Annotated in this window: 43 protein-coding genes; 5 read left to right on the top strand and 38 right to left on the bottom strand. The window is 68.1% G+C overall.

Annotation, left to right across the window (positions count from 1 at the left end; all coding sequences use genetic code 11):
* The 16 genes from FHS00_RS16840 to FHS00_RS16765 form a co-directional block, all read right to left on the bottom strand.
* On the bottom strand, nucleotides 1–704 hold a 704-nt coding region (locus FHS00_RS16840), incomplete at its 3' end, for an electron transfer flavoprotein subunit beta/FixA family protein (RefSeq protein WP_183475263.1).
* Between the two features lie 14 nt (nucleotides 705–718).
* Nucleotides 719–1,930, bottom strand: a complete 1,212-nt coding sequence (locus tag FHS00_RS16835; protein WP_183475262.1) for an acyl-CoA dehydrogenase — start codon at nucleotides 1,928–1,930, stop codon at nucleotides 719–721.
* Between the two features lies 1 nt (nucleotide 1,931).
* Complete coding sequence (locus tag FHS00_RS16830; protein ID WP_246391431.1) at nucleotides 1,932–3,488, bottom strand: class I adenylate-forming enzyme family protein; 1,557 nt, start codon at nucleotides 3,486–3,488, stop codon at nucleotides 1,932–1,934.
* Nucleotides 3,485–4,504: an NAD(P)H-dependent flavin oxidoreductase gene (locus tag FHS00_RS16825; RefSeq protein WP_183475261.1), complete on the bottom strand. Its 1,020-nt coding sequence runs from the start codon at nucleotides 4,502–4,504 to the stop codon at nucleotides 3,485–3,487. Before FHS00_RS16825 ends, FHS00_RS16830 begins: the two co-directional genes overlap by 4 nt.
* A complete protein-coding gene (locus FHS00_RS16820) occupies nucleotides 4,501–5,295 on the bottom strand; it encodes an oxepin-CoA hydrolase, alternative type (protein WP_183475260.1) in 795 nt (264 codons plus the stop codon). The genes FHS00_RS16825 and FHS00_RS16820 overlap by 4 nt, the downstream gene beginning before the upstream one ends.
* Nucleotides 5,292–5,720: a PaaI family thioesterase gene (locus FHS00_RS16815; protein WP_183475259.1), complete on the bottom strand. Its 429-nt coding sequence runs from the start codon at nucleotides 5,718–5,720 to the stop codon at nucleotides 5,292–5,294. Before FHS00_RS16815 ends, FHS00_RS16820 begins: the two co-directional genes overlap by 4 nt.
* Entirely contained in the window at nucleotides 5,720–6,844 is a 1,125-nt protein-coding gene (locus FHS00_RS16810; protein WP_183475258.1) for an acyl-CoA dehydrogenase family protein, read from the bottom strand. Before FHS00_RS16810 ends, FHS00_RS16815 begins: the two co-directional genes overlap by 1 nt.
* A gap of 10 nt (nucleotides 6,845–6,854) precedes the next feature.
* On the bottom strand, nucleotides 6,855–8,051 hold the full coding sequence (locus FHS00_RS16805; protein WP_183475257.1) for an acyl-CoA dehydrogenase family protein: 1,197 nt from the start codon (nucleotides 8,049–8,051) through the stop codon (nucleotides 6,855–6,857).
* Nucleotides 8,052–8,065: 14 nt separating this feature from the next.
* Nucleotides 8,066–9,241 (bottom strand): acetyl-CoA C-acyltransferase, encoded by a 1,176-nt coding sequence (locus FHS00_RS16800; protein ID WP_183475256.1) that lies wholly within the window; start codon nucleotides 9,239–9,241, stop codon nucleotides 8,066–8,068.
* Between the two features lie 14 nt (nucleotides 9,242–9,255).
* A complete protein-coding gene (locus FHS00_RS16795; protein ID WP_183475255.1) occupies nucleotides 9,256–11,343 on the bottom strand; it encodes a 3-hydroxyacyl-CoA dehydrogenase NAD-binding domain-containing protein in 2,088 nt (695 codons plus the stop codon).
* A 93-nt stretch (nucleotides 11,344–11,436) separates the two neighbouring features.
* Nucleotides 11,437–12,249, bottom strand: a complete 813-nt coding sequence (locus tag FHS00_RS16790; protein ID WP_183475254.1) for an IclR family transcriptional regulator — start codon at nucleotides 12,247–12,249, stop codon at nucleotides 11,437–11,439.
* Nucleotides 12,250–12,256: 7 nt separating this feature from the next.
* Nucleotides 12,257–13,594: a TRAP transporter large permease gene (locus FHS00_RS16785; RefSeq protein ID WP_183475253.1), complete on the bottom strand. Its 1,338-nt coding sequence runs from the start codon at nucleotides 13,592–13,594 to the stop codon at nucleotides 12,257–12,259.
* A gap of 4 nt (nucleotides 13,595–13,598) precedes the next feature.
* Nucleotides 13,599–14,120, bottom strand: coding sequence for a TRAP transporter small permease (locus FHS00_RS16780; RefSeq protein WP_183475252.1), 522 nt, complete (start codon nucleotides 14,118–14,120; stop codon nucleotides 13,599–13,601).
* Nucleotides 14,121–14,233: 113 nt separating this feature from the next.
* The gene (locus FHS00_RS16775; protein ID WP_183475251.1) at nucleotides 14,234–15,292 is read right to left on the bottom strand and encodes a C4-dicarboxylate TRAP transporter substrate-binding protein; all 1,059 of its coding nucleotides are present in this window, start codon (nucleotides 15,290–15,292) and stop codon (nucleotides 14,234–14,236) included.
* A gap of 116 nt (nucleotides 15,293–15,408) precedes the next feature.
* On the bottom strand, nucleotides 15,409–15,867 hold the full coding sequence (locus FHS00_RS16770; protein WP_183475250.1) for a metallophosphoesterase family protein: 459 nt from the start codon (nucleotides 15,865–15,867) through the stop codon (nucleotides 15,409–15,411).
* Nucleotides 15,867–16,901 carry an LLM class flavin-dependent oxidoreductase gene (locus FHS00_RS16765; RefSeq protein WP_183475249.1) on the bottom strand — a complete coding sequence of 345 codons (1,035 nt, stop codon included), beginning with the start codon at nucleotides 16,899–16,901 and terminating at the stop codon, nucleotides 15,867–15,869. Before FHS00_RS16765 ends, FHS00_RS16770 begins: the two co-directional genes overlap by 1 nt.
* A gap of 164 nt (nucleotides 16,902–17,065) precedes the next feature.
* Here FHS00_RS16765 and FHS00_RS16760 point away from each other — a divergent pair, with 164 nt between their 5' ends.
* Nucleotides 17,066–18,454, top strand: coding sequence for a phospholipase D-like domain-containing protein (locus FHS00_RS16760; protein ID WP_246391429.1), 1,389 nt, complete (start codon nucleotides 17,066–17,068; stop codon nucleotides 18,452–18,454).
* A gap of 7 nt (nucleotides 18,455–18,461) precedes the next feature.
* Nucleotides 18,462–19,178 (top strand): endonuclease/exonuclease/phosphatase family protein, encoded by a 717-nt coding sequence (locus FHS00_RS16755; protein ID WP_183475247.1) that lies wholly within the window; start codon nucleotides 18,462–18,464, stop codon nucleotides 19,176–19,178.
* Nucleotides 19,179–19,181: 3 nt separating this feature from the next.
* On the opposite strand, the gene FHS00_RS16750 is transcribed toward FHS00_RS16755, so the two are convergent.
* The 4 genes from FHS00_RS16750 to xylF form a co-directional block, all read right to left on the bottom strand.
* Nucleotides 19,182–20,156: a nitroreductase family protein gene (locus FHS00_RS16750; RefSeq protein ID WP_183475246.1), complete on the bottom strand. Its 975-nt coding sequence runs from the start codon at nucleotides 20,154–20,156 to the stop codon at nucleotides 19,182–19,184.
* 198 nt (nucleotides 20,157–20,354) lie between these two features.
* Complete coding sequence (locus FHS00_RS16745; protein ID WP_183475245.1) at nucleotides 20,355–21,137, bottom strand: ATP-binding cassette domain-containing protein; 783 nt, start codon at nucleotides 21,135–21,137, stop codon at nucleotides 20,355–20,357.
* A gap of 1 nt (nucleotide 21,138) precedes the next feature.
* The gene (locus FHS00_RS16740) at nucleotides 21,139–22,464 is read right to left on the bottom strand and encodes a sugar ABC transporter permease (RefSeq protein WP_221188894.1); all 1,326 of its coding nucleotides are present in this window, start codon (nucleotides 22,462–22,464) and stop codon (nucleotides 21,139–21,141) included.
* 94 nt (nucleotides 22,465–22,558) lie between these two features.
* Nucleotides 22,559–23,593 carry a D-xylose ABC transporter substrate-binding protein gene (gene xylF / locus FHS00_RS16735; protein ID WP_183475244.1) on the bottom strand — a complete coding sequence of 345 codons (1,035 nt, stop codon included), beginning with the start codon at nucleotides 23,591–23,593 and terminating at the stop codon, nucleotides 22,559–22,561.
* A gap of 215 nt (nucleotides 23,594–23,808) precedes the next feature.
* Here xylF and FHS00_RS16730 point away from each other — a divergent pair, with 215 nt between their 5' ends.
* From FHS00_RS16730 to FHS00_RS16720, 3 genes are read left to right on the top strand one after another with little or no spacing between them, the layout of a single operon-like run.
* Nucleotides 23,809–25,074, top strand: a complete 1,266-nt coding sequence (locus FHS00_RS16730; protein ID WP_183475243.1) for an ROK family transcriptional regulator — start codon at nucleotides 23,809–23,811, stop codon at nucleotides 25,072–25,074.
* Complete coding sequence (locus tag FHS00_RS16725; protein ID WP_183475242.1) at nucleotides 25,071–26,618, top strand: CRTAC1 family protein; 1,548 nt, start codon at nucleotides 25,071–25,073, stop codon at nucleotides 26,616–26,618. Before FHS00_RS16730 ends, FHS00_RS16725 begins: the two co-directional genes overlap by 4 nt.
* Before the next feature lie 37 nt (nucleotides 26,619–26,655).
* Nucleotides 26,656–27,408, top strand: a complete 753-nt coding sequence (locus FHS00_RS16720; RefSeq protein ID WP_183475241.1) for a metallophosphoesterase — start codon at nucleotides 26,656–26,658, stop codon at nucleotides 27,406–27,408.
* Here the strand turns inward: FHS00_RS16720 and FHS00_RS16715 are convergent.
* The 18 genes from FHS00_RS16715 to FHS00_RS16630 form a co-directional block, all read right to left on the bottom strand.
* Nucleotides 27,405–27,803 carry a RidA family protein gene (locus tag FHS00_RS16715; protein ID WP_183475240.1) on the bottom strand — a complete coding sequence of 133 codons (399 nt, stop codon included), beginning with the start codon at nucleotides 27,801–27,803 and terminating at the stop codon, nucleotides 27,405–27,407. The two genes, FHS00_RS16720 and FHS00_RS16715, sit on opposite strands and share 4 nt — an antisense overlap.
* On the bottom strand, nucleotides 27,793–28,221 hold the full coding sequence (locus FHS00_RS16710) for an acyl-CoA thioesterase (protein WP_183475239.1): 429 nt from the start codon (nucleotides 28,219–28,221) through the stop codon (nucleotides 27,793–27,795). Before FHS00_RS16710 ends, FHS00_RS16715 begins: the two co-directional genes overlap by 11 nt.
* A 1-nt stretch (nucleotide 28,222) precedes the next feature.
* Complete coding sequence (locus tag FHS00_RS16705; protein ID WP_183475238.1) at nucleotides 28,223–28,912, bottom strand: ABC transporter ATP-binding protein; 690 nt, start codon at nucleotides 28,910–28,912, stop codon at nucleotides 28,223–28,225.
* Nucleotides 28,909–29,658, bottom strand: a complete 750-nt coding sequence (locus FHS00_RS16700) for an ABC transporter ATP-binding protein (protein WP_183475237.1) — start codon at nucleotides 29,656–29,658, stop codon at nucleotides 28,909–28,911. The genes FHS00_RS16705 and FHS00_RS16700 overlap by 4 nt, the downstream gene beginning before the upstream one ends.
* A complete protein-coding gene (locus FHS00_RS16695; protein WP_183475236.1) occupies nucleotides 29,651–30,673 on the bottom strand; it encodes a branched-chain amino acid ABC transporter permease in 1,023 nt (340 codons plus the stop codon). The genes FHS00_RS16700 and FHS00_RS16695 overlap by 8 nt, the downstream gene beginning before the upstream one ends.
* Nucleotides 30,670–31,590, bottom strand: a complete 921-nt coding sequence (locus tag FHS00_RS16690; protein ID WP_183475235.1) for a branched-chain amino acid ABC transporter permease — start codon at nucleotides 31,588–31,590, stop codon at nucleotides 30,670–30,672. Before FHS00_RS16690 ends, FHS00_RS16695 begins: the two co-directional genes overlap by 4 nt.
* A gap of 53 nt (nucleotides 31,591–31,643) precedes the next feature.
* Nucleotides 31,644–32,780, bottom strand: coding sequence for an ABC transporter substrate-binding protein (locus FHS00_RS16685; protein ID WP_183475234.1), 1,137 nt, complete (start codon nucleotides 32,778–32,780; stop codon nucleotides 31,644–31,646).
* A 35-nt stretch (nucleotides 32,781–32,815) separates the two neighbouring features.
* Nucleotides 32,816–33,589 (bottom strand): tryptophan 2,3-dioxygenase, encoded by a 774-nt coding sequence (gene kynA, locus FHS00_RS16680; protein ID WP_183475264.1) that lies wholly within the window; start codon nucleotides 33,587–33,589, stop codon nucleotides 32,816–32,818.
* A gap of 14 nt (nucleotides 33,590–33,603) precedes the next feature.
* A complete protein-coding gene (locus FHS00_RS16675; protein ID WP_183475233.1) occupies nucleotides 33,604–35,226 on the bottom strand; it encodes an AMP-binding protein in 1,623 nt (540 codons plus the stop codon).
* Nucleotides 35,227–35,290: 64 nt separating this feature from the next.
* Nucleotides 35,291–36,472 carry an acyl-CoA dehydrogenase family protein gene (locus tag FHS00_RS16670; protein WP_183475232.1) on the bottom strand — a complete coding sequence of 394 codons (1,182 nt, stop codon included), beginning with the start codon at nucleotides 36,470–36,472 and terminating at the stop codon, nucleotides 35,291–35,293.
* A 1-nt stretch (nucleotide 36,473) separates the two neighbouring features.
* A complete protein-coding gene (locus FHS00_RS16665) occupies nucleotides 36,474–37,265 on the bottom strand; it encodes an enoyl-CoA hydratase family protein (RefSeq protein WP_183475231.1) in 792 nt (263 codons plus the stop codon).
* On the bottom strand, nucleotides 37,262–37,723 hold the full coding sequence (locus FHS00_RS16660; RefSeq protein ID WP_183475230.1) for a MarR family winged helix-turn-helix transcriptional regulator: 462 nt from the start codon (nucleotides 37,721–37,723) through the stop codon (nucleotides 37,262–37,264). Before FHS00_RS16660 ends, FHS00_RS16665 begins: the two co-directional genes overlap by 4 nt.
* Complete coding sequence (locus tag FHS00_RS16655; protein WP_183475229.1) at nucleotides 37,720–38,478, bottom strand: SDR family NAD(P)-dependent oxidoreductase; 759 nt, start codon at nucleotides 38,476–38,478, stop codon at nucleotides 37,720–37,722. The genes FHS00_RS16660 and FHS00_RS16655 overlap by 4 nt, the downstream gene beginning before the upstream one ends.
* Complete coding sequence (locus FHS00_RS16650; RefSeq protein ID WP_183475228.1) at nucleotides 38,478–40,772, bottom strand: bifunctional salicylyl-CoA 5-hydroxylase/oxidoreductase; 2,295 nt, start codon at nucleotides 40,770–40,772, stop codon at nucleotides 38,478–38,480. Before FHS00_RS16650 ends, FHS00_RS16655 begins: the two co-directional genes overlap by 1 nt.
* An 88-nt stretch (nucleotides 40,773–40,860) precedes the next feature.
* Entirely contained in the window at nucleotides 40,861–42,336 is a 1,476-nt protein-coding gene (locus FHS00_RS16645; protein WP_183475227.1) for a SpoVR family protein, read from the bottom strand.
* Nucleotides 42,329–43,645 (bottom strand): YeaH/YhbH family protein, encoded by a 1,317-nt coding sequence (locus tag FHS00_RS16640; RefSeq protein ID WP_183475226.1) that lies wholly within the window; start codon nucleotides 43,643–43,645, stop codon nucleotides 42,329–42,331. Before FHS00_RS16640 ends, FHS00_RS16645 begins: the two co-directional genes overlap by 8 nt.
* Nucleotides 43,646–43,658: 13 nt before the next feature.
* The gene (locus FHS00_RS16635) at nucleotides 43,659–45,593 is read right to left on the bottom strand and encodes a PrkA family serine protein kinase (protein WP_183475225.1); all 1,935 of its coding nucleotides are present in this window, start codon (nucleotides 45,591–45,593) and stop codon (nucleotides 43,659–43,661) included.
* A 301-nt stretch (nucleotides 45,594–45,894) separates the two neighbouring features.
* Entirely contained in the window at nucleotides 45,895–47,004 is a 1,110-nt protein-coding gene (locus FHS00_RS16630; protein ID WP_183475224.1) for a hypothetical protein, read from the bottom strand.
* Nucleotides 47,005–47,162: the final 158 nt, after the last annotated feature.

Here is a 47,162-nt window from a genome sequence, read left to right as displayed (position 1 = left end):
ATCATCCCCGCCTTGCGCTCCGGCGGCTCGGCGGTCTTCACCACCTCCAGCCGCGGGCTGACGTCGACGCCGAAATCGGCCGCCGTCTTCTCGTCCAGCGGCTTCTTCTTGGCCTTCATGATGTTCGGCAGCGAGGCGTAGCGCGGCTCGTTCAGCCGCAGGTCCACCGAGACGATCGCCGGCAGCTTCACCGAGATGGTCTGCAGACCGCCGTCGACCTCGCGTGTCACCTGCGCCTTGTCACCGTCGATCTTCACCTCGGAGGCGAAGGTAGCCTGGCTCCAGCCCAACAGCGCCGAGAGCATCTGCCCGGTGGCGTTCATGTCGTTGTCGATCGCCTGCTTGCCGCAGAGCACCAGCTGCGGCTGCTCCTCCTCGACCAGCTTGGCGAGGACCTTCGCCACCGCCAGCGGCTCGATGTCCTGATCCGGCGCGTCGGCGGCGACCACCAGGATCGCCCGGTCCGCGCCCATCGCCAGCGCCGTCCTGAGCGTCTCCTGCGCCTGCTTCACGCCGATCGAGACGGCCACCACCTCGGAGGCCACACCCGCCTCCTTCAGCCGGATCGCCTCCTCGACCGCGATCTCGTCGAACGGGTTCATCGACATCTTCACGTTCGCCAGATCGACGCCCGAGCCGTCCGACTTCACACGCACCTTCACGTTGTAGTCGATCACCCGCTTCACGGGGACTAGGATCTTCATCATCTGCTCCTGTCTCAGAAGAACGCCTGCAGGCCGGTCTGGGCCCGCCCGAGGATCAGCGCATGGACGTCATGCGTGCCCTCATAGGTGTTCACGGTTTCCAGGTTGATCATGTGGCGCATCACCGGGAATTCGTCGGAGATGCCGTTGCCGCCATGCATGTCGCGGGCGTGGCGCGCGATCTCGAGCGCCTTGCCGCAGTTGTTGCGCTTCATCAGCGAGACCAGCTCCGGCGAGGCACGGCCCTCGTCCATCAACCGGCCCAGACGCAAGGAGCCCTGCAGGCCGAGCGCGATCTCGGTCTGCATGTCGGCGAGCTTCTTCTGGAACAGCTGGGTCTGGGCCAGCGGCTTGTTGAACTGCTTGCGGTCGAGGCCGTATTGCCGTGCCGCATGCCAGCAGGCCTCGGCCGCGCCCATCGCGCCCCAGCTGATGCCGTAGCGCGCGCGGTTGAGGCAGCCGAAGGGGCCTTTGAGGCCCTGCGCGTTCGGAAGCAGCGCGTCCTCGCCGACCTCGACGCCGTCCATGACGATCTCGCCGGTGGTCGAGGCGCGCAAGGAGAGCTTGCCGCCGATCTTGGGCGCCGAGAGGCCGGTCATGCCCTTCTCGAGGATGAAGCCGCGAATCTTGCCGTCATGCGCCTCGGACTTGGCCCAGACCACGAAGACATCCGCAAACGGCGCGTTCGAGATCCACATCTTGGAGCCCGAGAGCCGGTAGCCGTTGTCGGTCTTCTTCGCGACGGTCTTCATGCCGGCGGGATCGGAGCCCGCATCGGGCTCGGTCAGGCCGAAGCAGCCGATCAGCTCGCCCGAGCACAGGCCGGGAAGGTATTTCTTCTTCTGCTCCTCAGAGCCATAGGCGTGGATCGGGTAGATCACGAGGCTCGACTGCACCGACATCATCGAGCGATAGCCACTGTCCACGCGCTCCACCTCGCGGGCGATCAGGCCATAGGTGACATAGGACGCACCGAGACCGCCGAACTCCTCCTCGACGGTCACACCGAGCAGCCCGGCCTCGCCCATCTCGCGGAAGATCGACGGATCGGCCGTCTCTTCGCGGTAGGCTTCGGTCACGCGCGGGGCGAGCTTGTCCTGCGCGAAGGCCTGCGCCGCGTCGCGCAGCATCCGCTCGTCCTCGTCGAGCTGGGCCTCCAGCAGGAAGGGGTCGGACCAGTCGAACTGGGCGAGTTCCGGGCCGTGGCCCTGCATATCCTTGGGCATGTTATTTCTCCTCCGCGTCGAGTGCGGCCAGGCGATCGGCGAAGACGCCCAGCAGCTTGTGTTTCAGGATCTTGCCGGTCGCCGCAGCGGGCAACCGGTCCACGATCAGGATCTTCGATGGCCGCTTGTAGCTCGAAAGCCGCTCCGAGACATGGGCTTTCAGCGTCGCAGGCTCGGGGACGGGATCGGTGCACTGCACGAAGGCCAGCACCTCCTCGTTGCCGTCGCGCGAGCGGCCGACCACGGCGGCCTGCACCACGGCGGGATGATCGTTCAGCGCGGCCTCGACCTCGGGCGGGTAGACGTTGAAGCCGGAGCGGATGATCAGCTCCTTGCAGCGGCCCACCACGTGCAGCCGCCCTTCGGCATCGATCCGTCCCAGATCGCCGGTCGCGAGCCACCCCTCGGCATCGATCACTTGCGCGGTGGCCTCGGGGTTGCGGAAATAGCCTTTCATCACATGCGGGCCGCGGGTGCGGATTTCGCCCACGCCCTCGGCATCGGGCGCATCGATGCGGATCTCGATACCCGGAAGCGCCGGGCCGACCGAGACATCGGGCACGCCGATCGGGTTGCGGGTGCCGCTGACGCCGGCCGTACTTTCCGTCATGCCGTAGCCGTTCTGCAGCGGCAGCCCGTAGAAGGCCTCCGCCTTTCGCTTCCAGGCCGGGTCGAGCGGCGCCGCGCCGGACGAGACGTAGCGCAGCCTGGCGCCTTCGAGCCGGTCGAGCCCCTGCCCGGCCACGTGCTTCATCAGCAGCGCGTGCATCTGCGGCACCATCGGCAGCACCGTGACGCCGCGCTTCAGAGCCGCGAGCAGCCGGTCCGGTGCGAAGCGGGTCTCGAGCTGCACGCAGGCGCCGCAGCTCACCGCCGCCATCAGCATCGAGGCGAGGCCGAAGACATGGGTCAGTGGCAGCGCACCATAGACCCGATCCTCGGGCCCCATGCCCCTGAGTGCGGCGCTGGTGGCACCGGCGAAGAGCAGGTTGGCATGGGTCAGCATCACCCCCTTGGGATCGCCGGTGGTGCCGGTGGTATAAAGGATCACGGCGGTCTGCTCCGGCCCCTGCGCCACCGGCTCGGGCGCGCCGCCGGGGCCCTTGGCCAGCGCGAGCCGACCGGTCGCGGTGACAACGGGTTCGGCGCCCGCCGCCTCGGCATGGCCGGCTGCTTCGGCCGAGACATGGGTGGTGTAGAGGATCGCGCGCGGTCCGGCATGGTCGGTGATCCGCGCCAGCTCGGTGCCGGTCATCCGGGCATTGACCGGGACCGCGATTGCGTCGAGCGAGGAGGCCGCGAAGATCGCCAGCGCGGTCGCGGCGCAGTTTTCGGCCACGATCAGCACCCGGTCGCCGGCGACGACGCCACGCTCCGCGAACAGCCTTGCCAGCTCGCCGGCCGCCGCCTCGCACACCTCGTGGTCGAGCGTACGGCCATCGGCGTCGACCAACGCCGGCGCCTGACCGCGCAGCTGCGCCTGGCGGCCGAGCAGCTCGTGCACCCGGCGCGTGCCGGTCTCGACCGGCCGTGCCCCATCCGTCTGTGCCTGCATCATGCCAACTCCCCCTGCGTCTGCCCCTGCAGGATCGCCGGGCGCAGCCGCGCCAGCGCGACCCGCGCCTCTTCCTCCAGCCGGCCGATAATAGCGGCCAGCGGCTCGATCTGGCCCGTGAGCCCGAGCGCCTGTCCCGCCGACAGCATGCCGCGCGACACGTCGCCGGTCTCGTAGGCGCGCCGCCCGATCGCGCCCGAGACATGCGGCAGCAGCGCCTCGATCCCGATCTCCGGGTTCTCGGCCTCGAGCCGCGCCACGGTCTCGGAGGTCTCGTTGCGCAGCGTGCGGATCGTGTTGCGCACGCTCGACATGCTGAGCATCGTGTCGGTTTCCTTCGCCTCCGACAGTGCCCGCTTGTAGTCGGGATGCGCCGTGATTTCCTCGGCCACGAGGAACCGCGTGCCGACCACGACGCCCGCGGCGCCGCCCGCCAGCGCCGCGACGAGTTGGCCGCCGTGACCGACGCCGCCGCCGATTAGGAAGGGAATGTCGAGCCGCCGCTCGGCCAGCGCGAGGTTGACGAAGCTGCCCACCAGATCGAGCCCGGGATGGCCGCCGCACTCGGCGCCGACGATCGACACCATGTCGACACCCTCGGACTGCGCCTTCTCGGCGAAGCGAACGCTCGGCACCTTGTGCAGCACGGTGATGCCGGCGGCCTTCAGTATCGGCAGCCATGGCGCCGGGTTGCGGCCCGAGGTCTCCACGAAGCGCACGCCTTCCTCGGCGATCAGCTCGAAGATCTCGGCGGTGCGCTCGCCCGGCACCAGCTTGGGCAGCATCGAGACGTTGACCCCGAAGGCCCCGCCTTCGGCCATTTCGCGGGTCCGGCGGATCTCGGCGCGGAGCCGGTCGGGATCGGGAAAGCTTGCGGCGGTGATGAAGCCGATGATCCCGGCGCGGGCGCAGGCCGAGACATATGCCGCATCCGACAGCCACATCAGGCCACCGGCGACGACCGGCAGCCGGGTGCCATAGGCGCGGGTCACGGCGGTATCGAAAAGGGGATCGGTCATGACATCTCCCTCAGCGCGACGAAATCGGGGGCCCGCTTGTCGAGAAAGGCCGCGATGCCCTCGGCCGCCTCAGGGGTTCCTTGGGCACGGGCCATGGCGTCGCGCTCGGCATCGAGCTGGGCCATCAGATCACCTTGCGCGGCGCTGTTCATCAGCGTCTTGATCGCGCCTTGCGTCGCCGACGGTCCCTGAGCCAGCCGGTCGGCCAGCGCCATCGCGGCCTCGAAGGCATGCCCCTCGGGCGCCAGCTCGGACAGCGCGCCGAGCGCGTGCAGCCGATCTGCCCCGACGGGCTCGCCCAGAAGCACCATCCGCCGCGCCAAGGCGCGCGGCAGCAGGACGGAGAGGAAATGCGTGAGCCCGGCATCCGGCACCAGCCCGGCCTTCACATAGGCGGCCGTGAAGCGGGCGGTGTCGGAGGCTGCGGTAACGTCGCAGGCCAGCGCCAGCGACAGCCCCGCCCCGGCGGCGCCGCCCTCCACGGCCGCGATCACCGGTTTGGGGCAGGTGATGATGGCGCGGACGAGGTCATGCAGCTTCTCGATGTTGCCGCGCCGCTCGGCTTCGCTCTGCGCTGCGCGGGTGGCGAGAACACCGAGATCGCCGCCCGCGCAGAAGAAACCGCCCTCGGATGCGAGGACGACGCAGGCGATGCGCTTGGTGCGGCCCGCCGTCTCCAGCGCGTCCTGCAGCGCGGCATAATAGTCCGGTGTGAGCGCGCCGCGCCGGGCAGCGTTGAGGTTCCACACCACCAGCCGGTCGCCGCGATCCTCGATCCGCGCCATGCTCATGCGCGTCCCTCCCCGTGCTGCTGCGGTACCGGCTTGAACACGCCGGTCGCCGTGGCGATCAGCCGGTCGTCGCCGCCCCGCAGCTCACCCTCGATGAACAGGATCTTGCGTCCGCCCCCGGTGATGCGCCCGACCGCCACCAGCGCCTCGCCCTCGCGGGCGGGGGCGAGATACTGGGTGTTGAGCGAGATGGTCAGGAACGGGTAGCGCCCGCCGGGATCGCGCGACAGGCTGCCGGTGGCGCCCATCGCGTTGTCGAGGATCGTCGCGACGATGCCGCCATGCAGCATGCCGTGCCGGTTGGTGTGATCCGCCGTCACGGTGAGGTGACACCGCGCCCGGCCATCACTCTGGCCGACATCTAGCACGTAGCCGATCAGCCGCTGCGCGCCGGTCTCGCCCTCGATGATCCCCGGCCCCGCCATCAGGCCGCCCGAAGCCTTACGAAGCGACCCAGATGGAAGGTCGCGTCGCCGAAGCGCTGGTCGAGCATCGACAGCCGCCGCGCGAAGCGGGCGAGGTCGTATTCCTCGGTCATGCCGATGCCGCCATGCATCTGAACCGCTTCCTCGGCGACCAGCCGCGCGACCTTGCCGACGAGGTGCTTGGTCGCGGAGACGTGGATCTCGCGGGTGTCGCGGTCGGCCTCGAGATGGCCGCACAGGTTGATCACCGCCGAGCGCGCCTGCTCGATCTCGATCAGCATGTCGGCGGCGCGATGCTGCAGCGCCTGGAACTTGCCGATCGGCTGGCCGAACTGCTTGCGGGTCTTGAGATAGTCGCCGGTCAGCGCGCGCGCTGTCTCCATCGCGCCGAGCGCATCGGCGCAGATCGCGGCGGTGGCGCGGGCCTGCGCCGTTTCGATCGCCTCGAAGGCCTGGCCCTCGGCGCCGAGCAGCGCGCCCGCAGGCAGCGTTACGCCGTCGAGCACGATCTCGGCCGCGTGGCCGCCCTGGCTCAGCGGGTAGTCGCGGATTTCGATGCCCGCCGTGCCCTTGGGCAGCAGGAACAGGCTGATCCCGTCGCGGTCGGCGACATCGCCCGAGGTTCGGGCGGAGACGACGATGTGATCGGCCTGGGCGCCGTTGACGACGACGGACTTGCGCCCCGTGAGGGTCCAGCCATCGCCGCTACGCTCCGCGCGGGTCTCGACCCGCTCCAAGTCGAAGCGGCTGGCCGGTTCGCCATGCGCGAAGGCCAGCTGAACAGCGCCCTCAACCGCCTGCGCGACGATCTCCTGCTGCGTCTCGTCGCCGAGCTCGGCGACCAGCCGCCCGGCGAGCAGCAATTCGAGCATCGGCTCGACCGCGCCCGCGCGACCCAGCTCCTCGAACACCACCATCAGGTCGAAACCGGCCCCGCCGAAGCCGCCCTGATCTTCGGTGAACAGCGCGCCGGCGACGCCCATCTCGGACAGGCCGGCCCAGATCTCGGGCGACATGCCGGTGGTCTGCGCGGCTTCGAGGGCCTGCGGCGTCACGGCTTCGCCCAGATAGCGGCGCAGCCCGTCCTGCAGCATCTGCCGCTCTTCGGTCAGTTGGAAGTTCATGTCCCGCCCCTCAGAGTTCCAGGATCGCCTTGGCGATGATCGTCTTCTGCACCTCGTTCGATCCGCCATAGATCGAGAGCTTGCGGTTGTTCAGGTAATGCGGCGTCGCGGACATCGCGTAGGACGGGCCGACCGGCCCCTCGTTCGATCCCGCCTCCAGCGCCTCGGAGACGAAGGGCATCGCCCAGGGTCCGACCGCCTGCTTGGTCAGCGCGTTGATCTCCTGCCGGATCACCGTGCCCTTGACCTTGAGCATCGAGCTTTCCGCGCCCGGCGCCTGACCGGCGGCAGCGGCCGAGACCACCCGCAGGTTGGTCGTGGCCATCGCCATCAGGGAGATCTCGACCTCGGCGATCTTCGCCGCGAAGAGCGGGTCCTCGATCAGCGGGCGGCCGCCCGACTGTTCGAGCCGCGCGATCCGCTTGAGGTTCGCGAGACCGGCATTGGCAAAGCCCACACCGGCGATATTGGTCCGCTCATGCGTCAGCAGGTACTTGGCGTAGGTCCAGCCCTTGTTCTCCTCGCCGACGAGGTTCTCCACCGGGACCCGGACATTGTCGAAGAAGACCTCGTTCACCTCCGGCTCGCCGTCGAGAAGCACGATCGGGCGCACGGTGATGCCGGGATCGTTCATGTCGACCAGCAGGAAGGAGATCCCCTCTTGTGGCTTGCCCTCCTTGGAGGTGCGCACGAGGCAGAAGATCATGTTGGCGTACTGGCCCAGCGTGGTCCAGGTCTTCTGCCCGTTCACCACGTAATGGTCGCCGTCGCGCACGGCGGTCGTCTTGACCGAGGCGAGATCGGAGCCCGCGCCCGGCTCGGAATAGCCTTGGCACCACCAATCGTCACCGTTGAGGATGCGCGGCAGCCAGTAATCCTGCTGCTCCTTGGAGCCGAACTTCTGCAGCACAGGGCCGAGCATCGCGAGACCGAAGGGCACGATGCGCGGCGCATGGGCGGCGGTGGTCTCTTCCTCGAAGATGTGCCGCTCGACCGCGTTCCAGCCGGCGCCGCCATGCTCTTTCGGCCAGTTGCCCGCGAGCCAGCCCTTCTCGTTGAGGATGGCGTGCCATTCCTCGTAATCCTGCTTGGTCAAGCGCTGGCCGAGGCGCACCTTCTCGGACAGCCGCTCGGGCAGCCGCTCCTCGAGAAAGCTCCGCAGCTCGGCGCGGAAGGCCTTCTGCTCTTCGGTGAAGTTCAGGTCCATTGCCGGGCCCTTTCTCAGTAGATCTCGAACAGGCCGGCGGCACCCTGCCCGCCGCCGATGCACATGGTGACGACGCCGAGCTTGGCGCCGCGACGGCGGCCCTCGATCAGCAGGTGGCCGGTCATCCGCGCGCCGGTCATGCCGAAGGGATGGCCGATCGAGATCGAACCGCCCGAGACGTTGAGCTTGTCGTTATCGATGCCCAGCGTGTCGCGGCAGTAGAGCGCCTGGGAGGCGAAGGCCTCGTTCAGCTCCCACAGGTCGATGTCGTCGACGGTCAGACCCTGGCGCTCCAGCAGGCGCGGCACGGCAAAGACCGGACCGATGCCCATCTCGTCAGGCTCGCAGCCCGCTACGGCGAAACTGCGGAAGGCACCGAGGATGTCGAGGCCGAGGCGCTCGGCCTCCTTGCGGTCCATCATCACCAGCGCGGCAGCGCCGTCGGAGAGCTGGCTCGCGTTGCCGGCGGTGATGAAGTTGCCCTCGCCGCGCACCGGCTGCAGCTTCTGCAGACCCTCGAGATTGGTCGAGGGGCGGTTGCACTCGTCCATCGAGATGGTTTCGGTGACATGCGAGACCTCGCCGGTCTCCTTGTCCTTCACGGCCTTGGTCACTTCCATCGGCGCGATTTCGGCGTCATAGCGCCCGGCCTTCTGGGCTTCGGCGGTACGCATCTGGCTCTGCAGCGACAGTTCGTCCTGCGCCTCGCGCGAGATGCCGTAGCGCTTGGCCACGGTGTCGGCCGTCTCGATCATCGCGTGGTAGAGCTCGGGCTTGTGCTCCTCGATCCAGGCGTTGCGCGAATGGCGTGCGGGCGGCTGCACCATGGAGATGCTCTCGACCCCGCCGACCAGCACCGCCTTGGCGCCTTCCTGCGCGATCATGTGGCCGCCCATTGCCACCGCCTGCAGGCCCGAGGCGCAGAAGCGGTTGACCGTGGCACCCGCGATCGACACCGGCAGACCGGCACGGATCACCGCCTGGCGGGCGATGTTTCCGCCGGTAACGTATTCCGGATAGCCGCAGCCGAAGATCGCGTCTTCGATCAGCGCCGGGTCGATGCCGGCGCGCTCGACCGCGTGACGGGCGACGTGGCCCGCCATGTCGGCGCCATGGGTGATGTTGAACGCGCCCCGGGCGGCCTTGCCGATCGGCGTGCGGGCGGTGGATACGATGACGGCGTCGGTCATGTCGTCTCTCCCTCTCAGCCGTTCAGGCTGGCGAATGTGGAATTGTCGGAGGCCAGCCGTGCGAGCAGCGGCGCGACCTTCCAGAAATGATCGTCTTCGGCGGCGTAGCCCTCGATCCGGTCGCGGATCACGGCCAGCCCCTCGGTATCGGCGTAGTGCATCGGGCCGCCGCGATGGCGCGGGAAGCCGTAGCCGTAGAGCAGCGTCACATCGACATCGAGCGGGCGCTGCGCGATGCCCTCCTCGGCCACGCGGGCGCTCTCGTTGACCATGGCGGCCATGTAGCGCTCGACGATCTCCTCGTCGGTGAAGTCGCGCGGGCTGACGCCCTGCTTCTCCCGCTCGGCGGCGATGATCTCCTCGACCTCCGGGTCGGGGCGGCCGCGCGGGCTCTCCTCGTCGTAGATATAGTAGCCACGACCGGTCTTCTGGCCGAGCCGCCCCATCTCGTAGAGCGTGTCGGCCCAGCCGGGATAGCGGTCGCGATCGTGGCGCTGATCCGCCTTCCGCTGCCGCGTCATATAGCCGATGTCGAGACCCGCGAGATCGCCCACCTGGTAGGGCCCCATCGGGAAGCCGAAGTCGCGCAGCGCCTTGTCAATCTGGTAGGGGCTGGCGCCGTCGAGGATCATGTGATCGGCCGCCGTGCGGTAATGCGACAGGATGCGATTGCCGATGAAGCCGTCGCAGACACCGGCACGGACCGAGACCTTGCCGAGCTTCTTGCCGAGAGCGAAAGCGGTGGCGGTGACCTCGGGGGCGGTCTTGTCGGCGACCACGACCTCCAGCAGCTTCATCACATGGGCGGGCGAGAAGAAGTGCAGTCCGATCACGTCCTGCGGACGGCTCGTGGCCTGCGCGATCTCGTTGATGTCGAGATAGGAGGTATTGGTCGCCAGCACAGCGCCGGGCTTGGCCACGCGGTCGAGCTCGCGGAACACGTCCTTCTTGACGTCCATGCTCTCGAACACGGCCTCGATGATCACGTCGGCCTGCCCCAGCTCGTCGTAGCCGGTGACGCAGGAGAGCGCGCCCGAAAGGATCGCGTCGCGCTTGTCTTCCTTTAGCTTGCCGCGCTTCACCGCCGCGGCGAGGTTCTTTTCGATGGTGGCGCGGGCACGGGATGCGGCCTCGTCGTCGCGCTCGACCAGCGTCACGGTCAGGCCGCGCAGCAAAGCGGCGGTGGCGATGCCCGCCCCCATGGTGCCGCCGCCGATCACGCCGATGGCCGAGACGTCGCGGGGGGCGATGCCCTCGATCTCGGGCAGCTTGGCGACCTTGCGCTCGATGAAGAAGGCGTGGATCAGGCCGGCGCGCTGCGGCGTCTCCATCATCTTCATGAACTGGCGCCGCTCCTCGGCGAGGCCCTCATCGAAGCCCATCTTGGTCGAGGCCTCGATCGCATCGAGCGCGGCCAGCGGGGCCACCTCACCGCGCAGCTTCTTCTTGAGCGCGGCGCGGCGCGCATCGAACATCGCGGCGTCATGCGCGGGCGCGGCCATGTCGCGCACCGGGCGCGGGCCCGCGCCCTGCGAAAGCAGATCCTCCGCATAGGCCAAGCCGGCATCGAGTGCCTCACCCTCTCCCAGCCGGTCCACCAGCCCCATCTCGACCGCCCTGGCGGCCGGGACCGGCGTGCCGGTGGTGGCCATGTCGATCGCGGCCTCGGCCCCGACAAGACGCGGCGTGCGCTGGGTGCCGCCCGCGCCGGGGATGACACCGAGCTTGGTTTCCGGCAGGCCCAGCTGCGCGCCCGGGACGGCGACGCGGTAATGCGCGCCGAGCGCGATCTCGAGACCACCACCCAGCGCGGCGCCGTGGATCGCGGCGACGACCGGTTTGGTGCAGGCCTCGATACGGTTGACCACGTCGGGCAGGAACGGCTCCTGCGGCGGCTTGCCGAATTCCGAGATGTCGGCGCCACCGATGAACAACCGGCCGGCTCCGTGGATGACGGCAATCTCGGCGTCCTCCGCCTCGAACCGTTCGATCGCCGCCACCAGCCCGGCGCGGACGTCGCGGCCCAGCGCGTTCACCGGCGCGTGGTCGACGGTGATCACCGCGATCTGGCCACGGGTCTCGAAATGCACAGTACCTGCCATTTGATCCTCCTCCTCGGGCTCCAGCCTAACCGATTGCCCGATCAAGTTTCAACATGTAAATCTTAATTCCAACATGCAGAATTAAGAGCACGATCAGATATCGTGCCGGGTCAGGAACGGCCCCTGCCCCATGATCCGCTCCAGTTCGCGCACCCCGGCCTGCAGCTTCGGGCCGACCTCTTCGCGCATCCGCTCGATGCTGAGATCCTTGGGCATGGCCCCGCAGGTGAAGATCACCGGCTCGCTCAGGTCGCGCGACTGGAACGGCACCGACACGGCGTGGATGTTGGACGCGAAATAGGCCGCCGGATCGGCGATCACGAAGCCCTCGGTGACGAGCTGGGTATAGGCCTCGCGCCGCGCCGCGCGTGCGCTCTCCTCGTCGAGGCCGCGATGGCCTTCGGCGTCGGCCACGGCTTCGGCGAACCCCTCCTCCGAAAGGGCGGCCAGCATGGCGTGACCCGAGCTCGACCCCTTGAACGGAAGGCGGTGCCCGACCTCGAGCCAGATCGAGGAGACGTTCTGCGGCCGCCATGTCTTGGTGATGAGCACCCGGCCCCGGTCGCGCACCGACAGCAGCGCCAGCGTCGCCGTCTCGTCCGCCACGCGCTGCATGATCGGCCCCGACAGCTCGACGAAGGAGATCGAGGCGCTCGCCACGTTGCCCAGCGCCAGCAGCGCGGGACCCGGGCGGTAGCGGTCGTGCCGGCGCGCATGGGTCAGGTAGCCCAGGGATTGCAGCGTGAAGGTCAGCCGCGAGACGGTCGATTTCGGCAGTCCGGTCCGCTCCGAGATCTCAGCGTTGCCGAGACCGTCATCCGAAGGCCGGAAGGCGCGCAGGACCGACAACCCACGGGCCAGCGTGGTGGCGAAACGGCGGTCCTGGCTTTCATCGGTGATCTTCACGGCAACCTCACATCGAATAGGGTATGACCAGCGACAGCGCCGGCACTGCCATGATCAGGATCAGCACAAGGACGTCCACCGACAAAAACCGCGCGATACCGGCGAAGATGCGGTCGATCGGCACGTCGCGCCCGACCACGCCGGCGATGACGAAGACGTTGAGGCCCACGGGCGGCGTGATCAGGCCGATCTCGAGCAGCTTGATGACGACGACGCCGAACCAGATCAGGTCGAAGCCATAGGTCTCGATCAGCGGGATCATCAGCGGCAGGGTCAGCACCATGATGCCGATCGGGTCGAGGAACATCCCCAGCGCGAGGTAGATCAGCGCGATCGCGGCCATCAGCAACACCGGCGACAGTTCGGCCGCGGTGACAGCCTCGACGATGTCGGGTGCGACGCCGGTGAGCGCGATGAAGGCCACGAAGATCTTGGCCCCCGCCGCGATCAGGAAGATCGAGGTGGTCTGGATGCAGGTCTCGCGCAGCGACTCCCAGATCGCGCGGAAGGTCAGCTTGCGCTGCACCAGCCCGATCAGCACCGCGGCCGAGACGCAGACCGCAGCCGCTTCGGTGGCGGTGAAGATGCCGCCATAGATGCCGCCGACGATGATCACGAACAATAGCACGGCGGGCCAGGCTTCGAGCGCGGCGCGGCCGCGATCGGCCATGGAAATGATGCCCGTATAGGCGGGCGCCGCGGCCGGGTCGCGCTTCACCCAGATGAAGATCACCAGAAGGAAGCCCAGGAGCGACACGATGCCCGGCAGGATGCCCGCAAGGAACAGCTGGCTGATCGAGGTCTCTGTGAAGATGCCGTAGATGATGAACAGGACCGAGGGCGGAATGAGCGAGCCAAGCGTGCCGCCGGCGGCGACCGAGGCGGTGGCGAGCCGTTTGTCATAGCCGACCGAGAGCATCTCGGGCGTGCAGATCCGACCCATGGTCGAGGCGCAGGCGATCGAGGATCCGGTGATTGCCGAAAAGCCGCCGCAGCCCACGACCGAGGCCATGGCGACGCCGCCCGGCACGCGGGCCAGCCAGACGCGGGCGGCGTGGTAGATCTTGGTGGTGATGTCGGCGCGATAGGCGATGTGGCCCAGTGCCACGAAGAGCGGGATCATCGACAGGTCGTAGCTGTGGATCAGGTCGAAGCTGTTCGAGAACACCAGCGAGGTGGTCGGCCGGATCGCCCGCTCGGGCGCGAAGGTCCCGGTGCGGAAGGCAAAGATGACGAAGGTACCGATGGTGGCGATCGCCGCGAGCGCGAAGGCGATCGGCACGCGCAGCGCCAGCAGGAACAGGACCGCGCCGAAGGCCACGAGACCGATGAGAGTGCCGTCCATGGTCTCAGACCTCCTCGTGATGCTCGGGGCGCGACGGATCGATCAGCACCCGCCGTCCAGCGCGGATCGTGCGGATGTCGCCGACCATCTGGATCGCCAGCCGCAGCCAGCAGAAGGAGACGCCGAACAGGAAGATCACACGGCCAGGCCATTTCGGGAGGTTGAGCTGACCGAAGAAGTAGCTGCCGGACTGCAGCGTGTGCACGGCCTCCTTCCAGCCTGCCCAGATCAGCGGTGCAAGCGCCAGGAGCCCGACGATGGAGCCCAGCACGACCAGCCAGTCCTGTGTGCGCGGCGGCAGCCTTTCCGACAGCACCTCGACGACGATGTTGCCGCGTGCTGCCGCGGTGGCGGCGAGCGGCAGCACGATCGCCGCCACCATCAGCTCGCGCACCATGTTGATCGTGTCGGGGATGCCCGAGTTGAACAGCGCGCGCAGAAGCACGCTCGACGTGATCAACAGGCCCAGACCGATCACCGCCAAGGCGGCGAGGTTGAGCAGGAAACTCTCGATACGGCTCAGCATCGGCACTCCCCTACCGGGCGCGGGCCATGCCCCCGCCGGTCATCGCGGATGTTCGGTGATGTGAAATGGGCGGCGCGTGTGAGGCGCGCCGCCCGGGATCTCGGGGTCGCGGGTCAGCCGCGCTCCCAGGGATAGCCCTTCTCGTCGACCTCGGCCTGATACTTCTCGATCAGCCCACGATACTCCTCGAGCAGCGCCTCGCCGTCGAGACCGGCGGCATCGGCCTGGGTCGCCCACTCTTCGAGATAGGTGTTGCCCTTCTCGACAAGTTTGGCGCGCTCCTCGGCGGGCAGCTCGATGATCTCGACACCGGCTTCCTTCATCTTCTCGATGGCGGCATCGTTATCGGCGTTCACGAGACGGCCGAACTCATCCGACAGGCCCTTGCCCGCTTCCATCAGCGCCTGCTGCTGGTCTTCGGGCAGCGCGTCGAAGGCGTCCTTGTTCATGAAGATGCCGAGCGCGCCGACCTGGCCCCAGTTCAGCAGGGTGTAGCTGTCCATCACCTCCTGCTGGTTCAGCGCGCCGACGGCATAGGAATAGCCTTGGCTGCAATCCAGCAGGCCGGAATCGAGGCCCTGATAGGCGTCGTAGATCGACATGTTGACGAGGTTCGCGCCGAAATCCGCGAAGGTCTTGCCATAGGCGCCGACGCCGCGGACCTTGAGCCCGTCGATGTCCTCAACCGTGCGGATCGCCGCGCCCTTGCAGCCGATATGCACCGCCGAGGTGGTGTAGGTGCCGAGATAGACGAGGTTCTGGTCGGCGAGGTTCGCCTGGATCGCCTCGGAGCCGCGCATCAGCTCGTCGGTGGCCTTCATGCCGACCCAGGGGTCGGGGTTCTGCACCGGCAGGTCGGCGATGCCGTAGGCCAGCATCTCCTGCGGGAAGTAGACACCGATGATCGTGCCGGCATCGGCCACGCCGTCGGCCACGGCCTGGGCTGCGGCGTCGGCCTTGAACAGGGCGCCGCCCCACTGCACGTCGAAGTTCAGCTCGCCGTCGGTGCGGGTCTTCACGTCCTCGACGAACCAGTTCAGCGCCTCGGCGCGGGCGCCGCGGTTGGGACCGGCCTCGCCGAAGAACAGCGTGGTTTCGGCATGGGCGATGGAGCCGAGCGCGGCACCGGCGAGAATCGTCGAGGCGAGGGCCGCCTTCAGAAGTCGCGTCATTTCAGTCTCCTCCCTGAAGTTTCGCATAGTGGAATTGTATTTCACTAGTTGAAAGCTACGGGAGGAGCATCGTTCTGGCAACCCGCTGCGTACGCCGCAGCGCGGCATTGGCCGGATCAATCGATCAGATGGAGAAGATCGGCGCGCGGCGCCCCTGCCCCGAGATGCAGAATCGCGAGCGTTACCGGCAGCTTGAACCGGCGTGGCCCGGCGGCGCCTGGGTTGAGATAAACGACGCCTTCGACCGTTTCGATGAGCGGATTGTGCGAATGGCCGCTGATCACGACGTCGATTCCGCTGGCCGCCGGGTCGAAATCGAGCGTCTTGCGGTCGTGGCGCATGTGGATGCGGGTGCCACCCAGCTCCGGCTCCGCCAACTCCGGATAGGCGGCGCACCAAGGCGCGGTGTCGATGTTGCCGCGGATCGCGGTGACCGGCGCGAGCTGCTCCAACTCGGCCACTAGCCCCTCGCGCCCGATATCGCCCGCATGCAGGATGTGGTCGACCCCCGCCAGCGCGGCGAGGGCCTCAGGTCGCAGAAGACCATGCGTGTCCGAGATGACGCCAACCCGCATCAGGCGGTGGCGCGGCGCAGCTCGGGCGCCACGCGGCTGCCCAGAAGCTCGATCGCCTTCATCAGCTGCGCGTGGTCGTAGACACCGATCGCCATCTGGATCAGCATCCGGTCGAAACCGAAGATCTCGTGCATCGCCAGGATCTTGTCGACCAACTCGGCCGGGCTGCCGACGAACTGCGCGCCATTGGGACTGCGCGCCGCGTCGAACTGGGCGCGGTTGGTCGGCCCCCAGCCTCGCTCGCGACCGATCCGGTTCATTACCTCGGCCTGCGCCGGGTAGATGATGTCGGCCGCCTGCTGGCTGGTATCGGCGACGAAGCCATGCACGTTGAGCGAGGTCTTCAAGCTCTTCGGGTCATGTCCCGCCTGCGCCGCGCTCTTGCGATAGAGGTCGAAGAGCGGTGCGAAGCGCGCGGGTTCGCCGCCGATGATGGCGAGTGCCATCGGCAGGCCCAGAGCACCGGCGCGCGCGACCGATTGCGGCGAGCCACCGACCGCTCGCCAGATCGGCAATCTCTCCTGCACCGGGCGCGGATAGACGCCGCGACCGGGAATCTGATGGGTGTGCGCGCTACCGGGCCAGCGGATCACCTCGCCCTCGTTCAGAGCCATCAGAAGCTGCAGCTTCTCCTCGAACAGGTCCTCGTAATCCTCGAGGTCATGACCGAAGAGCGGAAAGCTCTCGATGAAGGAGCCGCGCCCGGCGATGATCTCGGCCCGCCCGTCCGTAAGATTGTCGAGCGTCGCGAATTGCTGGAACACCCGGATCGGGTCGTCCGAAGAGAGCACGGTCACCGCGCTGCTCAACTTGATGCGGCTGGTCCGTCCCGCCGCCGCCGCGAGCGCCACCGCGGGCGCGGAGACGGCATAGTCGGGGCGATGATGCTCGCCCAGACCGAAGACATCGAGCCCGACCTCGTCGGCAAGCGCGATTTCCTCGACCAGCTGGCGCAGGCGGAGCGCCGGGTCGACCTGCGCGCCGGTCACCGGGTCGCGCCCGACATCGCCGAAGGTATAGAGGCCAAGTTCCATGTCGTTCTCCGCTGGCTGTCACGCAAGAGCTAGCGGCGGCCCTTCCCCGGTCCAACTGCCGCCAATGCGCAACGTCTGTGCGGCCTTGCCACGCAGCCGGGAACCCCGTTGCGCCCATGCGGCGTTTGGCTCACATCTGGCCGCAGAAGAGGGAACCCGCGCGATTGTTCAACTATGACACCTTTCTGCTGACCCTGATCGGTGTCGGTCTCGCGCTCACCGCGACGGTGATGCTGCTGCAGCAGCGCCGCACCCCGCAATCCGCCGCCGCATGGATCCTCGCGATCATCCTGCTGCCCTGGGCCGCGATCCCGCTGTTCTTCGCGCTGGGCTTTCGCAAGACCCGGTCGCGGCATCCCTTCATCCGCTATTCCTCGATGAATGGCGGTGCGCGCCCCGACCCCGCGGGCGGGCCGTCGGAGGCGTTCCGCGCCTATGGCGTCCCGGCGGCGAGCGAGGGCAACAGGATCGAGCTGCACCGCGATGCCAAGCATGCCCGCGAGGCGATGCGCGAGATGATCGAGGGCGCCGAGCACGAGCTCGACATCACCTTCTACCTGATCCACGACGACGCGATCGGCCGAGACTTCGTCGACCGGCTGACCGCCAAGGTCGAGGCGGGACTGCAGGTGCGGCTGATCATCGACCGGCTGGGCGGCTTCTGGTGCCCGCGCGAGGCGCTCAGCCGCTTCGAGGCTGCCGGGGGCCAGCTGCGGTGGCACCAGCCCTTCCTGAACTGGCCGCTCAAGGGCCACATGAACCTGCGCAACCATCGCAAGATGATCATCGCCGACCGGGCGCGCGCCTGGACCGGCGGCCGCAATGTCGGCTGCGAATACATGGGGTTCCCGCCGCAGATCGCGCCGGGCGCGCGGGCACCCGAGCTGTGGCGCGACCTGTCCTTCACGCTCGAGGGTCCGTCGGTCGAGGTGCTGTGGGACCTGTTTCGCGCCGATTGGGGCGTGGCTGACCACGAGGCCGAGCCGCTGCCCGAGCTTCACGTCGCCGCCCGCCCCGGCACGGCGGTGGTGCAGGTCGTGCCCTCGGGCCCCGACACCCATCTCGACCCGCTGCACGACGTGCTGGTGCAGATGATCCATGCCGCTACGAACCGGGTCTGGATCGCCACGCCCTATTACCTACCGACAGAGCCGCTCAACGCCGCGCTGTGCACCGCGGCGCGCCGCGGCGTCGACGTGCGGGTGATGGTTCCGGCCCGCTCGAACCAGCGGATCGCCGATTTCGCGCGCGGCGCCTATCTGCGCACGCTGGCCGAGTCCGGAGGAAGGGTGCTGCAATTGCCGCGCCAGATGACCCATGCCAAGGCCGGGGTGATCGACGGAGCCGCATGGGCCGGCTCGGCCAATTTCGACGTCCGCTCGATGCTCCTGAACTTCGAGGTGGCGGTTTTCGTCTACGATGCGCCCTCGGTGGCGCTGCTGTCCGACTGGTTCGAGGCCGAAACCGCGCTGTGCCGCGAAGGCGTGCGGCGCCCGAATATCGGCCGCCGCCTTGCCGAGGGCGTGTTCCGCCTCGGCGCGCCGATGCTGTGAGGGGACCATGAGCGATCCGCATCTTCGCCCCGGCCGGCTGCGGCTGGTGAGCTACAACATCCGCAAGGCGCTCGGCACCGACCGGCGCCGCAACCCCGCACGGGTCTGCAACGTGATCGCGGCGCTGGAGCCCGACATCGTGGTGCTGCAGGAGGCCGACCTGCGGCTCGGCGCCCGGCCCACCGCGATCCCGCTGACCGAGCTGAGCCAGCTCTCCGGGCTGCGAGCGGTGGATTTCGGGCAGTCGGCCAAGAGCCTCGGCTGGCACGGCAACGCGATGCTGGTGCGCGAAGGCATCGAGGTCAGCGGCCTGCACCGGATGGTGCTGCCCGGCTTCGAACCGCGCGGCGCCATCGCGGCCGATTTAGAGACCCCGGCCGGGCCGTTGCGCGTGGGTGGGCTGCATCTGGGGCTGCTCCGCGGCTCACGCAGGCTCCAGCTCACCCATATCCTAGACGAGCTCGACCGCATGCCGCAGCGCCCCACGGTTCTGGCCGGTGATCTCAACGAATGGTCGGAACGGGTCGGGCTGGGGCGGCTGGCGAAGCGCTTCGAGATCCACGCGCCTGGGCGCAGCTACCATTCGCGCCGCCCCGTCGCCGCGCTCGACCGGATCGCGACCGGCGCGGGCGTGGTGGTCGAGGAGAGCGGCGTCTGGCACGAGCAGCCTGCCCCCGCCGCGTCGGATCATCTACCGATCTGGGCCGATCTGCGCCACGCCTGAGCGTCAGACGATCAGCTCCTCCAGAGGCCGCCGCGCCATGCGCCCGGGCCGGGACTTGGCACGGCCCAGCCGCACCACCTGGAGCAGCCGCCGCTCCGGGTCGAGGCCGACGGTCCGGGCGATCTCATCGCGGGCCGCGTCATCGGCGGTCAGCACCCCCATCGGCCACGCCGCGAGACCGAGCTTCGTGGCCTCCAGCAGCAATCGCAGCAGCGCCCGCCCGGCGGTAACGGGGCTGTCGGTCGCAGGGCGGTGGAACAGCGCGATTACGGCGGACGAGCGGATCTGCTCGGCCTCGCTGGTCACCTTCCCTACTGCCCCGAACATCTCGGCCGGTCGCCATAGCGGCCCCAAGGCCATCCGTGCCTTGAATGCCGCCCGAGGCTCGAGCTGCAGCGCCGCCCGGTCGAGCCCGTCATAACGCTTGCGTGGGTGCCGGGGGCGAATCCGCAGCCAGGACAGCAGCTCGTGCCGAACCTCGGGCCTTCGCAGATGGGTCATCATTGCCTGGTCGTACAGGTCGGCGAGCCAGTCGCGCCGGCTGGCATCGGTGATCAGCAGCGCGTCGCGTCGCGTCCAGCCATAGAGATCCACCGGCCCCGGTTCGTATGGGCCGCGATGGCCGAAGCGCAGCGGCAGCTGCTTGGCCAGAGGGTCGGTGTCGGTCTGTGCCTCGAGGGTGATTCGCCCCGCCATCCGCAGCCCGGGCAACGTATCGCGGTCATCCTGCGCCCATTGGTCGGTAAAGACCGCGCCCATCCGCCGCGACGACAGCGCCAGGATCGTCGCCTCGGCCGCCATGCCACAGGCAAGACCGGCCGCGACGGCATTGGGGTCGGATACCTTCAGGACCGCCTCGGGGTCGCAGCCGATCAGGATCGCGTCGCCCTTGCGCCGCCAGCGGGCGGGCTGGGTGTTGAGCGGCGACGGCGCGCTGCGCGCCTCTTCCACGATCTGTCGGAACTGCTCGGTCTGCATCTCACGCTCCCCGGGTCGGCCTGCCCGCTTGCGGCAGACCCTAGCGGCCCATGCCGTCGCGGCAAGCGGTTACGCCCTCCCTGCAGCTCCGGCAAGCTCGTCCAACCGGAGGTCACAGCGCAAGCCACTGTTACGACTGTGTAAATAAAAACGGGCCGCCCCTCGCGGAGCGGCCCGGAATTCGCGCGGAGCGTGTGTTCAGGCGGCTTCGCGCTTTGGGTTCTTGCCGAGAATGATCATCGACAGGATGTCGTCCTCGGTGACGTCCTCGACACGCTCGGTGCCGACCAGCTGGCCGTTCTTCATCACCGAGACGCGGTCGCACAGATCCATCATCTCGCGCGTGTCGTGCGAGATCAGGAAGATGCCGAGACCCTGCGCCTTCAGCTCCTTGATCAGGTCCGCGACCATCGCCGTCTCGTGCACGCCGAGCGCGGCGGTGGGTTCGTCCATGATCAGGATCTTGGCGTTGAAGTAGACCGCCCGGGCGATGGCCACCGACTGCCGCTGGCCGCCCGACAGCGCCGAGACCGGCTCGGAGAGCTTGCGGAAGTTGGGATTGAGGCGCGCCATGATCCTGCGCGTCTCGGCCTCCTGCTTGGCGTCGTCGACGAAGCCGATCCTGGTCGTGATCTCGCGCCCGAGAAACAAGTTCGAGGCGGCGTCGAGATTGTCGGCCAGCGCGAGCGTCTGGTAGATGGTCTCGATGTTGTAGCGCCGCGCGTCGCGGGGGCTCTGGATGTTGGCCTTCTCGCCGTTGATCCAGATCTCGCCCGAATCCGCCTTGTAGGCGCCCGAGAGGATCTTGATCAGCGTCGACTTGCCGGCACCGTTATGGCCCAGCAGCCCCACCACCTCGCCCGGGTAGAGATCGAGCGAGACGCCGTCGACGGCCTGCACGCCGCCGAAGGCGATGCGGATGTCCTTGAGTTCGACCAACGGCTTGGCGCCGTTGGCGCGGGGATCGGTGTTGCGGTCCATCTCACTTCCCTCCGATGCGGCGGCGATAGATGATGTCGATCAGCACGGCGGCGACCAGCACGGTGCCGACGACGATGTTCTGCAACGGCGCGTCGACGCCGACCATCGCCATGCCCGATTGCAGCGACTGCATGATCAGCGCGCCGAGAATGGCGCCGTAGATCGTGCCGATTCCACCGGAGAGCGCGGTGCCGCCGATCACGGCGGCGGCGATCACCCGCAGCTCGTCGAGCGTGCCGATGTCGTTGGAGTGGTTGGTCAGGCGCGCCGAGGCGACCACGGCCGAGATCGCGACCAGGATGCCCATGATTGTGAACACCTTGACGGTCAGCAGGCGGGTGTTGATGCCCGAAAGCTCGGCCGCGTCGGGGTTGCCCCCGGTGGCGAAGATGTAGCGTCCGAGCCGTGTCTTGCGGGCGATCACGGTCATCACCACGGCCACCGCGATCAGCAGCAGCACCGAGTAGGGAATGCCGTAGGCGGCGGTGTAGCCCTCGGGCATCTCCATGCCGCGGGCTGCGAAGTCGCGCGCCAGCACCCGGGACGGGATTTCATAGGCATTGAGGATCGCAACGAAGCCCAGGATCGCGCCGGCGACGATGGCCATGACGACCGCCTCGGCCCAGATCGGCTTGACCGGGAAGCCATGGCCGATCTTGTTGCGCCGCGCCGAGAACAGAGCGGCCACGGCGAAGGCGGCGGCGAGCAGCCCCGCGATCCAGCTCCATTGCGCGCCGAGCGTGCCGTTGATGCCGCCGAAGGCCTGGAAGGTCTCGTCGAGCGGCCCGATGGTCTGGCCGCTGGTGATGTACCAACCGACGTTGCGCCAGATCAGCAGACCACCCAGCGTCACGATGAAGGCGGGGATGGTGAGGTAACCCACGAGCCAGCCCTGGAAGGCGCCGATCGCGGCACCGGTGATCAGGCCTGCCACGATGGCGAGCCATGGCAGCGCCGCGTGGCCCAGCGGCAGGCCGAGCGTGTCGGGCAGCCAGCGGGTCTGCATCATCGCCATCACCGCCGAGGCGGTGGCCAGCAGCGCACCGACCGACAGGTCGATATGCCGGGTGACGATGATGAACACCATGCCGGTGGCCATGATCGCCACGGAAACGGTCTGGATCGACAGGTTGAAGATGTTGCGCGGCGTCAGGAAACGCCCGTCGGTCATCACGTTGAAGACGACGCAGACGGCAATGAAGGCGCCGACCATGCCGAGCAGGCGCAGGTCGATCTCGAGCTGATTGATGAAGGAGCGTGCGGGGGCCTTTTCCGCTGGCCGCTGCCCGGAGGGCGCGGCGTTCGGAACGGTATCGGTATCGGACATCTGGGGACTCCTGGACGGAGAGCGGCGCGGGGGAGCGCGCATGGCGTTGGAACGCGAGGGCCCCGGCCCGGATCACCGGGCCGGGGCGCGAGGGTCATTCGGCGCAGGCGGGGACGTCACCGGTGACGCCCTGGCACAGCGTCTCCTGGTCGATCCAGCCGGCATCGACCACGACGTCGAGGTTCTCGCGGGTCACCGGGACCGGATCGAGGAACTTGGCCCACAGCGTGGTGCCGGCGGGGGAGGTCCACTCTTCGGCACCCTCGATGGCGCTCATCTCGGTGCCCGAGGCCAGCTCGACGGCGATCTCGCCGGCTTCGCGGCCCAGCTCGCGGCTGTCCTTCCAGACCGAGACGGTCTGCGTGCCCTGCGCGACGCGGTTGAGCGCGGCGTGATCGGCGTCCTGGCCCGAGACCGGGATGCCGTCCATGCCCTGCGCGGTGAGCGCGGCCACGGCGCCGCCGGCGGTGCCGTCATTCGAGGCGACCACGGCGTCGATCTGGTTGTCCTGCGCGGTCAGGATCTGCTCCATGTTGCGCTGGGCGTTGGCGGGCAGCCAGCCATCGGTATAGGCCTCGCCGACGATGGTGATCGCGCCGGAATCGATCGCCTCCTGCAGCACTTCCTGCTGACCGCCGCGCAGGAAGTCGGCGTTGGGATCGGTGGGCGAGCCCTTGATCATCACGTAGTTGCCCTCGGGCGCGGCCTCGAGCACGGCGCGGGCCTGCATCCGGCCGACCTCGACGTTGTCGAAGGTCAGGTAGAAGGCGCGGTCGTCCTCGATCAGGCGGTCATAGGCGATGACCGGGATGCCTTCGTTGAAGGCCGCTTCGACGGCGGGACCGATCGCCTGGGTGTCTTGCGCGAGGATGATCAGCGCGTCGACGCCTTGGGCGATCAGGCTCTCGACGTCGGAGAGCTGCTTGGAGGACGAGGACTGCGCGTCGGCCGAGACATATTCGGCGCCGGCGGCCTCGAGCGCGGCCTTGATCGCGGCCTCGTCGGTCTTCCAGCGCTCTTCCTGGAAGTTGGACCAGCTCACGCCCACGGTCATGCCGTGCTGTTCGGCGATCGCGGTCGTGCTGAAGCCGGCCGTCAGGGCGACGGCGGCCAGAATTGCGTTGCGCATGGGTATCCTCCCTAGAAAATGTCCCGTCCCACCGGGATGCCGGTCCCTCCTGGAAACCGGTTGAGCGTCACACTCGCACAATTAATTCGATTGTCAAAATATATTTTGCCAAAGCTTGCCTAATAAGGGTAACAATCTATGGCAGGCCGGACCCATCTTGGGCGATCCGAAAATCTCGGCCCGGAGAAGCCCGCAGATAATTCGGGGAGAGAACAATGAGCGACGCGAACGCGGCGGAGGAGGCCGCATCCGTTGCAGAACCGCAACATGGAGTCGGGCCGATGCTGCCGGGCAGCCAGCGCGAAGCGCGGCCGCTGCGTCAGCAGATCCTCGAGCATGTCCGCGCCAACGGGCGCGCCGCCCGTGCCGAGATCAGCCGCGCGCTGGGGGTCAGCGCCGGCTCGGTGACGACGATCACCTCCGAGCTGATCACCATGGGACTGCTGCGCGAGGTCGAGGGCGCCGCCCCCGCCGCCGCGACCCGTGGCCGCCCGCCCGTCGCGCTCGAACTGGTCCCCGAGGGACGGCTCGTGATCGGCATCAAGATCTCGGACGAACGCAACACCGCCGTGCTGGCCGATTTCGCCGGCACCATCCTGGCCGACGCGGCCCGCCCCGCCCCGCCCACGCGCCGTTCTCTCGACCAGACCTGCGACGAGATCGAAGCGCTGATCGAGGCGGTGCTGACACAGGCCGAGCAGCCGCGCGAAGCGCTGCTCGCGGTCGGGGTAGGCCTGTCGGGCATGGTCGACCACACCTCAGGCACGGTACTGTGGTCGCCGCATCTCGGGCCGGACATGCCGCTGGGCGCCGAGGCCAGCCGCCGCTTCGGCCTGCCGGTGCTGGTCGACAACGACGCCAACATGCTGACGCTGGCCGAGCTGTGGTTCGGCGTCGGGCGGCAGCGCTCGGATTTCGCCGTCGTCACCATCGAGCATGGCGTCGGGATGGGGCTGGTGATCGACAACCGGCTCTATCGTGGCGAGCGCAGCATGGGGATGGAGCTGGGCCACACCAAGGTGCAGCTCGACGGCGCGCTGTGCCGCTGCGGCCGGCGCGGCTGCCTCGAGGCCTATATCGCCGACTACGCCCTTGCGCGCGAGGCGGCCACCGCGCTGGGCCGATCGCCATCGAGCCCGCAAGTGATGCTCGACGCGCTCTATGCCGAGGCCAAGGCCGGCAACCGCGCCGCCCGCACCATCTTCAACCGCGCCGGACGCTACATGGCGCTCGGCCTGTCCAACGTGATCCAGCTCTTCGACCCCAATCTGGTGATCCTCTCGGGCGAGCGGATGCGCTACGACTATCTCTACGCCGAGGAGGTGCTGGCCGAGATGCAGGCGATGACTTTGGTCGAGGGCCGCACGCCCGCGCGGGTCGAGATCCATGCTTGGGGCGATCTGGTCTGGGCGCGCGGCGCCAGCGCGCTGGCGCTGGCCGCCGTCACCGAGACGGTTCTGGCCGAGGCGCGGTCGGCATGACGATGCGCGAAGAACGTCCTGCGCGCGGCGGTTGGCGCGTATCGGTGGCCGCCTTCGTAACCCTCTCCTGCGCGCTCGGAGCCAACGCGGCGCTGGCGCAACCGCTGTTCGAGGACCGCTCGGCCGCGCTCGGCCCACACGCCTATGAGGGCGGCTGGGAGCATTTCGTCGGCGGCGGCGTGGCCGTCATGGACTGCGACGGCGACGCTCGGCCCGACATTTTCGCCGCGGGCGGCGAGTCTCCCGCCCGCCTATGGCGCAACCGTGGCGGTTTCGCCTTCGACACCGTGCCCCTGCCCGATCTCACCGGCGTCACCGGCGCCTACCCGCTCGATGCCGATGCCGATGGCCAGGCGGATCTCTTCGTGATGCGGGCCGGGCCGAACCTCCTTTTGCGCGGATTGGGTGATTGCCGCTTCGAGGATTCCACGGAGACGCTCGGCCTGCCGGCGGGCGACGCCTGGACCACCGCCTTCACCGCCTGGTGGGAGGAGGACGCCCGCCCCGTCATGGCGGTCGGAAACTATGTCGACCGCGACGACCCCGAAGGGCCGTTCGGCACCTGCGACGCCAACGCGATCCTGCGCCCCGAGAGCACGGGGTGGCGGTCGGAGCCGCTCGAGCCGGGTTTTTGCGCGCTGTCGATGCTGGCCGCCCGCGACGCGCGCGGGCAACGCTCGCTGCGGATCTCAAACGACCGCCATTACTATGTCCGCGATGGCTACGAGCAGATGTGGGACATCGATGAAGGCCGCTTCCTGACCGAGGCGGATGGCTGGCCCCGGGTCTCGCTCTGGGGGATGGGGATCGCGGGCCGCGATCTTGATGGCGATGGCCGCGACGAGGTGATGCTGACCTCGATGGGCGATCAGCTCCTGCAACTGGCGCAGGCGGATGGCAGCTATGCCGCGGCCCCCTTCTCGATCGGCTCCTACGCGCAGCGGCCGCATATCGGCGACGACGGCCGCCCCTCGACCGGCTGGCATGCAGAGTTCGGCGATGTCGACAATGACGGGCGGGCCGACCTGTTCATTGCCAAGGGCAATGTCGACCAGATGCCCACCAATGCCATGCGCGACCCCAACAACCTTCTCATGCAGCGCGCCGATGGCCGCTTCGAGGAGGCCTCGGTCACGGCCGGGATCGCCACGACCGAACGGGCGCGCGGCGCGGCGCTTGCCGATTTCGACGGTGACGGACGGCTCGACCTCGTGGTGGTCAACCGCCGCGCGCCGATCGAGCTGTGGCGCAACGTGACCGAGGGCACGGGTCACTGGCTCGGGATTGAGCTGCGGCAGCCCGGCGGCAACCGCTTTGCCATCGGCGCCTTGGTAACGGTCGAGACCGGGACCGGACGCCAGGTGCTGCAGAACACGATCGGCGGCGGTCACGCCGGCGGGCGGCTCGGGCCGCTGCATGTCGGGCTGGGCGCGGAGACCGGGGCCCGGGTCACGGTGGAATGGCCCGACGGTACCGTCACCGGCCCGCATGAGTTCGGCGCTGACCGCGTCGTCACGCTCGACCGCGCCGCCCTGCCCGGTTGAGCTTGCCGCCGTGGCGCCGCGCGTTAGGCTCGGCCGCATGAACACGCGCAGCTACGCCATCGGCGACATCCACGGCCATCCGGAAAAGCTCCGGATGGCGCATGACCTCATCGCGGCCGACCGCGAACGGACCGGTGACGACGACGCCCCGGTGATCCATCTGGGCGATCTGACCGATCGCGGACCGGACAGCCGGGCGGTGATCGACATGCTGATCGAGGGCCGTCAGGCTGGCCAGCCATGGATCGTGCTGCTCGGCAATCACGACCGGCTGTTCCGCAAGTTCCTCGAGGATCCGGACTGGCAGGATCCGGGGCTGCGACCGGATCTGGACTGGCTCGACCCGAGGCTCGGCGGCGACACCACGCTGCAAAGCTATGGCGTGGCACAGGTGGCGGGACGCGACCCCTACGAGGTGCATCGCGAGGCGCTGGCGAAGGTGCCCGCGGCGCATCGCGATTTTCTCGCGGCGCTGCCGCTCTACCACGCGCGGGGCGAAGCGCTCTTCGTGCATGCCGGCATTCGCCCGGGCGTGCCGCTGGCCGAGCAGACCGAGGATGACCTCGTCTGGATCCGCAACGGCTGGCTCGAAGATGCCCGGGATCACGGGCCCCTCGTGGTGCACGGCCATACGGCGCTCGAACGGCCCCGGCACTTCGGCAACCGCGTCGATCTCGACGGCGGCGCGGCCTATGGCCGGCCGCTCGCCGCGGCGGTGATCGAGGGGCGCGAGATCTGGCTGTTGACGCCCGAAGGCCGTGTGCCGCTGCGCCCCGAGCCGGAGGCCTAGCGCGGGATCACCGCCGTCGCTTCGATCTCCACCAGCGCCTCGTCCTCGACCAGACCGGCCACCACAACCATGGTCATCGCAGGGAAATGCCGCCCCAGCACCCGGCGATAGGCCTCGCCGACCTCGCGCTGGCGGGCCAGGTATTCGCGCTTATCGGTGACGTACCAGGTCAGCCGGGTGATGTGCTCGGCACCGCCGCCCGCCGCCTCGACCACCGCGAGGATGTTGCGCAGCGCCTGTTCCATCTGGCCGACGAAATCCTTGGCCTCGAACACCTGCGCGGCGGTCCAGCCGATCTGGCCGCCGACGAACAGCTGCCCGTCCTGCGTCAAGACGCCGTTGGCGTAGCCCTTGGCGGGCGCCCAGCCCTCGGGATGGATGATCTCATGTGCCATGCGGCGCCTCTTCTTCAAGTTCTCGGATGATGGCCGCGCGCAGCGGCTCGGGCCAGGCCACGGCGCGGCCCGATGACTGCGACACGTGGACCAGGGTGAAATCGGCATGCAGCCGCGGCTCCGCGCCGCTCGCCACGTCGATCGAAAGGTCGAGGCTGCTGCGCCCCAGCCGCCGCGCCCGCAGCGTGAGCGCCAGCGGATCGCCGATCCGACTCGGCGCGGTGAAGCGCACCTCGCAGCGCGCGGTCGGCACGGCATGGCCGCCCTCGACATGGATGGCGCCAAAGCTATGGCCAAGCCGGTCCTCGAACCAGTCCTCGATGCAGGCGTTCAGCATTTCGAAATAGCGCGGGTAGAAGACGATCCCGGCGGGGTCGCAATGCTCGAACCGCACTTTGCGGGTGGTGACGAAGCCCATCTCAGACCCCCAGGAAGCGCTGCGCCACGTCGCCGGTGAGCGCCGCCGGCGTCCCGTGCCAGACGTCGCGGCCGCGCTCCAGCACGACGCAGTCATCGGCCACCTCGGCCAGTTCGCGCAGCGACTTGTCGACCACGAGGATCGACTGGCCCTGGGCCTTGAGCGCGCGGATCGCGGACCATATCTCGGCCCGAACCACCGGCGCGAGGCCCTCGGTCGCCTCGTCGAGGATCAGGAGCTTGGGGTTGGTCATCAGCGCGCGACCGATCACCAGCATCTGCTGCTCGCCCCCCGACAGCGTCTCTGAGCGCTGCTGCGCTCGCTCTTCCAGCCGAGGGAACAGCGCATAGACCCGCTCCAGCGTCCATTCGCCCCGGCGCGCGGCGGCGATCAGGTTCTCGCGCACGGTGAGGCCGCGAAACGCCCGCCGTCCCTCCGGCACCAGCCCCAGCCCGAGCCGCGCCGCACGATGCGCCGGCAGCCGGGCGAGGTCGTGACCGGCAAAGGCGATCCGTCCCGAGCGCGCGGCCATCATCCGCATGATGCAGGCGATGGTCGTGGTCTTGCCCATGCCGTTGCGGCCCATCAGCGCCAGCGCCCGGCCCTCGCCCAGCGACAGCGACACGCCGAACAGCGCCTGGCTGGCGCCATAGGCGGCGGTCAGGTCCTCGACCTCCAGAAGCGCACTCATGCCTCCTCCCCCAGATAGACCCGCTGCACCTCGGCGTCGGCCCGGATCTCCTCCGGCGAGCCGGTGGCGATGATGCGGCCATAGACCAGCACCGAAACCCTGTCCGACAGCCGGAACACCGCGTCCATGTCGTGCTCCACCAGCAGGATCGGCGCCCGGTGGCGCAGCCCGTCGAGCAGATCGCCCAAGGCCCGCGCCCCTTCGGTGCCCATCCCTGCCATCGGCTCGTCGAGCAGGAACAGCGCCGGTTTCAGAGCCAGCGCCATCGCGATCTCGAGCTTGCGCCGCTCGCCATGGGCCAACTCCGCCGCGGGCACCGTCTCGCGCCCCGACAGCCCTGCCCGTGTGATGCAATCATGCGCCGTGGCCAGCAGGCCCGCGTCGCGCATCACCGGCCGGAAGAAACGGAAGGTCGCCCCCGAGGCGCCCTGCGCCGACAGAACGACGTTCTGCAGCACCGTGAACTCCGGCGCCACGGAGGACACCTGAAAGCTGCGCGCCATGCCCAGCCGCGCCCGCCCGGCCGCATCGATACCAGAGAGCGACCGGCCCCTGAGCCGCACTTCGCCCGCGTCGGGCGTGATCTCGCCCGCGATCTGCTTGATCAGGGTCGACTTGCCCGCGCCGTTCGGCCCGATCAGCCCGTGGATCTCCCCCGGCCGTAGATCGAGCGACACGTCGTCGGTCGCCTTCAGCGCGCCGAAGGATTTCCGTAGTCCGGTGATCTCTAGGATTGGCTCAGCCATGACGCCCTCCCGTCAGGAAGCCGATCACCCCGCCGCGTGCGAAGAGCACGACCCCCAGCAGCAGCAGGCCGAAGTAGAACTGCCAGTAGTCGCTCACCCCGCCCAGCACGTGCTCGAGCGTGATGTAGAGCCCCGCCCCGGCCAACGGTGCGAAGAGCCGTCCGGTGCCGCCGAGGATCAGGAACACCAGCAGTTCGCCCGACAGGTGCCACGACAACATCGAGGGGCTGACGAAACGGTTGAGATCGGCGTAGAGCGCGCCTGCCAGCGCGGTAATCGCGCCGGAGATAACGAAGGCCACCAGCAGCACGCCGCCGGGCCGGATGCCGACCGCCATCAGCCGCTGCCGGTTCTGCCGCGCCGCCTGAAGCGCGAGGCCGAACCGCGAATGCGCCAGCATGGAGATCAGCCCCAGAACCGCGAACAGCACTGCCACAGCCAGTGCGAAGAACTGGATCGGGTCGAGCGTGTTTAGCCCCGGGAAGCCATTGCGCACATAGATCGGCAGCCCGTCCTCGCCGCCATAGGCCGGCCAGGAGATCGCGAAGTAGAAGATCATCTGCCCGAAGGCGAGCGTGATCATGATGAAATAGACGCCCGTGGTCCGGAGCGACAGCGCGCCGATCGCCAGCGCGGCCAGCCCGCCGAGGACCATCGCGAACAGCCAGATCAACGGCATCGAGGTGGAGCCCTCGAACAGGAAGGGCCATTCGAACATCGGCGTGTAGTTCAGCGCGTGATGCGCGAGGATGCCCGACGTGTAGCCGCCGATCCCGAAATAGGCGGCGTGGCCGAAGGAGACGAGCCCGCCATAGCCCAGCACGAGGTTCAGCCCGGCCCCGGCGATGGCGAGGATCGCCACCTTGGTGGCAAGCGTGATCAGGAAGGGCTCGTCGAGCAGCCAGGCGCCAAGCCCGAAGACCAGCAGCGCCAGCCCGAGCCCCGCATTGACCAGCGTCTCGCGCGAAGGCGCCGCGCGCCGCGCCCGCGGCGCCGGGATCTCGGCCGCGCTCATGCCCGCGCTCCGAACAGGCCACCGGGCCGGACGACCAGCACCAGCGCCATCAGGATGTAGATCGCCATCGAGGCCAGCGCCGCGCCGATCGACGTGGCGGCCGAGGTCTCCATGAACAGGCTGAACAGCGGCGGCAGCAGCACCCGCCCCATCGTGTCGGTGAGACCGACCAGCAGCGCGCCGATCAGCGCGCCCTTGATCGAGCCGATGCCGCCGATGACGATCACAACGAAGGCGAGGATCAGCACCGGCTCGCCCATGCCGACCTGCACCGACTGGATCGTGCCGACCAGCGCCCCGGCCAGCCCGGCCAGCGCCGCGCCCAGCGCGAAGACGAGGGTGTAGAGACGGCCGATATCGACGCCGAGCCCGGCGATCATCTCGCGATCCGCCTCGCCGGCGCGGACCTGCACGCCGATCCGGGTCTTGCCGATCAATAGGAACAGCCCCACCGCGACCGCGAGCCCCGCGCCGATGATGGCAAGGCGGAACAGCGAATACTGGATGCCGCCCGGCAGGGTCACGCTGCCCGAAAGCGCGGCCGGCACGTTGAGATAAAGCGGAAAGGACCCGTAGAGCCAGCGCGTGCCTTCCGAGAAGATCAGGATCAGCGCGAAGGTCGCGAGCACCTGGTCGAGATGGTCACGCGCATAGAGCCTGCGGATCACCGCCACCTCGACGATCGCACCCGCCGCCGCTGCCGCCGCGATTGAGGCGGCGAGACCGAGCCAGAACGATCCGGTGGCCGCGGCCACGCCCGCGCAGGCAAAGGCGCCGACCATGTAGAGCGAGCCATGCGCGAGGTTGATCAGCCCCATCACGCCGAAGACCAGCGTCAGCCCGGCGGCCATCAGGAACAGCATCAGACCGGATTGGATGCCGTTCAGCAGCTGTTCGATCAGCAGGATCATCGACATGGGACGGGCCTCTCAACAGGGGTGCGGCGGGCGCGAACGCCCGCCGCCGCGGATCACATCTTGCACTCTTCGGCGTAGGCGTCGCCGCGGTCTTCCATCGCCGTCGCGACGATCTTGTTGGTGAGCGTGCCGTCCTCGGAGACCACCTCGCGGACATAGATGTCCTGCACCGGGTGCTGGTTCGGCCCGAAGGAGAACTTGCCACGCACGCTGTCGAACTCGGCGGCGCGCAGCGCCTCGCGGAAGGCGTCGGCATCCGAGATGTCGGCCTTGTCCATCGCCGCGAGCAACAGCCGCGCCGTGTCGTAGCCCTGCGCCGCGTAGAGCGACGGCAGACGGTCGTACTTCGCCTCAAAGGCCTCGACGAAATGCGCGTTTGCCTCGTTGTCGATGTCCTTCGACCACTGGGCGGTGTTCTTCACCCCGATCGCCGCGTCGCCGATGGCGGGCAGGATGTCTTGGCTGAAGGAGAAGGCCGGACCCACGACCGGCATGTCGATGCCCGCCTCGGCCCATTGCTTCATGAAGGAGATCCCCATGCCGCCCGGCAGGAAGAAGAACAGCCCGTCGGCGCCGCTGTCGCGGATCTGTGCGATCTCGGCGGCGTAGTCGGTCTGGCCGAGCTGGGTGTAGACCTCGCTCGCGACCTCGCCCTCGTAGAAGCGCTTGAAGCCCGCCAGGCTGTCCTGACCGGCCGGGTAGTTCGGCGCCATGATGAACATGGTCCCGAAGCCTTCGTTGGTGGCGTAGGCGCCGGCCGCCTCGTGCAGGTTGTCGTTCTGGTAGCTCACCGAGAAGTAGTTCTCATGGCAGCCCTTGCCGGCGAGTTGCGACGGCGCGGCGTTGGTCGACAGGTAGAACTTGCCCTGCCGCGTGGCGCCGGGCACCACCGCCATGGCGAGGTTCGACCAGACGATGCCGGTCAGCACGTCGACATCCTCGGACTGGATCATCTTGTCGGACAGCTGCACCGCGATCTCGGGCTTTTGCTGGTCGTCCTCGATGACGACCTCCAGCTCCGGGTTGCCCGCCTCCTCGACCGCGAGCATGAAGCCGTCGCGGGTGTCGATGCCGAGGCTGGCGCCACCGCCCGAGAGCGTGGTGATCATGCCGACCTTGACCGGTTCGGCCATCGCCGCGCCGCCGATCATCGACAGCGCCAAGGCGGTCGTCGTCAGGTATCTGGTCATTCTCGTCTCCCTGTGAATGCCGGTCTTGCTGCCGGTCATAGATTGGTACGCAAGTGCCAAAGCTCTGGAAAGAGTTCGATTTCGAGCATTCGCTTGAGGTAGCTCACGCCGCCCGTGCCCCCCGTGCCGCGCTTGAAGCCGATGACCCGCTCCACGGTGGTGACGTGGTTGAAGCGCCAGCGGCGGAAGTAGTCCTCGAAATCCACCAGCTTCTCGGCCAGCTCGTAGAGCGGCCAATGCGTCTCAGGATCGCGGTAGACCTCGGTCCAGGCCGCCATCACCCGCTCGTCGGGATGAGCGGCCTGCTCCGGCACGTCGAAGCCGGCGCGGGCGAGGCAACCGATGGCGGTGTCGTAGAGGCTCGGCCGCGCCAGCTCGGCGCGCAGCCGCTCCACGATGTCGGGGCGATGCTCGTGCGGGCCGATCATCTTCTCGTTGCGGTTGCCCACCGTGAACTCGATCAGCCGGTATTGCCAGGATTGAAAGCCCGAGGACTGCCCCAGCGCGTCGCGGTAGCGGGTGTACTCGCTGGGCGTCATGGTCCTGAGCACGTCCCATGCGGCGTTCATCTGCTCGAAAATCCGGGCCACGCGGGTCAGCATCTTGAAGGCTGGGCGCAGCCGGTCCTCGGCGATGGCGGTGCGGGCCGCGTCCAGCTCGTGCAGCGCGAGGCGCATCCACAGCTCGGTCACCTGATGCTGCACGATGAACAGCATCTCGTCATGCTCTTGAGTGCGCGGATGCTGCGCGGTGAGCACTGCGTCGAGGCCGAGATAGTCCGTGTAGGACATCTTGCCCTCGAACCGCATGACGGGATCGTCGGTCACTTCGATCCCTCGCGCAGCCGGAACCTCTGGATCTTGCCGCTCTCCGTCTTGGGCAACGCGCCGCGGAAGACGATGGAGCGCGGATACTTGTAGGGCGCGATCTGCGCCTTCACGTGATCCTGCAGCAGCTTGACCATCGCCTCGTAGGGCTCCTGCCCCTCGGCCAGCACGACATGCGCCTGAACCACCTGCCCGCGCTCGGGATCGGGATGAGCCACCACCGCGCATTCGACGACCGCGTCATGCGACAGCAGCGCCGCCTCCACCTCGGGCGCCGCGATGTTGTAACCCGCCGAGAGGATGATGTCGTCGGAACGCGCGGCGAAGTGGAAACGCCCCTCCTCGTCCTGGGTGAAGGCGTCGCCGGTGAGGTTCCAGCCGTCGCGGACATATTCGCGCTGGCGCTCGTCGGCGAGGTAGCGGCAGCCCGTGGGCCCCTTGACCGCGAGCTGGCCGACCGTGCCGCGCGGCACCTCGTTCATCTCGTCATCGACCACCTTGGCGACATAGCCGGTGACGGGGCGCCCGGTGCAGCCCGGATGGCTGTCGTCGAGCCGGTTGGTGATGAAGATGTGCAGAAGCTCGGTCGCGCCGATCCCGTCGAGCATCGGCTTGCCGGTCTTGTCCATCCACTCGTGATAGACCGGCGCGGGCAACGTCTCGCCGGCCGAGACGGCGCAGCGCAGGCTCGACAGATCCGCCCCTTCCTCCATCGCCCGCAGCATGGCGCGGTAGGCGGTGGGCGCGGTGAAGCAGATCGTGGCGCGGTACTTCTCGATGATCTCGATCATGTTGGCCGGCGAGGCCGTCTCGAGGAGCGTCGCGGCCGCGCCGAAGCGCAGCGGAAACACCGCGAGCCCGCCCAGTCCGAAGGTGAAGGCCAAGGGCGGCGAGCCGACGAAAACGTCATCCGGCGTGACGCCGAGAACCTCCTTGGCATAGCCGTCCGCGATGATCAGCAGGTCACGGTGGAAATGCATCGTCGCCTTGGGCACGCCGGTCGAACCGGAGGTGAAACCCAGGAGCGCCACGTCGTCGCGCCCCGTCTCCACCGCCTGAAACGTGACCGGCTTGTCGAGCGCCGCGCGGTCGAGCTCGGCGTCGTGATTGGCGGTGCCGTCGAAGCCCACCACCTTCTGAAGATGCAGGCTCTGCTTGGCGCATGCCACCATCTCGTCCATCAGCCGGGTGTCGCAGAGCGCCAGGCTGACTTCGGCCTTGTCGACGATCTTGCACAGCTCGCCCGCACGCAGCATCGGCATGGTGTTGACCACCACCGCCCCCACCTTGGTCGCGGCCAGCCAGCAGGCGACCATCGCCGGGTTGTTGGCCGAGCGGATCAGTACCCGATTGCCGGGCTTCACGCCGTAATCCTCGACCAGCACCCGCGCGATGCGGTTGGTCCAGTCCATCAGCTCCTTGTAGCTGCGGCGGCGGCCATTGCCGATCAGCGCGGTGTGGTCCCCAAAGCCCTTTTCAACCAGCCGGTCGCACAGCTCGACCCCGGCGTTGAGCCGCTCGGGGTAGTCAAAGCCGTCGAGCAGAAGCTCCGGCCACTGATCCATCGGCGGCAGGTTGTCGCGCGAGAAGCTGTCCTCATGCGCGGTCGGTCCCAGCATCTTCCTCTCCTCCCTGATCCGCGCTGCCGGGGCTCTCCCCTTCCCCGGGCGGCGCGGCCCTGCCCTAGCTTGCGTGCGCCGCCATGGCGGCGGCTTCCTTGTCATGCGCCGCCATGGCGGCGCGGGCGATGATGATCTTCTGCACGTCGCTCGCACCCTCATAGATCCTGAGCGCGCGGATCTCGCGGTAGAGCGTCTCGGGCACCGAGCCCGAACGCACCCCGTCGCCGCCATGGATCTGCACCGCCGCGTCGATGATCTTCTGCGCCTGATCGGTGGAGAACAGCTTGGCCATCGCCGCCTCGCGGCTGACGCGCGGCGCGCCGCTGTCCTTCATCCATGCCGCGCGGTAGGTCAGCAGCGCTGCCGCGTCGATGTCGAGCGCCATCTCGGCGATGTGGCCCTGCACCATCTGCATCTCGAACAGCGGCGCGCCGAACAACTCGCGCGACGCCGCCCGGTCGAGGCTCGCATCCATCGCGCGGCGCGCAAAACCGAGGGCTGCTGCCGCCACCGTGGAGCGGAACACGTCGAGCACCGACATCGCGATCCGAAAGCCCTGCCCCGGTTCGCCGATGATCGCGCTCTCGGGCAGCCTCACGCCTTCGAAGGCCAGCCGCGCCAGCGGGTGTGGCGCGATGGTCTCGAGCCGCTCGGCGATGCGCCGCCCCGGCGTTTCCGCGGGTACGATGAAGGCCGACAGCCCCTTGGCGCCCGGCCCTTCGCCGGTGCGCGCGAAGACCACGTAGAGATCGGCGATGCCGCCATTCGAGATCCAGGTCTTCTCGCCGTCGAGCACCCAGTCACCGCCGTCACGCCGCGCCGTCATGGCGAGGTTGGCGACGTCGGAGCCCGATTGCGGCTCGGTCAGCGCAAAGGCCGAGATCGCCGCGCCTGACCGCACCTTGGGCAGCCATTCGGACTTCTGCTCCGACGTGCCGAACAGCGAGATCGCGCCCGAACCCAGCCCCTGCATCGCGAAGGCGAAATCGGCGAGCCCGTCATGCCGCGCCAGCGTCTCGCGGATCAGGCACAGGCTGCGCACGTCGAGCTTGCCGTCCTCGGAGGCCGCGTGTTCCAGCCAGCCGCCCTGCCCCAGCCGCGTCACAAGCTCCCGGCACGCCGCGTCGGTGTGGGCATGGTCGATATTCCCCAACCGCCGCCCGGCCCAGTGCTCCAGCGCCTCGCTCAGTTCGCGGTGCCTCTCATCGAAGAAGGGCCAGTCGAGGAAGCTCTTGTCCGACATGTCAGTCCCCCTCGAAGACGGGTTTTTCGCGCGCCATGAAGGCGTGGTAGGCGCGGCGGAAATCCTCGGTCTGCATGCAGATCGCCTGTGCCTGCGCCTCGGCCTCGATCGCGCGCTCCAGCCCCATGTCCCATTCCTGCAGCAGCATGGTCTTGGTCATCATGTTGGCAAAGCGCGGGCCCGCCGCGATGCGGCTCGCCAGTTTCAGCGCCTCGGCCTCAAGCTCGTGCCCGCCGACGAGGCGGTTGTAGAAGCCCCAAGCGGCGCCCTCATCCGCGGTCATCACCCGGCCGGTATAGAGCAGCTCGGCCGCGCGCCCCTGCCCGATGATGCGGGGCAGCATGGCGCAGGCGCCCATGTCGCAGCCCGCCAGACCGACGCGGTTGAACAGGAACGCGGTCTTGGCCTCGGGCGTGGCGAGGCGGATGTCCGAGGCCATGGCGAGGATCGCGCCGGCGCCGACCGCCACACCGTCCACCGCGGCGACGATCGGCTTGCCGCAGGTCAGCATCGCCTTGACCAGATCGCCGGTCATCCGGGTGAAGCCCAACAAGCCCTTCATGTCCATTTCGGTGAGCGGGCCGATGATATCCTCGACATCGCCGCCGGAGCTGAAGTTGCCCCCATTCGAGGCGATGACGACCGCGTGGATCTCGTCATCCCCTGCCAGGTCGCGGAACCAGTCGCGCAGCTCGGCGTAGCTCTGAAAGGTGAAGGGGTTCTTGCGTTCGGGGCGGTCAAGCCGGACCACGGCGACCGCGCCCTCGCGCTCCAGCCTGAAATGCGCGCTCATCGTTTCTCCTCCAGATCGCGGGCCACGGTGTCGAGATCCTCCATGATCCGCACCGCCTCCGCCTCGGTGATCGCGCCCATCAGCTCGTTGACCCACGATTCATGCGCGGCCGCGAGCGTGGCGAAATGCCCGCGCCCCTTGCCGGTGAGCCGCACCTCCATGGCGCGCCGGTCGCCGGCCACGGCGTGGCGCTCGGCATGGCCCTCGGCTTCGAGCCGGTCGACGATGCCGGTGACGTTGCCGTTCGACACCCGCAGCCGCCGCGACAGCTCGGACATCTTGAGCCCCTCGGGGCTGCGATCCAGCGCCGCCATCACGTCGAAACGTGGCAGGGTGGTGCCGAACTCGGTGCGCAGCCGGTCGCGCAGCGCCGTCTCGACCGCGTTCGAGGTCTTCAGGAGCTTCAGCCACAGCCTGAGCCGCGTCTTGCCCGCCTTGGCCTGCACCTCGACGCTCATATCTCGCCCCCGGATACCGAAATCGCCTGCCCGGTCACCGCGCTGGCCCCTTCGCCCGCGAGCCAAAGCACCGCATCGGCGACCTCTTCGGGCTGCACGAATCGTCCCTGCGGGTTGCCCGAGGCCAGCGCCTTGGCGGCCTCCTCGCGCGAGCGGCCGGTCTTGGCGACGATGTTGTCGATGCTTTCTTCGAGCATCGGCGTCTCTGCGAAACCGGGGCAGATCGCGTTGACGGTGATCGGTGTACGCGCCAGTTCGAGCGCCAGCGACCGCGTCAGCCCGACCACCGCGTGCTTGGCCGCGACATAGCCCGAGACATAGGGATAGCCCTTGAGACCGGCGGTCGAGGCGATGGCGATGAGCCGTCCCCGGCCCGACTCGCGCATCCCCGGCAGCACCGCCTGCCACAGGTTGAACACGCCGTGCAGGTTGACGCCGAGCATCGCGTCGAAATCCTCGGGTGTGGTCTTGGCAAACGGCTTGCTCTCGGCCGCGCCGGCATTGGCGATGGCGATGGTCACGGGGCCGCGCTCTCGCGTCGCTTGCTCCACGACGCGCACCACCTCCCCGGCGCGCGTCACGTCCCCCGTGATCCATCCCATCTCCGCCTGCCCCCCGGCGGTCTCTTCGAGCGGCGCCTTGCGCCGCCCGGTGATCGTGACGCGGGCCCCTTCGGCGGCCAGGGCACGGGCGATGGCCCGTCCCACCCCGGTGCCGCCGCCGGTGACCAGCGCGTGGTGTCCCGCAAGCCGCATCAGACCCGCTCCTGCATCTGCTCGGCCCGATCGGCCAGACGCCAGGCCTGGTCGCGACCGGGCAGATAGGGAACCGGCCAGTCCTCGTGCCGATCGCCGATCGCGGTGGCGGCGTGCAGCGTCCAGTAGGGATCGGCGAGGTGCGGCCGGGCGATGGCAACGAGATCCGCGCGCCCCGCCATCAGGATCGAGTTCACGTGGTCGGCCTCGTAGATGTTGCCCACCGCCATGGTCGCGAGCCCCGCCTCGTTGCGGATGCGGTCGGAGAACGGCGTCTGGAACATGCGGCCATAGACCGGCTTGGCCTCGATGCTGGTCTGGCCCGCCGAGACGTCGATCAGGTCGGCCCCGGCCTGCGAGAAGGCGCGCGCGATCTCGACCGCCTCGTCGGGCGTCACGCCGTGCTCGCCGACCCAGTCATTGGCCGAGATCCGCACCGACATCGGCTTGTCCTCGGGCCACGCGGCCCGCATCGCCCGGAACACCTCGAGTGGCCAGCGCAGGCGGTTCTCGAGGCTGCCGCCATATTCGTCGCTGCGCCGGTTCGACATGGGCGAAATGAAGGACGAGACGAGATAGCCATGCGCCGCGTGCAGCTCGATCATGTCGAAGCCCGCGCGCGCCGCCATCTCGGTCGCGGCGACGAACTGCGCCGTCACCTCCTCCATGTCGGCGCGGGTCATCTCGCGCGGCGCGGGGTTGTTATCGGACCACGGGATCGGGCTGGCCGAAATGGTCTCCCAGTTGCCCTGCTTCAGCGGTGCGTCCATCTCCTCCCAGCCGAACTGGGTCGAACCCTTGCGCCCCGAATGGCCGATCTGGCAGCAGATCTTCGCATCGGTCTCGGCATGGACGAAATCGACGATCCGGGCCCATGCCGTCTCGTGCTCGGGCGCATAGAGCCCCGGGCAGCCCGGCGTGATCCGGCCCGCGGCACTCACGCAGGTCATCTCGGTATAGACGAGCCCCGCGCCGCCCTTGGCCCGCTCGCCCAGATGCACGAGGTGCCAGTCGGTGGGCGCGCCATCCACGGCCTTGTACTGCGCCATCGGCGAAACCACGACGCGGTTCTTAAGCTCCATGCCGCGCATCCTGTAGGGCGCGAACATCGGCGCGCGCACCGGCGCCTCCTCGGGCAGGCCGGCTTGGGTCTGGAACCAGCGCTCGGCGCCCTTGAGCCATTCGGCGTCGCGCAGGCGCAGGTTCTCGTGGCTGATGCGCTGGCTGCGGGTCAGCAGCGAGTAGTTGAACTGCACGGGATCGAGATCGAGATAACGCTCGACCTCCTCGAACCATTCCATCGAGTTGCGCGCCGCCGATTGCAGGCGCAGCACCTCGACGCGGCGCGCCTCTTCATAGGCGGCGAAAGCGGTCGACAGGTCGGGCGCGCGGGCGATCTCGTCGGCCAGCGCGATCGCGGATTCGAGCGCCAGCTTGGTGCCGCTGCCAATCGAGAAGTGGGCAGTGGCGGCGGCGTCGCCCAGAAGCACGATGTTGTCGGTGTACCAGCGCTCGCATAGAACGCGGGGAAAGTTGATCCAGGCCGAGCCGCGGATATGGCGCGCGTTAGACATCAGGGGATGGCCGCCCAGATGGTCGCGGAAGATCTCTTCGCAGGTGGCGACCGACTCTTCCTGGCTCATCTTGTCGAAGCCCCAGGCGGCAAAGGTTTCTGGCGCACATTCGACAATGAACGTCGCGGTGCCGGGCTCGAACTGGTAGGCATGCGCCCAGACCCAGCCATGCCGGGTCTTCTCGAAGATGAAGGTGAAGGCGTCGGCGAAGCTCTGGGTCGTGCCGAGCCATGTGAAATGACAGCGGCGGCGGTCGATCTCCGGGCGGAACTCCTGTTCGAACGTTGTTCGGGTCTTGGAATTCAGCCCGTCGGCCGCGACCACGAGGTCATAATCCGCAGCATAGTCGGCAGCGCTGCTGGCCTCGGTTTCAAAGCGCAGCTCTACGCCCAGCTCGCGCGCGCGGTCCTGCAGCAGTAGCAGCAGACGCTTGCGGCCGATGCCGCAGAAGCCGTGGCCCGAGGAGACGATCCGCTCGCCGCCCTTCACCACCGCGACGTCGTCCCAATAGGCGAAATGCTCGCGGATCGCGGCGGCCGATACAGGGTCGTTGGCAGCAAGGTTGTCGAGCGTCTCGTCCGAGAGCACGACGCCCCAACCGAAGGTGTCGTCGGCGCGGTTGCGCTCGATCACCACCACCTCGTGCGACGGGTCCCGAAGCTTGGCCGAAATGGCAAAGTAGAGCCCCGCCGGTCCGCCTCCGATGCATGCGATCTTCATGACCCCTCCCCGGTGCTACGGAGAAAGGCTAGGCCCGGCGCCGATTCATTTCAAGCTTAAAATATATTTGCTTGAAGCATCCAATCGGTCAGCTTTGCAGTTCCTCGATCTCGACCTCGTAGCCCCACAGTTCCCGCAAGCAGGCCTGCGTCGCCTCGCTCTCGCGCGGATCGAGGGGGACGTCGTTGCGCAGGGTATGGCGCAGCCGCAGGATGCGGTCGCCCGCCAGATCCGCGTCGAGAACCTCGATGTCGGGGCTGCGGCTCGACAGGTCGTAGCTGCGCGCCAACGTGTCGCGCACCGCATGATAGCCGCCTTCGTCGTGGATGGCGGTGACGCGCAGCGTCTCCTCACTTTCGGCGTCGCGCAGCGCGAAGAGCCGCAGGTCGCGCATCACCTTGGGGCTGAGGAACTGCTGGATGAAGCTCTCGTCCCGGTAATTGGCCCAGGCGTCCTTGAGCACGCCGCGCCAGTCGCCGCAGCCGGCTATGGCCGGGAACCAGGCGCGGTCCTCCTCCTCCGGCGCCTCGCAGATCCGCTGGATGTCGCGCATCATGGCAAAACCCAGCGCGTAGGGGTTCAGCCCGCTATAGCCCGGGTGATCGTAGCCGGGCTGGAACAGCACGCTCGAATGGCTATGCAGGATCTCTAGCATCGCACCATCGCCGATCCGGCCCTGTTCGTGCAGCCGGTTGAGGATGTGGAAATGCACGAAGCAGGCGCAGCCCTCGTTCATCACTTGAGTCTGGCGCTGCGGATAGAAATACTGCGCCATGTTGCGCACGATCCGAAGCGTCTGGCGCTGCCACGGCTCGAGCACCGGGCTGTGGCGCTCGAGGAAGTAGAGGATGTTCTCCTCCGGCAGGCCGAGCGCACGGCGCCGCTGCACGATCTCGTCCTCACCGGGATCGGAGCGCCGCTCGGCCTCGAGCCGACTCCACAAGTAGTGGGCGGCGCGCTCGTCCTCCTCGATCCGCTTCTCGGCGCGTTCGGCCTCGGCTCGCAGCGAGGGCTGCGCCGGACGGCGATGGCGGAAGACCGAGGCGTTCATCAGCGCATGCGCCGCATCCAGCGTCCGCTCCACCCGCCCCGGTCCGTAACGTTCCTCGCAGCGGCTGAGGAAATTGCGGGCATAGTCGAGATAGTCGAGGATGCCGCGCGGGTCGGTCCATTGCCGGAACAGGTGGTTCGACTTGAAGAAGTGGTTATGGCCGAAGGCGGCATGGGCGATCACCAGCGCCTGCATCGGCATGGTGTTCTCTTCGAGGCAGTAGCAGATGCAGGGATCCGAGTTGATGACGATCTCGTAGGCCAGCCCCTGCGCGCCCTTGGAATAGAGCCGCTCGTGATGGATGAACTGCTTGCCGAAGGACCAGTGCCGATACATCAGCGGCATGCCGGTCGAGGAATAGGCGTCGAGCATCTGCTCGGTCGAGATGATCTCGATCTGGTTGGGATAGACGTCGAGCCCGAGATCGTCGCGCGCGACCTCCTCGATCGCCTCGGTGGTGCGCCGGAGCGTGTCGAAGTTCCAGTCCGGGCCGTCGAAGAGCAGCTCAGCCATGCGCCGCCTCCGTCTTGCGGGCGAAGAGGTCGCGGAAGACCGGGTAGATGTCGCCCGACCCGGCCACGCGGCGCATCGCGAAGTTGGGCCAGCGCGATGCGACCTCGCGATAGGCCATCCACAGCTCGGTGCCGCGTGCCGCGTCGCGCAGGATCCGCGCCTCGGCCTCGCCGATGATCTCGACATAGGCGAAGTGCTGGCAGACCTTGAGAAGCTCACCCTCGAGCCAGCTCTGGCAGTCGCGGCTGTCGCCTTGGTAGTTGTCGCCATCCGAGGCCTGGGCCGCGTAGATGTTCCACTCCGAGGCAGGGTAGCGCTCGGACTGCACGCGATGCATCTCGGCCAGCGCGGTCGAGACCATCGTGCCGCCGCTCTCGCGCGAGTAGAAGAAGGTCTGCTCGTCGACTTCCGAGGCCAGATGTGTGTGCCGGATGAAGACCAACTCGACCGTCTCGTAGCGGCGTCGCAGAAACAGGTGCAGCAGCACGAAGAACCGCTTGGCGAGGTCCTTCTCGCGCGCGCCCATCGAGGCCGACACGTCCATCAGGCAGAACATGACGGCGCGGGCGCGGGGCTCGGGCTGCGGCTCGAAATGGCTGTAGCGCAGATCGAGCGGATCGAGATAGGGCACCCGCTTGCGATGCGTGGTCGCGGCTTCGAGTTCCTCGCGCAGCCGGGCCATCTCGGCGCGCTGCTCGGCATCCGGCTCGAACACCGCTTCGAGCGCGAAGAGCCTGTCCCGCAACTCTTCGAGCGCGGCGTCCGACGGACGCCGCAGCGCGATCCGCCGCCCCATGGCGCGGCGCATGGTGCGGCCGACATTGAGGTTGGCAGGCGCGCCGGTGACCGAAAGCCCGGCGCGGCGCGGCCGGTGCACGGCGCTGCCGGCGAGGCTGCGTTTGATCAGATCGGGCAGTTCGAGATCCTCGAAGAAGATGTCCAGGAACTCGTCGCGCGACAGCGCGAAGACGAAGTCGTCTTCGCCCTCGCCGTCTGGTGCGCCCTGCCGCCCGGCCCCGCCGCCGCCCTGCTGGGGGCGCGGGATCTCGTCGCCGGCGCGGTATTCGCGGTTGCCGGGCAGCACCCCCTCGCGGGTGCCCCCCTTGGAGGCGTGGCGAAAGCTCGGCTCGCCGAGGCTGTCGCGCGGCACCGAAACCTCGGTGCCCGCCTCCATGTCGGTGATGCCGCGCTTGCGCACGCTCGCGTCGACCGCTTCGCGCACATGCGCCTTGATGCGGCCGATGAAGCGTCGTCGATTGCCGAGGTTGCGGCCTTTGGGGTTGAGACGGCGGTCGATGAAATGCGTCATGCCCGCCCCTTTCTCATCCGGCCTTGTTCACCCGCATGTACCATTCGACGAGCCTCCTCACCTGGCGCGGCGTGTAGCCCCGCTCGCCCATCCGCTCCACGAACTCGGCATGCTTGGCATCCGTGTCCTTGTCGCGCTTGGCGCCGAAGCTCACCACCGGCAACAGGTCCTCGACCCGGCTGAACATCCGCTTCTCGATCACCCGCCGCAGCTTTTCGTAGCCGCGCCAGTCGGGGTTGCGGCCCTCGTTCTCGGCGCGTGCCCTGAGCACGAACTTGACCACCTCGTTGCGGAAGTCCTTGGGGTTCGACACCCCCGCCGGCTTCTCGATCTTGGCCAGTTCCGCCTCGAGCACGTCGCGGTCGAACATCTGCCCGGTATCGGGATCCTTGTAGTCCTGGTCCTCGATCCAGGCGTCGGCATAGGCGATGTAGCGGTCGAACAGGTTCTGGCCGTAATCGGCGTAGCTCTCGAGATAGGCCTTCTGGATCTCCTCGCCGATGAACTCGGCGTAGCGCGGCGCGAGATCGGACTTCAGATGGTCGAGATAGCGCGCCTCGATTTCCTCGGGGAACTGTTCGCGCCGGACCGCCTGTTCGAGCACGTACATCAGGTGCACCGGATCGGCGCCGACCTCGTCGACATCGTGGTTGATCGTCTCGGCCAGCACCTTGAAGGCGAAGCGGGTCGAGATGCCGGTCATCCCCTCATCGGCACCGGCGGCGTCGCGATACTCCTGCATGCTGCGCGCCTTGGGGTCGGTATGCTTGAGCGTCTCGCCATCATAGGTGCGCATCTTGGCGTAGAGGGTCGAGTTCTCGTGCTCCTGCAGCCGGGTGAGCACCGAGAATCGCGCGAGGATCGGCAGCGTCTCGGGGGCGCAGGGCGCGCTGCCGAGAGAGCTTTCGCGCAGGAGCTTGTCGTAGATCCGCGCTTCCTCGGTGGCGCGCAGACAGTAGGGAATCTTGACCACCGAGATCCGGTCGAGGAAGGCCTCGTTGTTGCGGTTGCCCTTGAACTGGCGCCATTCGGCCTCGTTGGAGTGGGCGATGATCAGGCCCTGGTAGGGCATCGCGCCGATGTTCTCGGTGCCGGTATAACTGCCCTCCTGCGTCGCGGTCAGCAGCGGGTGCAGCACCTTGATCGGCGCCTTGAACATCTCGACGAACTCGAGCAGGCCCTGGGTGGTGCGGTTGAGGCCGCCCGAGTAGCTGTAGGCATCCGGGTCGTCCTGGCCCATGTGTTCGAGCTTGCGGATGTCGAGCTTGCCGACCAGCGCCGAGACGTCCTGGTTGTTCTCGTCGCCCGGCTCGGTCTTGGTGACGCCGATCTGCCTGAGCCGCGAGGGCTGCATCTTCACCACCGAGAAGCGCGAGATGTCGCCGCCGAACTCCTCGAGCCGCTTGACCGCCCAGGGGCTGATCAACCCGGTGAGCAGGCGGCGCGGAATGTCGTACTTGTCCTCCAGTAGATCGCCGAAACGCTCGCGATCGAACAGCCCAAGCGGGCTTTCGAAGACCGGGCTGATCTGGTCACCGGCCTTGAGAACGTAGATCGGCTCCTTTTCCATCAACGCCTTGAGGATTTCGGCGATGGTCGACTTGCCGCCGCCGACGGGGCCGAGCAGGTAGAGGATCTGCTTGCGCTCCTCGAGGCCTTGGCTCGCGTGGCGGAAGAATCCGACGATCCGCTCGACCACCTCCTCGTTGCCATAGAGGCTTTCGAAGGCGCGGTAGATCTTGACGGTGCGGTTGAGAAAGATCCGGCCGAGCCGCTGGTCGTGGCTGGTATCCACCAGTTCCGGCTCGCCTATCGCGCGCATCATCCGCTCTGCGGCGGTGGCACGCACTGATGGGTCCTCCCGACATCGCAGGAGGTATTCCTGCAGGCTCAGCTCCTCGGTACGCGAGCTGGCGTAGTTTTCGGCGTAGCGGGTAAAGACATCCATCGGCCCATTCTCTCGTCGGTTGGCGTGCTCGGCACGCGGTCCGTCCCCCCGGAAGGCGAATCTTTTTCTTTCCATCATATTATGTGGGCGCGACACATTGGCAAATCACGGAGATTTACCAAGCGTCACAGATCATGTTTTAGCGAACGCTGTGTGATCGGGCGACAGGTGGCCTGCCGCGACCCGTTCCCATGCCGCGCGGCAACGCGTCGCCATGCGCAGGGCCTCGAATGCGACAAGGCCCGCGCCATGGAAGCGCGGGCCTTCGGAGTTTCAAAGCGGTCGATACAACCGTGTCGCGTCAGCCGCGGCCCTTCTGGCCCTTGGCATTGCTGTCGGATTTGGCTGCCTTGTCGGTTGTGCCGGACGCGTCGGCCTTGGCCTTGCCGCCGAGACCACCCTGCCCCGGGCCCTTGCCATCGCCGGAGCCGGCCTTGTCGGCGGGCCCGCCACCATTCGCGAGACCGGGATTGTCCTCGTCGATCCCGTCGGCATTGTTGCCATGTCCGCAATTGTCTTTCCCGTCCGAGCGGTTTTCGTCGTCATCGACGTCGCCGCAGCCGCCACGCCGTCCGCGCTCCTTGCCATCGCGGTCGCGATCGGCAAGGTCGCGATCCTCGTCTTCATCGTCATCGTCGCGATGGTCGTTCCGCGCCTTGCGGTCGTCACGGCGATCCTTGTTGAACATGCCGAACAGGCCCCCCGAACGCGATCCGCGCGCTTCGGTGCTGGTTTCGGACGTCGCCGAACCGTCGGCGCTGGCCGTCGCCACTGCGGTCGAGGTCGAGGTCGAAGTCGCCGTCCCGGTCGCCCGGGCTTCCGTCACGGTTGTACCGCCGACGGAAGCCGAGCCGGTGGCGTCGACCACTGCAGTCGTTCCACCCGTGCCGCCGGCTGAACCCGATCCGGTCGCCTGCGTCCCTGCCGCAACCTCGGTCGTGCCACCGGCCTGCGGAAGATCTGCGCTTCCCGCCACCGACACCCCGCCTTGCAGCGTAGCATCGGTCGACGCGCCGCCGCCATTCAGAGCATTCGCCGCGAGAGCGGCCGTCGCGGCGGTACCGACAGCACCACCGAGATCGACGAAGTCGCGGCTCTCGGCCCGTGCCGCGTAGGTGATGCCCGGTGCGCGGCTACCGGAGACGCGTGCGCCGCGCTGCGACAGCGGCTGACCGGTCCGACAGTCATAGACGAACTCGTTCATGACGTCGCCGCGGATAGCGGCGATCCGCGCTTGGCTGGGGCCGACTGCCACATCGAAGGCGGAGAAGCCCTGCGCCTGAAGCGCCCGGATCACCGGCGCCACGGCGGCGCAGGACGCTGCATAGCGCGGCGCATCGGCGACGCTGCGGCGGGTGGCCGGGTTGTTATAGGCAATCTCGCCCGCCACGCCGCGTTCCGCTCCGGCCACGGGGGGCAGCCCCGGCTGGAGGATGGGCGCCGCAAGCCCCCCCGCTTGCGCGCTCGAGGCGAAGGCTAGGCTCAGGACCCATTGATCTTGATGAGGCTGCGTGATTCAGGCTCCCCGAGGAGCATGATCAATGAGCAACCTTTTCTGGCTGACGACCG

It is taken from the genome of Limimaricola variabilis (assembly GCF_014195545.1).
In the GTDB taxonomy this organism is placed as follows: Bacteria; Pseudomonadota; Alphaproteobacteria; order Rhodobacterales; family Rhodobacteraceae; genus Limimaricola; species Limimaricola variabilis.
This window is presented reverse-complemented; position numbering and strand designations above follow the sequence as displayed.

Coding starts and splice junctions, on each gene's coding strand:
- FHS00_RS16800 (WP_183475256.1), bottom strand. CDS start 9,241: ATGACCGACGCCGTCATCGTATCCACCGCCCGCACGCCGATCGGCAAG.
- FHS00_RS16675 (WP_183475233.1), bottom strand. CDS start 35,226: ATGCTGGGACCGACCGCGCATGAGGACAGCTTCTCGCGCGACAACCTG.
- FHS00_RS16815 (WP_183475259.1), bottom strand. CDS start 5,720: ATGGCGGGGCCGGGGATCATCGAGGGCGAGACCGGCGCGCAGCGGCTG.
- FHS00_RS16780 (WP_183475252.1), bottom strand. CDS start 14,120: ATGCTGAGCCGTATCGAGAGTTTCCTGCTCAACCTCGCCGCCTTGGCG.
- FHS00_RS16830 (WP_246391431.1), bottom strand. CDS start 3,488: ATGATGCAGGCACAGACGGATGGGGCACGGCCGGTCGAGACCGGCACG.
- FHS00_RS16770 (WP_183475250.1), bottom strand. CDS start 15,867: ATGCGGGTTGGCGTCATCTCGGACACGCATGGTCTTCTGCGACCTGAG.
- FHS00_RS16765 (WP_183475249.1), bottom strand. CDS start 16,901: ATGGAACTTGGCCTCTATACCTTCGGCGATGTCGGGCGCGACCCGGTG.
- FHS00_RS16665 (WP_183475231.1), bottom strand. CDS start 37,265: ATGAGCGCGCATTTCAGGCTGGAGCGCGAGGGCGCGGTCGCCGTGGTC.
- FHS00_RS16835 (WP_183475262.1), bottom strand. CDS start 1,930: ATGCCCAAGGATATGCAGGGCCACGGCCCGGAACTCGCCCAGTTCGAC.
- FHS00_RS16710 (WP_183475239.1), bottom strand. CDS start 28,221: ATGGGCTTCGTCACCACCCGCAAAGTGCGGTTCGAGCATTGCGACCCC.
- FHS00_RS16755 (WP_183475247.1), top strand. CDS start 18,462: ATGAGCGATCCGCATCTTCGCCCCGGCCGGCTGCGGCTGGTGAGCTAC.
- FHS00_RS16640 (WP_183475226.1), bottom strand. CDS start 43,645: ATGACGCATTTCATCGACCGCCGTCTCAACCCCAAAGGCCGCAACCTC.
- FHS00_RS16825 (WP_183475261.1), bottom strand. CDS start 4,504: ATGACCGATCCCCTTTTCGATACCGCCGTGACCCGCGCCTATGGCACC.
- FHS00_RS16775 (WP_183475251.1), bottom strand. CDS start 15,292: ATGACGCGACTTCTGAAGGCGGCCCTCGCCTCGACGATTCTCGCCGGT.
- FHS00_RS16750 (WP_183475246.1), bottom strand. CDS start 20,156: ATGCAGACCGAGCAGTTCCGACAGATCGTGGAAGAGGCGCGCAGCGCG.
- FHS00_RS16725 (WP_183475242.1), top strand. CDS start 25,071: ATGACGATGCGCGAAGAACGTCCTGCGCGCGGCGGTTGGCGCGTATCG.
- kynA (WP_183475264.1), bottom strand. CDS start 33,589: ATGCGGTTCGAGGGCAAGATGTCCTACACGGACTATCTCGGCCTCGAC.
- FHS00_RS16795 (WP_183475255.1), bottom strand. CDS start 11,343: ATGGCAGGTACTGTGCATTTCGAGACCCGTGGCCAGATCGCGGTGATC.
- FHS00_RS16695 (WP_183475236.1), bottom strand. CDS start 30,673: ATGAGCGCGGCCGAGATCCCGGCGCCGCGGGCGCGGCGCGCGGCGCCT.
- FHS00_RS16635 (WP_183475225.1), bottom strand. CDS start 45,593: ATGGATGTCTTTACCCGCTACGCCGAAAACTACGCCAGCTCGCGTACC.
- FHS00_RS16820 (WP_183475260.1), bottom strand. CDS start 5,295: ATGAGCATGGCGCGGATCGAGGATCGCGGCGACCGGCTGGTGGTGTGG.
- FHS00_RS16705 (WP_183475238.1), bottom strand. CDS start 28,912: ATGAGTGCGCTTCTGGAGGTCGAGGACCTGACCGCCGCCTATGGCGCC.
- FHS00_RS16685 (WP_183475234.1), bottom strand. CDS start 32,780: ATGACCAGATACCTGACGACGACCGCCTTGGCGCTGTCGATGATCGGC.
- FHS00_RS16645 (WP_183475227.1), bottom strand. CDS start 42,336: ATGGCTGAGCTGCTCTTCGACGGCCCGGACTGGAACTTCGACACGCTC.
- FHS00_RS16730 (WP_183475243.1), top strand. CDS start 23,809: ATGAGCGACGCGAACGCGGCGGAGGAGGCCGCATCCGTTGCAGAACCG.
- FHS00_RS16805 (WP_183475257.1), bottom strand. CDS start 8,051: ATGGACCTGAACTTCACCGAAGAGCAGAAGGCCTTCCGCGCCGAGCTG.
- FHS00_RS16660 (WP_183475230.1), bottom strand. CDS start 37,723: ATGAGCGTCGAGGTGCAGGCCAAGGCGGGCAAGACGCGGCTCAGGCTG.
- FHS00_RS16740 (WP_221188894.1), bottom strand. CDS start 22,464: ATGTCCGATACCGATACCGTTCCGAACGCCGCGCCCTCCGGGCAGCGG.
- FHS00_RS16745 (WP_183475245.1), bottom strand. CDS start 21,137: ATGGACCGCAACACCGATCCCCGCGCCAACGGCGCCAAGCCGTTGGTC.
- FHS00_RS16810 (WP_183475258.1), bottom strand. CDS start 6,844: ATGAACTTCCAACTGACCGAAGAGCGGCAGATGCTGCAGGACGGGCTG.
- FHS00_RS16690 (WP_183475235.1), bottom strand. CDS start 31,590: ATGTCGATGATCCTGCTGATCGAACAGCTGCTGAACGGCATCCAATCC.
- FHS00_RS16720 (WP_183475241.1), top strand. CDS start 26,656: ATGAACACGCGCAGCTACGCCATCGGCGACATCCACGGCCATCCGGAA.
- FHS00_RS16700 (WP_183475237.1), bottom strand. CDS start 29,658: ATGGCTGAGCCAATCCTAGAGATCACCGGACTACGGAAATCCTTCGGC.
- FHS00_RS16655 (WP_183475229.1), bottom strand. CDS start 38,478: ATGCGGCTTGCGGGACACCACGCGCTGGTCACCGGCGGCGGCACCGGG.
- FHS00_RS16715 (WP_183475240.1), bottom strand. CDS start 27,803: ATGGCACATGAGATCATCCATCCCGAGGGCTGGGCGCCCGCCAAGGGC.
- FHS00_RS16650 (WP_183475228.1), bottom strand. CDS start 40,772: ATGAAGATCGCATGCATCGGAGGCGGACCGGCGGGGCTCTACTTTGCC.
- FHS00_RS16785 (WP_183475253.1), bottom strand. CDS start 13,594: ATGGACGGCACTCTCATCGGTCTCGTGGCCTTCGGCGCGGTCCTGTTC.
- xylF (WP_183475244.1), bottom strand. CDS start 23,593: ATGCGCAACGCAATTCTGGCCGCCGTCGCCCTGACGGCCGGCTTCAGC.
- FHS00_RS16670 (WP_183475232.1), bottom strand. CDS start 36,472: ATGTCGGACAAGAGCTTCCTCGACTGGCCCTTCTTCGATGAGAGGCAC.